Origin of the sequence: Mesobacterium hydrothermale, from assembly GCF_035818635.1 — a bacterium.
GTDB classification, from domain to species: domain Bacteria; phylum Pseudomonadota; class Alphaproteobacteria; order Rhodobacterales; family Rhodobacteraceae; genus Mesobacterium_A; species Mesobacterium_A hydrothermale.
Genome location: NZ_JAYLLH010000009.1, coordinates 57672 through 115342, shown reverse-complemented (window position 1 = coordinate 115342; position 57671 = coordinate 57672). Strand labels below are relative to the sequence as shown.

Sequence of the window (57671 nt, the reverse complement as noted above, 5' to 3'; positions counted from 1 at the left end):
ACGCGCCATTGCAAGGCGCGGGAAAACGCACCGAGTTTCGGGCCGCATCACGGCAGTTCTGAACCTGGGGACGGGAAAACTGAGCCTTTGGGAAGATCATGCCAACCAACAAGTTGTGCTTGGGCTTGTTCAAAGGCTTCGGATAGATGCCTAATACGTTGTTAAATATAAGAAATTTTTGAAGTTTTTAGCACTAAACCACTGTTTTTCCGGAAATTTGTCCACAGCATGCATGGCTTGGGAAAACTTCCGGGTAACCCTGTAATCCACAGCTTTGGGGCTTCCCTAAAATCAACTATCTACTTTTCTATTTTCTTTATTTTAAGGATTTCCGGGTTCCAGGTCTGGAAAGGGCGACCTTCCGGAAAGATTGACTTCGACAGGACGAGGGGTTAGTGAACCGCTGCTGGCCCGTCCGGGTCAAGGCATCTCACTATTCTGAATGACGATGACGCCCCGACTGTGCGGGCGGATGAGGCTGTTTCCCATGACTGAAGAACGCTTGCACCTTGCCGACCTGAAAGCCAAGAGCCCGAAGGATCTTTTGGCGATGGCGGAAGAGTTGGAGATCGAGAACGCCTCGACCATGCGGAAAGGCGAAATGATGTTCCAGATCCTGCGCGAACGCGCAGATGAAGGCTGGGACATTTTCGGCGATGGCGTGCTGGAGGTGCTGCAAGACGGTTTCGGGTTCTTGCGGTCGCCCGAGGCGAACTATCTGCCGGGCCCTGACGATATCTATGTCTCACCCGACATGATCCGCAAATTCTCGCTTCGGACCGGGGATACCATCGAGGGCGCGATCAAGGCGCCGGAAGAAAATGAACGATATTTCGCGTTGATGGATGTCACGCTGATCAACTTTGAGGTGCCGGAAAAGGCCCGCCACAAGATCGCGTTTGACAACCTGACGCCGCTCTATCCGAACGAGCGGTTGAAGATGGAAATCGAAGATCCGACGGTGAAGGACCGGTCGGCCCGGATCATCGACCTTGTTGCACCGATCGGGAAAGGCCAGCGGTCTTTGATCGTGGCGCCGCCTCGGACCGGTAAAACGGTTTTGTTGCAGAATATCGCGCATTCGATCGAGCAGAACCACCCGGAGTGTTACCTGATCGTTCTTCTGATCGATGAACGTCCGGAAGAAGTGACCGACATGCAGCGATCCGTGAAAGGCGAGGTGATTTCGTCAACCTTTGACGAACCGGCCACGCGGCACGTCGCGGTTTCGGAAATGGTGATCGAAAAGGCCAAGAGATTGGTCGAACATAAGCGAGATGTTGTTATTCTTCTCGACTCTATCACAAGGCTTGGTAGGGCGTTCAACACGGTTGTGCCGTCGTCAGGTAAAGTTCTGACCGGGGGTGTGGACGCGAATGCGCTGCAACGGCCGAAGCGGTTCTTTGGCGCCGCGCGGAATATCGAGGAAGGCGGATCGCTGACCATTATCGCCACGGCACTGATCGATACCGGCAGCCGGATGGACGAGGTGATCTTTGAAGAATTCAAGGGTACCGGGAACAGCGAAATTGTTCTGGACCGGAAAGTGGCCGATAAGCGGGTGTTCCCGTCGATTGATATCCTTAAATCGGGGACCCGGAAAGAAGACCTGCTGGTCGACAAGGGCGATCTTCAGAAGACTTTCGTTCTGCGGCGTATTCTGAATCCGATGGGGACAACGGATGCCATCGAATTCCTGTTGTCGAAGCTGAAACAGACCAAGACCAACAGCGAATTCTTCGACTCGATGAACACCTGATACCCTCGACGGAGGGAAACGCATCATGGACACGATCTTTGCTCTTGCCACGGCGCAAGGGAAGGCAGGCGTTGCTGTTGTTCGCATTTCGGGCCCGGATGCCCTGAAGGCGGCATCGCAATTTTGTACCTTGCCGGACCCGCGTCGGGCCGGATTGCGGCGCTTGGTAGATCGCGACGGGGCCGTTCTGGACGAAGCTTTGGTGCTCGTGTTTGAAGAAGGGGCGAGCTTTACGGGGGAAACCGTTGTTGAATTTCAGCTTCATGGCAGCCTTGCGGTGGTGCAGGCTGTTTTACGCCAGCTAGGCTCGGTTTCCGGAGTGCGGATGGCTGAGCCTGGGGAGTTCACGCGACGCGCCTTGGAAAACGGACGGCTCGACCTGACGCAGGTCGAAGGGTTGGGTGATCTGATTGATGCTGAAACCGAAGCGCAACGGCGGCAGGCGAACAGGGTTCTTTCGGGCGAACTTGGCCGAAAGACTGACGCCTGGCGAGAGGATTTGATCCAGGCGGCGGCATTGCTGGAACTGACGATCGATTTTGCGGATGAAGACGTTCCTATGGATGTGACTCCGCAGGTGACAGAGCTTTTGAACCGTGTGATCGTGTCAATCCAGCAAGAGATTTCGGGGTATTCTGCTGCTGAGCGTGTGCGGAGCGGTTTCGAGGTTGCGATTGTCGGGGCGCCAAACGTGGGAAAATCGACCCTCCTCAACGCGCTCGCCGGTCGAGAGGCTGCAATCACGTCTGACATCGCAGGAACGACGCGGGACGTTATCGAAGTGCGGATGGATCTGAGCGGGCTTGCCGTGACGCTTTTGGACACAGCTGGCCTGCGTGAAACCGATGACATGATCGAAGGCCTCGGGGTCTCGCTGGCAAAGAAGCGTGCCGATCGCGCGGACTTGCGTATCTTCGTGGTTCTTCCTGGTGAAGAACCGTTGCTGTCAGTGCAGGAAGGCGACCTGGTTGTTGTTGGAAAGGGCGATCTTTGGCCCGAGTACGACTCAGCAGTGTCTGGAAAATCTGGCTTGGGATTGGATCGGTTGCTTGCCCGTGTTGGCGATGAACTGAAGCATCGTTCCTCGACTGCGGGCGTCGTCACGCGAGAACGCCACTTTTCTGCGCTGACGGATGCGATTGTTTATCTTTCCGCAGCTGTTGAAGCTGTCGCTTACGGGTCCGTTCGGTATGATATAGCCGCAGAGGAAATAAGAAGCGCGATTCGACGCCTCGAAGGGCTTGTCGGGCGCGTTGATGTAGAGGATTTGTTGTCAGATATCTTTTCCCGTTTTTGCCTGGGGAAGTAAGGAGTGTTTCACGTGAAACATCTGGACTTTGACGTGATCGTTGTGGGAGGGGGTCATGCCGGATGCGAAGCGGCGTACGCATCAGCCCGTATGAAAGCACGCACCTTGCTGATCACGCTGAAGAAAGATTCGATCGGGGTGATGTCTTGCAATCCGGCTATTGGTGGCCTTGGGAAAGGGCATCTCGTTCGAGAAATCGACGCCATGGATGGTATCATGGGCCGGATTGCAGACCGCGCGGGAATTCAATTCCGGTTGCTGAATCGCAGAAAGGGCCCTGCGGTTCAGGGCCCGCGTGCACAATCGGACCGCAAGATTTACCGTGACTCGATGCAGGCTGTTTTGTCAAAAACCGAACATCTGACGATCCTTGAAGCTGAGGTTGTTGATTTCATTCAAAAAGGAAACAACGTTTGTGGCGTGCGCCTGAAGGATGGATCACAGATCAAGGCTGCGGGAACCGTTCTCACAGCGGGCACCTTCCTGAAGGGTGTGATTCATATCGGGGATCAAAGCTATCCCGGCGGACGTATCGGCGATGACCCATCGGATCAGCTGGGCGATCGGATGCGGGATTTTGGGTTAGAAACCGGTCGGTTGAAGACCGGGACACCACCAAGGCTGGATGGACGTACGATCAATTGGGACAGGCTGGAAAAACAACCCGGCGACCCGGAACCGGTGATGTTTTCGTTTCTCCACGAGAAGCCATTTGTCCGTCAGATTTCCTGCGGCATCACGCATACCAATTCCGAAACGCATGATATTATTCGAGAAAACCTCGATCGGTCTGCGATGTACGGTGGTCATATCGACGGTGTGGGGCCGCGCTATTGCCCATCTATCGAGGATAAGGTTGTCAGGTTTGCAGAAAAGGAAAGCCATCAGGTTTTTCTGGAGCCGGAGGGGCTTGAAGACCACACGGTGTATCCAAATGGCATTTCAACATCCTTGCCGCGCGACGTTCAGGAGAGCTACGTGCATTCGATCGTTGGTTTGGAACAGGCGAAAATCCTGCAACCGGGCTATGCGATCGAATACGATTATTTTGATCCGCGAGGCTTGAAATCAACGTTGGCGCTCAAGTCCTGCAATGGCTTGTACCTTGCGGGCCAGATCAACGGCACGACTGGCTATGAAGAGGCGGCCGCGCAAGGGCTTGTTGCAGGTCTGAACGCGGCCGCGGCCGCGCTGGAGCGAGATTCTATCACCTTTTCCCGGATCGAGAGCTACATAGGGGTGATGATCGACGATTTGACCACCCGCGGCGTTTCAGAGCCATATCGCATGTTCACCTCCCGCGCCGAGTTTCGCCTATCCCTGCGCGCGGACAATGCTGATCAGCGATTGACCCCAAAAGCGATTGCCCTCGGTTGTGTTTCTCAAAAACGGCAAGACTCTTATCTGCAAAAGAAAAATAGCCTTTCGTCTGCAAAGGCAGTACTTTCGAATACTCTTCTGACGCCGCAACAGGTTCAGAAGCTTGGCTTGTCAGTGAAGCTCGATGGCCAAAAAAGAAGCCTGTTCCAACTCCTCTCCTTCCCTGATTTTACGCTTGATATGGCCCGACCGTTCCTGGCTGATCAGCCAGAGCTTGAACCTGCGATTCAGGAACAGATCGCTCGGGACGCGCTTTATGCGAACTACCTAGATCGCCAAAGCCGTGATCTGGAAGCGCTCAAAAAAGATCAGGAGCGCACTTTTCCAGAAGACTTTGATTTCACGCAGATCGAGGGGCTATCGAATGAGTTGAAAGCGAAGCTTGACAAGTTCCGCCCCGAAACGTTGGCGCAGGCGGGTAAGATTGAAGGTGTAACGCCGGCCGCGCTTGTGTTGTTGCTCGCCAAGCTGCGCAAGCATCAGAAGCTTTCCGCATGACGCTTGATGGACTCGGTATGGAAATCCTGGCGTCGGCGGAAGCCGATAAATTAGAGCGTTTTCAGAGCATTGCGTTGAAGTGGAACGAGAAGATCAACCTTGTTTCACCAGTATCCGCCGCAGAGTTTTGGGAACGGCATATTGTTGACTCCGTACAAGTGTTTCACGTGAAACAAGACTGGACGGGGCACTACGTTGATCTTGGGAGTGGTGGCGGCCTTCCTGGACTTGTTTGCAGCATTCTGAAGCGAAGCCGACAAATGGATGGCCCCATCACGCTCGTGGAATCCGATACACGCAAAGCGACCTTCCTGCGTACAGTCAATCGAGAGCTCGAACTAGAGGTCGTTGTTGTCGCTAGACGCATCGAAGTCATTGAAAAGCTGAACGCTGACATCCTCACCGCGCGCGCACTGGCGCCCCTGCCGACACTTCTGGGTTTCGCGCAACAGCACCTATCTGACACCGGCGCCGCGCTATTTCCGAAAGGCGCGAGTTGGCAAGAAGAGGTGACCGACGCGCAGACGCTCTGGTCATTCGACCTCAAGACGCATCAAAGCCATACCAACCCCGACTCTCGCATCCTTGAAATCGAAGGGATCTCTCGTGTCTGACTTTCGTTTGAACGGTCCGAAAATCCTCGCCGTCGCCAACCAGAAGGGTGGGGTCGGCAAGACAACGACAACCATCAACCTCGGAGCCGCATTGGCGGAAATTGGGCAAAAAGTCCTGATCGTCGATCTGGACCCGCAAGGAAATGCCTCGACCGGGCTCGGAATCGAGGCAGAGGATCGTGATCTGACCACCTATGAACTGTTGCTGGACGACTTGCCCCTGGATGATCTGATCTGCGAAACCGAAACTCCGGGTCTCGACATCATTCCGGCGACTGTCGATCTGTCATCGGCAGATATCGATTTGATTGCCAACGAAAAACGCATCTATCTTCTGCATGATGCGCTGCGACAGATCGGGATGGATGCGTTCGGTTATGACTTTGTTCTGATCGACTGTCCGCCGTCACTCAACCTCCTTACGGTGAACGCACTGGTTGCCAGCCATGCTGTGCTTGTCCCGTTGCAAAGCGAATTCTTCGCGTTGGAGGGCTTGTCGCAGCTTATGCTGACAATCCGGGAAGTTCGCCAGACCGCCAACCCGAACCTCCGGATCGAAGGTGTTGTTCTGACGATGTACGATGCGCGCAACAACCTGTCGCAACAGGTTGAAAATGATGCCCGCGGAACGCTGGGGGATCTGGTGTTCAAGACAGTGATTCCCAGAAACGTTCGTGTCAGCGAAGCGCCGTCGTTTTCGGTGCCGGTTCTGAACTACGACAGCACCTCAAAAGGCGCGCTCGCGTACCGGCAGCTTGCGCGTGAAATCCTGTCGAAAACCTCTAAGAAAGCCGCGTGAAAGGGCAGAGCATGAGCGAGAAAAAGGAAACCCGGCGTGGTTTGGGGCGTGGTCTGTCTGCCTTGATGGCGGATGTTGATCTGACGGCGCCGGCCGCCTCCAGCGCAGGCCAGTCGCGCAATGCAGACCGGCTTGTTCCCATCGAACAGATCCAACCCAACCCGGATCAGCCGCGTCGCGCGTTTACACAGGATCAGCTTCAGGAGCTGTCAGAGTCCATCCGCACCAAAGGCGTATTGCAGCCCCTGATCGTCAGGCCAAAACCTGGCACGGACAATCAGTATGAAATCGTGGCCGGGGAACGCCGCTGGCGCGCGGCTCAGTTGGCGCAACTGCACGAACTGCCGGTGATCGTGCGCGATTATTCCGATACGGAAATGCTCGAAGTTGCGATCATAGAAAACATCCAGCGTGCTGATCTGACCGCGATCGAAGAGGCGGCGGGCTATCGCCAATTGATGGACCGCTTCGGCCATACCCAGGAAAAACTGGCAGAGGCGTTGGGGAAAAGCCGAAGCCACATTGCCAATCTCTTGCGGCTCCTGAATCTGCCCGAAGGCGTACAGAACATGGTGACAAGCGGAACGTTGTCTGCCGGCCATGCCCGTGCGTTGATCACCGCCGAGGATCCGATGACCTTGGCAAAAGAAGTCGTGGGCAAAGGTTTGTCCGTGCGCGATACCGAAAAGCTCGCTAAGGCCGCGCTTGGACGACCAGACAGCCCCCGCTCTTCGCCGCGCCGTGTGGCCGCTGAAAAAGACGCGGACACCCGCGCGCTCGAAGGTGATCTTTCAGCAGCGTTGGGCATGAAGGTCACGATCAATCACGCATCGGCAGGCGAGGGGGGCGAAGTCACCTTGCGCTATCACTCACTCGATCAGCTTGATGAGATTTGTGCGCGATTGTCGGGCGGTCACTGATCCGGCAGCAGCCGTTCGATTACTGCATTCAACACCAAACGTCCTGCAGGGGTGGCCATCAACCGCCCCTGCAGCTCCGTCACCATCCCCAGGTCGCGCAGCTCTTGCAGGGCGTCATCTTTCAGTGGCGCCTCAGCCAAAGCGGTGTACCGCGCCACATCTATGCCTTCATCGATACGAAGCCCCATCATAAGGTACTCACCCGCCATATCTTGTGGATGAACGACTGATCTGACGCTTTCACCATTTCCAGCCTCGGCCGCTGCCAGCCAGCGATCCGGCATCAGAAAGGTCTCGGTGGCATATTTCTGTGCCCCCAAGGTCATCCTTCCATGCGCACCGGGGCCAATCCCGGCATAATCACCATAGCGCCAGTAAATCAGGTTATGTCGCGATTCCGCGCCCGGGCGCGCGTGGTTGGACACTTCGTAGGCGGGCATGTCATGCGCGGCGCATATCTCTTGCGTGGCTTCGTACATATCCGCTGCTGTGTCATCCTCGGGCAGCCCGCGGAGTTTTCCGGCGTTGTAGCGATCCGCGAACGCGGTCCCGGCTTCGATGGTCAGCTGGTACAGCGACAGATGATCGACCGCCATCGAAAGCGCTTCGGTCAGTTCGGCCTGCCAGTCGGCCAGGCTCTGATCCTGACGGGCATAGATCAAGTCGAAACTCACCCGATCGAACACCGACCGCGCCACATCAAAGGCCCGCCGTGCGTCATCCACCGAATGAATCCGGCCCAGCCGCTTCAGATCGCGGTCGTTCAACGCCTGAACGCCCATCGAAACCCGGTTCACACCCGCATCGGCATAGCCCCGGAACCGGCCCGCTTCAACCGAAGACGGATTGGCTTCGAGCGTGATCTCGATGTCATTTGCAGGCACCCAGCGGTCCCGCACGCGGTCAAGGATCGCGGCAACCGTGTCTGGCGACATCAGGCTGGGGGTGCCGCCGCCAAAAAACACGCTATTCAGAATGCGGCCTTGGGTCTGTGCGGCGACACGGTCGATTTCAGACAGATAGGCGCGGCTCCAACGATCCTGGTCTATCGAGCGCGCCACATGGCTGTTGAAATCGCAATAGGGACATTTTGCTTCACAGAACGGCCAGTGCAGGTACAGGCCAAAGCCGCCGTTCCGCCAGTCTTCACTCAAAACAACCCGCCACGAATTTACGGAAGGCGTCCGCGCGGTGACTGATCTTGTTCTTTTCCCAGCGGTCCATTTCCCCAAAGGTGATGTCATACCCCCGTGGTTGGAAAATGGGGTCGTAGCCATGCCCCTGGTCGCCCCGCATAGGCCAGACGACCTGGCCTTCCATCACGCCGGGAAACACCTCGTCATGGCCATCGGGCCAGGCCAGCACCAAGGTGCAACAGAACCGGGCGGTCCAGGGCTGGGCGATCCCGCTTTCGACCAGCTTGGCGTGGGTGTTCGTCATGGCCATGACAAAATCCCGACCTGTCTCTGTTTCAGCCCAATCAGCGGTATAGACGCCCGGAGCGCCGCCAAGCGCGTCAATCTCGATTCCGCTATCGTCGGACAGGGCGGGCAGGCCGGTGGCCTGGGCCGCGGCGTGCGCCTTGATCCGAGCATTTTCGACAAACGTCGTGCCGTCTTCGACCGGTTCGGGCAGCCCGGTTTCTGCGGCACCCACCACAGAAACCCCGAAGGGTTCCAGCAGCTGGGCGATTTCTTCCAGCTTCCCCTTGTTGTGGGTCGCCACAAGCAGCCTGTCGCCGGAAAACTTGCGGGTCATGTTGTGGCCTGCAACTGCATATCGAACAGGTCCTTGGTGCCCTGGTTGGCAAGGTCCATCAGGTCGGTCATTTGCTGACGAGAGAATGTGGCCCCCTCGGCTGACATCTGAACCTCGATCAATTGACCGTCGCCACGCAGGATGAAATTGCCATCGACGCCTGCCTCGCTATCTTCGGGATAATCCAGATCCAGCACTGCCTGACCGGCATAAATCCCACAGCTGACCGCAGCGACCGGGGCGATCAGCGGATCAGAGATTACGTCCCCGGCCTTCATCAGCTTGTTGACCGCAAGCCGCAACGCCACCCAACCGCCGGTGATCGACGCGCAGCGGGTACCGCCATCGGCCTGGATCACGTCACAGTCCACGGTGATCTGCCGTTCACCCAGCGCAACGCGGTCGACGCCGGCACGCAGGGACCGGCCGATCAGGCGCTGGATTTCGACAGTGCGGCCACCTTGCTTGCCGGTCGCCGCTTCGCGCCGCATCCGGCTGGTGGTGGACCGGGGCAGCATTCCGTACTCTGCGGTCACCCAGCCAAGCCCCGAACCCTTGATGAAGGGCGGAACGCGGTCCTCGATCGTGGCGGTGCACAGGACATGGGTATCGCCCATGCGGATCATGCAAGAGCCTTCGGCATGTTTGGTCACACCGGTTTCGATTGAAACCGCGCGCATTTCGCTTAAATTCCGTCCCGATGGTCGCATGATCCATTCCCTTTTCTTTCGGCAAGGCCGGGATATAGCCGGGGGTTGGGTCTGCGCAACCCCGATTGAGTTTCCGTGGACTACCGAAGGGGGCAGAACGGATACAGGTGCCGGCAATGAATCAAAGTACGCGACTGTTGGAAGAGCTGAACGACCGATCCCGCGAAGTGTTTCGCAAGGTTGTCGAAGCCTATTTGACCAACGGCGAACCCGTGGGTTCGCGTACGCTGACTCGCAGCCTGACGGAAAAAGTGTCCGCTGCGACGATCCGCAACGTGATGCAGGATCTCGAATTCCTCGGCCTTCTCGACAGCCCGCACGTCAGCGCAGGCCGGATCCCGACGCAGCTTGGCCTGCGGATGTTCGTCGACGGTTTGCTGGAAGTCGGCGACCTGGCCCAGGATGACCGTCTGAAGCTGGACCAGACCATCGGCAACACCACCGATGACGTGGGCGGTCTTCTCGACCGGTTGGGCACTGCATTGTCTGGTGTGACGCAAAGCGCGTCGCTTGTCCTCAGCCCCAAGCGAGAGGCGCCGATCCGTCATATCGAGTTCGTCAATCTCGCGCCCGACCGCGGTCTGGTGGTGCTGGTCTTTGCCGATGGTCGCGTTGAAAACCGCCTGTTCACCCCACCGCCGGGTCACACCCCCAGCGCCATGCGCGAAGCGTCGAATTTCCTCAACGCCCTGATCGAAGGCCGCACGCTGTCCGAACTCAGGACGGTCATCAAGCAGGAAATCGCCCGCCGCCGCCGTGAACTGGATGTGCTGGCGCAGCAAATGGTGGAAAACGGCCTGGCAACTTGGGATGGCGAAACCAGCCACCCCGACCGCCTGATCGTCCGCGGCCGGTCCAACCTCCTGGAAGGCAGCGCCGAAGAGGCAGAGCTTGACCGCATCCGCGAACTTTTCGACGATCTCGAACGCAAGCAGGACATCGCCGAGTTTCTTGAACTGGCCGAAGACGGCGAGGGCGTGCGCATTTTTATCGGCTCCGAGAACAAACTTTTCTCACTTTCGGGTTCCTCTTTGGTTGTGTCTCCATATATGAACGCGGATCGAAAGATTATCGGTGCGGTCGGCGTGATCGGCCCGACCCGGCTGAACTATGGGCGTATCGTGCCCATCGTGGATTACACCGCGCAGCTGGTCGGCAAAATGATCTCGGACCGAAGCTAGAGGTGAAAGATGGCAGAGCCGAAAGAAGACCCGTTCCTGGACGATATCGAAGATGCCGAGGCAGACGACGTGTCGCTCGAAGAATTCGATGACACCGCGATCGAGCTGGACGAGCTGCGCGCAGAGCGGGACGACTACAAGGACAAATTCATGCGCGCATTGGCGGATGCGGAAAACGCCCGCAAGCGCGCCGACAAGGACCGCCGCGAGGCCGAAAACTATGGCGGGTCGAAACTGGCCCGCGACCTGTTGCCAGTCTATGACAACATGAAGCGCGCGATTGCCGCCGCGCAAGACAGCGAAGACAAGGCAACCGACGCGCTGATGGAAGGCGTCGAACTGACCATGCGCGAATTGCTGAACGTCTTCCGCAAGCACGGGATCGAGCCGATTTCGCCACAGGTCGGCGACCGCTTCGATCCCAAGATGCACCAGGCCATGTTCGAAGCGCCGGTGCCCGGCACAAAGGCTGGCGACATCATCGACATCGCCGCCGAAGGCTTCATGCTGCACGATCGTCTTCTGCGCCCGGCGCAGGTCGGCGTGTCGTCGATGCCGGCAAGCTGAACAAACCCGAAATCAAAACGGAAAAGGGCGGCCATTCCAGCCGCCCTTTGTCTTTCATCTTTCCGTAAAATACTCCGGGGGTGAATTGGCCAACGGCCAAGAGGGGGCTGGCCCCCTCTGCGCGGCGGGTCACACCGACAGGCAGACGTATTTCATCTCCAGGTAATCTTCGATGCCGTGGTGGCTGCCTTCGCGGCCCAGGCCCGATTGCTTGACCCCGCCAAACGGCGCTACCTCGGTCGAGATGATCCCGGTATTCACGCCGACGATCCCGTATTCCAATGCTTCGGCAACCTTGTAGACCCGGCTCAGATCCTTGGCATAGAAATAGCTTGCCAGACCGAAAATCGTGTCATTGGCCATCTCGATCACGTCATCCTCCGTGTCGAACCTGAACAGTGGCGCCAGGGGACCAAAAGTCTCTTCGGTCGCCACGGCCATGTCTTGCGTGACACCGGTCACGATGGTGGGGTGCAGGTAGTTTCCGGGACCCTGAACCGGATCGCCACCGCCCATGATCACCTTGGCGCCCTTTGACACCGCATCGGCCACATGCTCCTGGACCTTGGTGATTGCGTCGGTGTTGATCAGCGGGCCAAGGTCGGTGCCTTCTTCCAGCCCGTCCCCCACCTTCATCTGGCCAACGCGCTGCGCGAGTTTCTCCGCGAAGGCGTCATAGACGCCGGCCTGCACGTAAATGCGGTTTGCACAGACGCAGGTCTGACCGTTGTTGCGCAGCTTGCACAGGATCGCGCCTTCGACCGCGGCATCCAGATCGGCATCGTCGAACACGATGAAGGGCGCGTTGCCGCCCAGTTCCATCGAACATTTCATCACCTGGTCTGCCGCCTGACGCAGCAGGATACGGCCCACTTCGGTAGACCCGGTGAAGGTCAGCTTGCGAACCTTGGGATTCTCACAGAACTCCTTGCCGATCTCGGATGACCGGGACGAGGTCACGACGTTGAACACACCTGCGGGAATCCCCGCACGTTCCGCCAGCACCGCCAGTACCGTGGCCGAAAGCGGCGTTTCCGCGGCGGGGCGGGCAACGAAGGCACAGCCCGCTGCCAGTGCCGGGCCAGCCTTGCGGGTGATCATCGCGTTGGGGAAGTTCCACGGGGTGATCGACGCGGCGACGCCGATCGGCTGCTTCATCACCTGAATGCGCTTGTCCCGCTGGTGCCCGGGAATCAGCTCGCCATAGATCCGCTTGGCCTCTTCGCCAAAGAACTCGACAAACGACGCGCCATAGGCGATCTCGCCCTTGGCTTCGGCCAGGGGTTTGCCCTGCTCGGCGGTCAGGATAACGCCCAGGTCATGCTGGTTTTCCATCATCAGGTCGAACCAGCGGCGCAGCACCGCCGCGCGCTCTTTACCGGTCCATCGGGCCCAGTCCTTTTGCGCGGCATAGGCGGCGTCGATGGCCTCGGCCACTTGCGCCCGTGACAGATCGGCGACCTGGGCGATCACGTCGCCCCGGGCGGGGTTGGTCACGTCAAATGTGCTGTCGCCTTCGATCCAGGTGCCATTCACATAGGCACGGGTTTCCAGAAGGCTGGGGTCTTTCAGCAGCGATTTCAGGTTGGTGGGCTGATCCAGCATGGCGGTCCCTCCTGCGTTTTAAGGATGGCACAGGCAAATCATCTGCTATCACTGATGTCCAGAGGGATCAGGGAAAGTGACCATGGACTACGACGACGCCTATGCCAATGCAGAGTACATTCCGAACGCGGCAGACTATCCGCCGCGCTGGGCCGCCGCGGCGCAGGCGTTTCGCGATGCGTTGTCGGCGGCTGGACGGGCGCGGCTGAACCTGTCCTATGGTCCGACGGATCGCCAGGCGGTTGATCTGTTCTTTCCCGATGGTCAGGCCACGGGGCTGTTGGTTTTTGTGCATGGTGGGTATTGGCGCCGGTTCGGGCGGCAGGAGTGGTCGCATTTTGCGACCGGCGCGCTGGACAGCGGCTGGGCGGTGGCAATGCCGGGCTATGACTTGTGCCCCGATGTTTCGATTGCGCAAATCACCGGGCAGGTCGCGCATGCGATTGCGATGGTGGCCGACAAGGTGCCAGGCCCGATCCGCCTGGCGGGCCATTCGGCGGGCGGGCATCTTGTGGCGCGGATGGCAAACGTGCTGCCCGGCGCAGTGCGGGACAGGGTCGAACGGGTGATGCCGATCTCTCCGGTCGCGGACCTGCGGCCGCTTTTGCTGACAAAGATGAACGATGATTTCCGGATGGATGCGGATGCGGCGGCCGCTGAAAGTCCGGTCTTGACGCCCCGGCCGCAGATGCCCGTGACCGTCTGGGTTGGTGGCGACGAACGACCCGTTTTCCTGGATCAGGCGCGTTGGCTGGCCGACGCATGGGGGGCGTCTTGCGTTGTCGAAGCGGGCAAACACCACTTCGATGTCATCGACGGTTTGCGTGATCCGAAGTCAGAGATGATGAAAACGCTGCTTGGCTGATACGCCTGGGCTTTTCAAACCCGCGATTCCTGATACAGCATCGGTTGACTGGGCGATGGCGTCGCCCACGCCCCATCGGGGCACGTCGCATAATCCGTCCTGAACGCCGGGACCTTTCTTTGCCGGGTTGCGGTGGGGGCGGGTCCAGAAGACGCCCACCGTCCGGCATCCAGACGGAGGGTTTCACATGGAACGTCCCCAGCACTATCGTTTTCACAACGGCGAAAAAGCCGGTTTGCCGTTTTCCGATGCCGAGTACGAAGCGCGTCTGGCCGGCCTGCGCGCGATCATGGCTGACAAGGGTCTGAGCGCCTGTGTCTTCACCGCGATGCACAACATCGCCTACTACTCGGGCTTTCTGTATTGTGCCTTCGGGCGACGCTATGCGCTGGTCGTTACCGCAGCAGAGTCAGTCACTATTTCTGCGGGAATCGATGCCGGACAGCCCTGGCGACGCAGCCATGGCGACAACATCACCTATACCGATTGGTCGCGCGAAAACTTTTGGGACGCGGTCAAGACGGTGACCGGAACCGGTGGAACGATCGGGATCGAAGGCGATCACCTGAACATACAGGAGATGGCCAGGCTGCAAGCCTTCCTGACACCCGCCGCGACGGTCGAGGTGCATCAGGACACAATGCGCCAGCGGATGATGAAATCCCCCGCGGAAATTGCCTTGATCCGCGCAGGGGCTGCCGTGGCCGATGTCGGCGGGTACGCGATCCGCGACGCGGTCAAGGCCGGTGTGCGTGAAATCGATGTGGCCATGGCGGGCCGGGATGCGATGGAACTGGAAATCGCCAGGCGGTTCCCCGATGCCGAATACCGCGATACCTGGGTCTGGTTCCAGTCGGGGCTGAACACCGATGGCGCGCACAACCCGGTGACGGGGCGGGTCCTTCAACGCGGCGACATCCTTTCGCTGAATACTTTCCCGATGATTTCCGGCTACTACACCGCGCTAGAACGCACCATGTTCGTTGAAGAGGTCGATGACGCCAGCCTTGCGATCTGGAACGCCAATGTGGGTGCGCATGAGCTGGGCATCAGCCTGCTGAAACCCGGCGCGTCCTGCGCAGAGGTGACACAGCAGATCAACGCGTTTTTTGCCGAACGTGATCTGCTACAGTACCGGACATTCGGCTATGGGCATTCATTCGGCGTGCTCAGTCACTATTACGGGCGAGAAGCGGGTTTGGAGCTGCGTGAAGACATCGACACGGTGCTGCAACCGGGCATGGTGATTTCGATGGAACCGATGCTGACCATCGCCCATGGGCAACCCGGTGCAGGCGGATACCGTGAGCATGATATCCTTGTCATCACCGAAGACGGAAATGAAAACATCACCGGTTATCCCTATGGGCCAGAGTTCAACGTGGTGGGCTGATACGCCCGGATGCGCCCCGGTCAGCGGCCGGGGCGCATCTGCCTTGCCCGTGGCTGCGCTGGGTCGCGCGGCCCTGGTTCCTGTGCTCTGGGCGCTTGTGGGGGCATTGCGGAGTAAAAAAATTCCATAGCAGATTGCCGCAGAACACCTAATAACAGCGATTACGGAAAACCTGCCTTTCCAAGCGGAGGCAGGTTTGCAACAGTGGCGCGAATTCGTCGGGCTGTTCCGATGTAAATCCGCATAACATTACCCATATGCCACCCAAGTGCTTGATTACAGGAGGTACCGAATGTCCGATTTTGAAGCCCAGGTCCGTGCGTCACAGGCCCAGGTGGCCGAAGCGCAGGCCAAGATATCCGAACTGACTGGCCGGATCGAAACCGCGAGGGCGCGGATGAAATCGGGTGACGATGTTTCCATCGATATCGAGAACGCCTCTTTGGACGATGTCCACGCCCATACTGACGTGATGAATGCCAACATCGCGGAACTGATCATGGGGCTGGACGACGTGACAGCGGCCTTTTCCAAGGATTTCGAAGAGATGCGCTCGAAAACCGGTTGGGAAAGCTTTGTCGGCATCTTTTCCAGCGCCAAATCGGATTCGATGCGACAGGAGAGGATCAAGACCGCGAACATCGACGACAAGCTGCAAGACCTGATTGCCAAGTCCGATACCATTACCAGGCTGCTGGAAGGTCAGTTGGAGGTGCTGAACCAACAAAAGGGCAAGGTGGAAACCAACCTGTCAGAGACGCTGGACGAACGCGAGTTGACAGTCGGCGAATTGGAAGCCGTCCGGGCCGAGATCGTGGCGATGGATCCCAAGATCATCGAGTTGGAAAACAAGATCAGCGTCGAACAGGATGCGGCCGCGCGTACGAAGCTGGAAACCGAACTGGCCGATCTGAACAAGGCCTACAATGACCTTGTGCAACAAGAACAGGTGAAGCTGGCAAAGAGCCAGACGCTGGAACGCTATATCGAAAAGGGCAAGACCTGGGTCGACAGCCTTCAGAACCAGGCCGCGACTCAGATGGTGCTGATCAACAAACTGCAAACCGACACCAAGCAACGGGTCGTACTGTACGATGCGCTGACCAAGTCGCTGAAAACCGCCCAGCAACAGGACGTGGCGCACCGGATCAACGAGATCGGGGTGGAAACCGACAAGGAAGCCCAGGCCGCGATGGCCGCGATCGGCACCGCCACCAACCAGCGCATGGCCGACATGCTGGAAGCCCACGAAGACCACATGGTCTTTGCCCGCCAGGTTCTGGAGGCCAAGGCCAAGGCAGATGAGCGTTTCGCTCGCCGGTTCCAGGCGATTGTCGAAAAACACGACAAGAACCTTTACGGCGGATGATACCGAAGATCCCGGGTTTTCCCGGAGTCTGCACGTTTCACGAGTGACCAAGTCCCGGGCCTGACCCGGGGCCTTCTGGATCGGGGATATGACGGAAGACCATGATCACGTCGGCCTGACCGACACTTACGCAAGCCGCCGCTATTTCGAAAAGTTCGAGCGGATCACAGCCCATATGGGCCGCGTGGCCGCCGTGATGCAGGCAGAGCAGAGCCTGACCAAGCAAGAAGTGGAGGTGCTGACGCGATACATCCGGTCGATTGCTTTCAGCTTTCGGGCGCTGGGCCTGAAATACCTGTTGGCCGGGCGCGATACAGGGCAGTTCTTCGGCTCGCTGACCATGGACAAGCATGAAAGCGGCTTTCCCACGGCGCAGGAACTGATGGTCATGGCCAACGATGCGCAACAAGCCGAACGGCACCTGGCCGGGATGCCCTCTGCCGCTCAGTTGAAGAACCAGATGGTGGCGCAGATCATCGGTGAACAGCAGATCCCGACCCGACTCCAGTTTGCGCTGTCGCAGAGACTCTATTACGAGGACTTGTTGCGCGGGGACCTGTTCTGGGCCCGCAACGATCCCGAAGTGGCCTGGCTGTCCGGGGTGGGTGACAGGCGCCGGTACATGGTGCATTGGGCAGTCTATGACAGCCAGATCAACCTGCCGACAATCTATCTGATGGAGGTTGAGGATACCGGCCGCACAGCGCTTCCCAACGATCAGCGCCGCTGGCCGGAAGTGCAGGCGCACCTGATCGGTCAATCGCTGGGTGGGCTGAAATTGCTGACGATCGCCAAGGGCCTTGATGAAAGCTTTGACGATCTGCACCCGAAACGGTTGCGCCGGATCCATATCGGCCCGATGTATTCGCACGCCTATACACTTCAGCACGGTCCGATCCGCGAGGTGCTGGAACAGGCTGCCGCGCCGCAGGGAGAAGACTGGGCGCTGGCCTGGACCGATGAGGTGCTGGAAAGCGAAAGCGTGCGGGAAGAGCGCGCCGGCTGGTTTTCCCGGGTGGAGCGCGAGATTTTCGCGCTGGATCCGTTTTCCGGCCGCGGTGTCGAAACCGGCGCGACCCGGATGGAACGCAGCATCATCCTGCCGGAACGCCCGTTCCAGGTGCTGGCGGAAAAGAACCCGCCGGGGTTTGCCAGCGTCACGAAATACGTGGTCAGCCCGGGCGGGCGGGTGTTGCGCTACTAGGGGCCCGTTGGATTTGAGTATTTTAGGAAAGATGAAAGAGAGGGTGGCGCGATGAGCCTGAACGCCGATCTGATGGAGTTGCGCGAAGAAGACATTATCAGGCACTACCCTGCCGCAGTTGCGATGCTGGACGGGTTTGACCACACGCCGCGCATCGCCAAGATGAGTGCTGCCGCACCGGTCGAACGGTCACCGGGGATTTCGACGGGGCGGCGGTTCCGGTCGACCACGCCGGGATTGGTGACGCGGTCGACGGCGCGGGCGGAAGGCGTGCACCTGATCGACCGGATCCGGGATGCGGATGGCGACGATCCGCTGACGTCCCCGATGCAGGCGTCGGTGATGCACGGGCTGCGCCGCGCGCTGGCGATCGCGCTGGAAATCGGTGCGGAGTTCAGCACTGCCAACGGGCTGTCCGATCTGAAACGCGCGAACCTGCAAGGGGCATTGCCTGCGGATCGAAAGGCGGCGTTTTCGGAACTTCTGGCGGCAGAGGCGGTGGCCGTCGGCTATAGCTTTGCCAATGCGTTGGCTTTCCTTCTGGCGCCGCACGCGACCGAGGTTTCGGTCGACGTGGGCGCGGCGGACGAGGTCTTGACCGACAACGCCCAGCTGTGTCTGCACGGGGTGTTGTGGGAGTTGGACCAGAAGCTGGCGACACTGGCCAGCGACGATGCGCGGTTGGTCGCGGTGGTGTTGGCCCATGCCGAGCAGGTGATGGAGAAGCTGTCGCTGCGGGCGCAGAACATGGGCGTTCTGGCCGGGTTCAAGGACAGGTCATATCGGGTCGAGGTGGATGATCTGACGCTGCGCGGATTTACCCCTGCGACCAAGGCCAGGGGCACGACCCTGACCATGCAGTTCAAGAAACCACACCAGGTGGTTGGCAACCACATCGCCAAGTACCAGGCGATGCGGCTGTCGAAGATGCTGATGGCCTATGACTTTGACCGGCGGCTGAACCCTTTTGCCGAACTGGGTGGGTTCATCTTTACCTTCATGGGGGATGGCAAACCGGGGACGGGCAAGACAACGCTGATCCAGATGATGGCGGGGCTGATCAACGACTATTGCGGGGCGGCGGGCTATGCCTTTCGCTATCAGAACTTCGGGATCGACAATATCGACAGCTACCAGGGCAAGTCCGGGCAGAATGCCAAGGCTTTTGTGCAGAACGTGCTGGACCCCGGCGTGATCGGCTTTGGCACCATCGATGATATCGACCAGATCGCCGGCAAGCGTGGCGACCGGCAATCCAGTGCCGGGCAGCAAGAGGTCACCGCGGTTTTCATGGAGGCCTTTGCCGGCGCCAATACGGTTGTGCGCGGGAATTGTACCTTCGGGATGTTCTCGAACTATCCTGAAAACGTCGATGACGCGCTGCGGCAGCGGGCGGGCGCCCGGTTCCTGGTGGATGGGCCGCAAACACGAGAGGATTACATCGACATTCTAGCGCTGCTTCTGGGCAAGGCGCATGTTATTCCGCTGGGCCAGCATGAGCTTTTTGCCGCGCAGGAAATCAAACGCGCCGTGGCCGCGAGCTTTGAATCGCACAACCGTCCGCACGAGGACGGGTTGATGCGCGTGTTCGACCAGGTGCGCGACCAGATCGGCGAGCTGGACACGATTGCCAAGCTGGGCACCTACCTCAAGGCGATCCAGCAGGCGGATGAGCGGTTCACCGGACGCGCGATCAAGAACATCACCGACGCGGTCAAGGTGCGCGCAATGGATTTCGAATTGCCGGATGACTGGATGGAAAACCCGGACCTGTTCCTGTTCAGGGACTATGACACCAAGAAAGCGATGATCGAAGAACTGCGCCGCCCGATCACCGTCGACATGGTGGTTCAGGAAATCAACCGCTATGCCGACAGCGAATTCCGCTATGCCGACAAATCTGACGAGGTCGCGATCGAGGCGATGGTGCGTGATTTCGGCCGCCAGGAAGAGGCCAAGCGCCGGTACCTGGAGGGCAAGGGATGAGCGAGGCCCCCAGATGATCCCGTCGCAACCCATCGGATTCCTGAACACCGGCGTCCCGTTGTTGCTGTTGGGCGCCTTTGCCGTTGTGCTGCCGCGTGTCCTTGTGCCGGCGCACATCCGGACGCATGGCCGCGTGGCGCTGGGCATCGTGACGGCGGCGGTGCTTTTGCTGATGGCCGGAGCCGGGGCAATTGCCTTGGTCTACGGTTGGCAGGGCATCGGGGTTTCCGCCGCCTTCGTCCAGGCACCCGGCGAAACCGCGGGGTTCTTCCTGCGCAAAGGGGCGTTGGCGGCGCTTATCTGGGGCCCGATCCTGGCATACGCGTGGCTGAGCCTGTCGCAACGTGTCGAACAGCGGCGCAGCGAAGACGGCGCGCGCCACACCACAACCAAGGAGCGCAGGTCATGAACCGCCTGATCCAGTCCGGGCTGATGTTCGGCAATATGTTCCACGTCGTCAGCCCCGCCTTGGTCGAACGCTACAATCGCGCGCTGAAGCACCTGACCGGCAAGACAACGCAACTGACCGATTTTCACATCGACATCAGCGGGTATTCCCCGGAAATCGGGGATGAGCTGGACGATGACCTTTATCTCAACCAGAACGGGGTGAACCGGCAGTTCATCCTGCTGTCCACCCGGCAGAAATCCGCGCCGCTGCTGAACGCGAAGTTTTCGACCAGCCGTAGCATCCTGCGCCATTTCATCGACGCGAACGAGACCCAGCTGTTTGCCCTGACTGCCAAGGATGCGGTGGCCGGAGAGTTGGTGAATTCGGTCTTCAGTGTTTCTGATCCGGCGCAACTGTTCGAGATCCGCAAGATTCGGATCGAGGCAGATACGACCCAGGGCACCGTCAAGGACGCCGAAAAGCTGGCCCGGCTGGTGGACCGGTTCAAGGAGACCGAAGACGGCTGGTACGACGATGTCCTGATTGCCGAGATGATCGCGCTGGCCAAGAAAACCGGCGACGTGGTCCGCAACCCGGTGCGGTTGAAGCAGATGGAATTTGTGCAAGACAACTTCTTTACCGCGCATTTCGGAGGGATCTATATCTTTCGCGCGGTGGAACACCCGGCGGCGATCTGTGTGGGCGACAAGCCTGACGATCTGCCGATCAAATACGTGTTCGACCTGAACGATCGCAACAGGATCGCCAAGTTCTTTGACTTCAACGGGCTGGTGGAACCCATCGTCAAGGCGCGTGGCATTGACGCGGCTGCGATCCTGCGACAGAAAATGGATTTCATCGTTGTCGATGTGGCGCAAGAGGCGGGGATTGACCTGGCCGGGGCGACACGGCGAGATATTCGCGTCATCGCGCGGCAGTTTGCGACCAAGCTTCCGCCGGAATGGCACGCCCTGAACGCACTGGTGCAATGGGCCGAAGGGGACGGACCCTGGCCCCGCATCGGAAGCGACCACCCGGCCTATTTCTATACGCTGCGGGCCGCAGATCACGCGGACAAGGACCTGGTGAACATGTTGCTTGCGGAACTGACCCGCAAGGATATCCGGCAACTGTTCATTTGCCACAAGGAACTGTTTTACAGCCTTTATCGCGGTTGGAGCGATACCAAGCGCAGCTACGTTGTCGATTTCCTGACGCGAGAGTATCAAGTGGACAAGGCGGGCGCGCGCAAGGCACTGTTCGGCCATGACGCCCCGATGAAAGAGCCCGAGACCACGCCAGAGGAAATCATCCAGCGCGTCGGTCCCTGGGGCGCGGTAAGGAGATAGACGATGTTCGCACTGTTGCGGCTTTCGGTGATCGGCTTTGTCGTGCTGACCATCGTTTATTTCATCTTGTCTCTGTATTCCCGGTCGGTCCGGCGCGGCAAGCTGGAGGCTGAGTGGGAGGAGGAAGGCATGACCGGTGATCGCGATGCCTTTGTCGAAGCGGGGTTACAGGATTATGACGGGTCGCTGCGGCGCAAGCTGATCCTTGGCGTCTATATTGTGCCCGTCTGCCTGATCGCGCTGATCATCTACCTGATTAACTTTCACTGAGGACTGCCGATGACCTACGTCAAATGGACCTTAATTATTCTTTTCTGGGCGTTGGTCGGGGCGTTCTTTCACTACACGCTGCCGCAACATGACGTGGCGCGCATCGTGGGTACGGAAAACCGGCGGATCGACTTTGGCGAAAACTCGATTTTCTGGGCGACGCCCGACGTGGGCACCGCTGCCAGCACCAATCGCGACGTGTTCTTTATCCAGACCGTGCGCAACAACGGCAAGACCATGGTCTACCGGAACGAAGACACGGGCTGGGGCTGGCCGCCCTATTTCAAGTTCGACACCTCGAACCTTCAGGCCGAAGCGGCCTCTCTGATCTCGCAATCGGAGAACCCGAAATGGGTGATGATCACGCATTACGGCTGGCGCAACGAATTCCTGACGATCTTTCCAAACGCGGTCGCGCTGAAACAGGTGGACGGGCCGGATGCAACCGTGATCCCGTGGTTGAACATCCTGATCCTGGGAACGTTCTTTGCGCTGGTCTGGGCGATCTGGGTGCGTTGGCGCCGGTTCCGCGCCAAGCGGATCGACCCGGTTCTGGAGGAGGTTGGCGAAAGTTTTGAGGCGGCCGGAGATTCGCTTGCCGAAAAGCGCGGCCGGATCAGCCGCTGGCTGGGCACGTGGAAAAAGAAATAACCCTGTCGCGTTCCTGACCCGGGGCCGCAGATGCTGCGGTGATTTGTTGCCAGACGGCCAGTTCGTCCAGCACCGTCCACTCACGGCGCAAACCGTTTGGCCCGAATTCCGCCTGGCTGACGCCCTGTACGGTCAAGGTGCGCCCACTGGGCGCGCCGAACAGGCCCCAGCCATCATGCACACCCGTCAATTGCCAGTGTAACGCGACGCGCGGCGGGCACAGCGGATCGTCGGCCCCGATTGCGGCGGTGATGGCAAATTCTGCGCTGGGCAAGGCTGCGCGCAAGGACAGCCAGAACACGTCGGCCGCTTCGGGGCCGCTGCCAATATGACCACCGGGCAAGAACAATTCCGCCCCCGGGTCGAACCCGCGATACAGGATCGCAAGGTCGCCCTCCATCACCGAGCGCAGGATATCGGCGTAACTGTTGGCCCAGGGGTTGCCATCTTGTAGCGTCGGCATCGGATCTGTCCGTGTCTGGCCGGGGTGGGTCCGTGCCCAACCTTCGGGATCGTTCCCTGTTGTCCGCAACAGCGCGCCCTGATCGCGGATTTGCCAGGCGGCGCGGATCACCCCGCCGGTTTCCTCGACCAGCAGCATTGTACGAAACGCCAGCGGCATCTGGCTAGCTGCGCCATAGGGGCCGTTTCGGCCATGGGTCGCGGTACAGATCATCCGCACCGAGGCAAGGATACCCTGATCGGTTGGGACACAGATCGCGTCTTCGACCTCTGACCGGAAGTCTGGAAACGCAGCCAATACCCCTTGCCGCAGCGACGCGAAGCGGCGCAGGCCCATCACGCCTTCGCCTGCATCCATGATGACAGCATCGTCAGAGAATCGTTGCGGTGTGCGGCCAAATTCGCGGCTGTCCCAAAGCGTGCGCACCGCGCTGCGGATCGGCTGTGCCGGGTCGGTGAAGGATGTGAATTGCATCTGCCTGTTCCCTGTCGCGAACAGGTCTAGGCAGGCAGGGTTACCCGCCGGTTAACGTTTGCCATAGTACAGGCCCACCACGTGCTCTGCCTCTGCGAAGAACAGCCAACGGGTGGTCAGAACGCCCGCGATATGGCTGGCCACCGCGATCAGCGCAGCGAAGTGGTTTTGTGTCAGCGCAAGGATCAAGACCGGCACAACAACCATCAAGACTTGCCCGATCGACCGCAGCTTGACCGCATGACGGCGCGCCACGACATAGACCATTTCCTTGAGCAGGTAATTTGTTCCGGTGTGCGGCGGTTCGAACGCGCGCACACTGCCGTGTTTCAGCCCGGTCGCCGTGGCCAGCGTCGTGCCGCTGTCGGCCAGCGCCTTGTCACCGCGTTGCCACCAGAACATCTGCACCGCGCCAGCGGCCAGCAGCAGCGGCAAGGCAAAGCCGATCTTCGCCGCCAGAACCGCGCCGCCTGCCAGCGCCAGCGTCAAAAACAGCGCCGGGGTCAGCGGGCTGTGCCAGCGCGGGACGGTGCGCAACTGGCCATAGATCATCGACGTGCAGTAAACGGTGACCAGCGCCAATACAGACCCTATTCCGCCCAGAATCAGGCTGCTTTTCCCGGTGAAGACCAGCAAGGCCGCGTGCAGCCCGATCATGGCCAGCGCAGCAACCGCGGCCCAGGCTTCGCGCGACAGCCAACTGGTCCGCCATTGGGTGAAGGCGCGCAGCGCGCGTTCGGGGTGGCCCAGGTGAAAAGTCGACGCCAAAAGACCGCCGCAGGCAAACACATAGCCGATGGCGTAGAACGCGAAGGCCACCCAACCGGTCGGCGGCGTCGGGTCCAGTCCAAGCCAGAACAGCAGTCCGAAGCCAAGGCCGGAAAAGGTCGTAAAGGCGATGATAGACGGTGCGGGATGCATCAGAGTTTCTCCAACGCCTTGTCGAGCCAGCCAAGGAAACCACGCGGCTCGTCCGCCACGGGGTCCAGATAGGGGGCCAGAATGTCGGTTTCATGCAGCCGGTCCTTAGGGCGCGGCGGCAGGTACTTGTTGACGGGTGACGTGCCCTGTTCCGGCATCAGGTCCATGCCGCCACGCTCGGCCACTAGCACGCTGACCGCGCTGGTCGGATCAGACAGATCTCCGAAATGGCGCGCGCCGGCGGGGCAGGTGCGCACACAGGCCGGTTCGCGGTCTTCCTTGGGCAGGTTTTCGTTATAGATCCGATCCACGCACAGGGTGCATTTCTTCATCACCCCTTCGGCCGCATCCAGTTCCCGTGCGCCGTAGGGGCAGGCCCAGGCGCACAGCCCGCAGCCGATGCAGGCATCTTCGTTGACCAGAACGATGCCGTCCTCGCTGCGCTTGTAGCTGGCCCCGGTCGGGCAAACGGTGACGCACGGGGCGTTGTCGCAATGCAGGCAGGATTTCGGGAAATGCACCAGTTGCGCCGGGGCGCCCTCTGGCTGCACCTCGTAACTGTGGACCCGGTTCAGGAACGTGCCTGACGGATCGGCGCCATAGGGATTCTGATCCGACAGCGGCGCGCCATAGTTTTCGGTGTTCCAGCCCTTGCACGAGATCACGCAGGCATGGCACCCGACGCAGGTATCAAGGTCGATCACAAGCCCAAGCTTGCGGTCGGTGTGGGTGGGAAGTTGGGTCATGATTTCCGCCGCAGTTCTTTCGGGCCGGTGCCGACCGGCGACTTGATCGGGGCGAAGGCGGGTTTCGACTCCTCTTGCGGGGGGGCCTTTTCGATCTTCACCTTCAGGTCAAACCACGCAGCTTGCCCTGTAATAGGGTCTGAATTTGCCCAGCGCAGCCCATCACCCCTGGGCGGCAGCAATTCCGAAATCAGGTGGTTCAGCAAAAAGCCCTTGGTCGCTTCTGGCGCGTCAGGTTCCAAAGCCCACGCGCCTTTGCGCTTGCCGATCGCATTCCACGTCCAGACCGTGTTGTCGTTCAGCGCCGCCATTTCCGCGACTGGCACGATGATCTCGCCATGCGGGGACGTCACGCGCGCCCAATCGCCATCGCTCAGCCCGTGCTCACGCATCAGCCGGGTCGGAAGATAGAGCGGGTTGCGCCCATGCAGCTGCCGCAGCCAGGCATTCTGGCTGCCCCAGCTGTGATACATCGCCATCGGGCGCTGCGTCAGGGCGTGCACGGGATAGGCATCGTCGCTGTCTGTCGCGTACCAGGTCGGCAGCGGATCGAATTTTGCGATGATCTGGTCGCGCAGGTGTTCGGGTGGCTGGATCGGTCCGTGTCCTTCGGCGGCCAGCTGGAACCGGCGCAACGGTTCCAGGTACAACTGGAACAGATACGGCGCGGGTTTGTCATACAGCCCGAATTTCACCGCCCAGTCCTGGTAATCCTTGTTCCAGGGTTTGAAATAGGCGGCCTTTTCGGGGACGTGTTCCACGAAGAACCCGCCGTTGCTGATATAGGCGTCGATCTGCGCGGCATTCGGGTTGCCGCGACCGTGTTGAACGCCCTTGTCTCCCATGCGCCACCCGGCCAGCGGGCCAACGCCCGGGCGGCGTTCATGGTTCACGATGTAGTCGGCGTAATCGGTGTATTTCGCGCTGCCGTCGTCATTGACGAACCCTGGCAGACCCAGCCGGGCGCCAAGGTCGATCAGTACGGACTGGAAGCCGCGCACGTTCCGATCCGGTTCGACCACGGGCCAGCGGATCGCATCCGCCGCCGCGTCGGCTTCGCAGATCGGGCGGTCCAGCAGGCTGATGCAATCGTGCCGTTCCAGATAGGTCGTGTCGGGCAGGATCAGGTCGGCATAGGCCACCATTTCCGAACTGTAGGCGTCGGAATAAATGATTCGCGGAATGACATAGTCGCCGCTGTCGTCCTTGTCCGTCAGCATGTCGATCACCGCGCGGGTGTTCATCGACGAATTCCACGCCATGTTCGCCATGTACAAAAACAGCGTATCGATCCTGTAGGGATCGCCGGCATGGGCATTGGCGATGACCATGTGCATCAACCCGTGCGCCGACAACGGGTTTTCCCAAGTGAACGCCTTGTCGATCCGTGCCGGGCTGCCGTCGTCTTTCAGGCACAGATCGGCGGGTCCCTGCGGATAGCCAAGGTGCGGGCCGTCCAGCGGTTTGCCCGGCGTCACCTTGCAATGCGGTTTGGGATGGGCGGTGGATGGCTTTGGGTAAGGTGGTTTGAACCGGAATCCGCCCGGCGTTTCGACCGAGCCGATCAGGATCTGCAAAAGGTGCAGCGCGCGGGCGGTCTGGAACCCGTTGGCATGGGCCGAGATTCCGCGCATCGAATGGAACGCCACGGGACGACCCGTCATGGTTTCATGTGTGACACCGCGGAAATCGGTCCACGGCTGGTTCAGCGTGACGGTTTCGGAAAACGCGACGCGGGCGATTTCCGCTGCCAAGGCGCGGATGCGCGTGGCGGCGATGCCGCAGCGGTCCGCCACCGCCTCTGGTGCGTATTGCGGGTCCAGGTATTTTTCGGCCAGCAGGTGTAATACCGGAACGTGGGTGATTCCGGCCCGGCGGAAATGGCCGCCCAGGTCGGGCTCGACTCCGTCGGCATCGACAGGGGTCGGTTTGCCGGTACGGCGGTCGACGACCAGTTCCTTGCCGTCGTCATCGCGCAGGAACAGGCCATATTCATCCGATTTAGGGTCTGAATTGACCAGAACCGGCGCATTGGTATAGCGCGCAAGATACTCAAGGTCGATCTTGCCCGCCTTCAGAAGGCAATGGATCAGCGACAGGATCAACAGCCCGTCGGTGCCCGGTGTGATCCCGTACCAATCGTCGGCAACGGCGTTATAGCCGGACCGGATCGGGTTCACCCCGATGACCCGCGCGCCGCGCGCCTTGATCTTGCCAATGCCCATCTTGATCGGGTTGCTGTCATGATCCTCGGCCACGCCGAACAGGATAAACAGTTTGGTATGATCCCAGTCGGGCTGGCCGAATTCCCAGAATGCGCCGCCCATGGTGTAGATGCCGGCCGTGGCCATGTTGACCGAACAGAACCCGCCGTGCGCGGCATAGTTCGGTGTGCCAAAGGCCTGCGCCCACATGCCTGTGAAACTTTGCGATTGGTCGCGCCCGGTGAAAAAGGCAAGCTTCTCCGGTGCCGTTTCGCGCAGGGGTTTGATCCAGCTCACGGCCAGCTCCAGCGCCTCGTCCCAGCTGATCTCTTGAAATTCACCTGACCCGCGCGGGCCCACGCGTTTCATCGGCGCGCGCAGGCGCGACGGTGCGGTGTGTTGCATGATCCCGGCGCTGCCTTTGGCGCACAGAACCCCCCGGTTCACCGGGTGATCGCGGTTGCCCTCGATATAGGCAACGTTTCCGTTCTTCATATGCACGTTGATGCCACAACGACAGGCGCACATGTAGCAGGTGGTTTTACGTACCTCGTCCGAAACCTTGGGCGAGGTGTCGATCTTCGGCTGGTTCATGTCTCTCTCCCAAAGTCATGTTGCACGGCGAAGGTCTGGTAGCGCAAGCAAGATTATATGCGAAATCCGGGATCCTTGGCTTTCACCCATCAGGGTGGCCTTGACCTTCGGGGTCGGCGCACGCTCCTATGCCGCAAACGGAGGCGTTCATGTCAGTCATTTCGCGTGCAGTTCAGGCAATACAGGGGCGAAACATGCGGGTTGTCCTGCCCGAGATGGACGACCCTCGCGTTGCGGATGCTGCCGCGCGCATGCGCGCCGACGATTTGTGTGTTCCCGTCGCGCTGGGCGATGTGACCGATGCGCAGGTTGCCATACTGATGGATCGGCGCGGCCTGAAAGAGCCACTGGCCCGCCGGATGCTGGGAAAACCGCTGATCCGCGCCGCGGCGATGGTCGCTGCGGGTGAGGCCGACGCCTTGGTCGCGGGGGCTGACAGCCCGACTCGTCGTGTGATCGAAGCGGCGGGGATCGCCATCGGCATGGCCGACGGCGTCGAAACTCCATCGTCCTTTTTCCTGATGGCTTTCCCTGACAGAGAGGTGATTTTTGCCGATTGCGCGGTGACGACAGACCCTGATGCAGGGCAACTGGCCGATATCGCCCGCGCTTCCGCCGCGTCCTGTGCGGCATTGATCGGCCCGCCCAAGGTGGCGATGCTGTCGTTTTCCACGGGAACCAGCGGAGCAGGTCCCAGCGTCGACAAGGTACGCGCAGCGGCCGAGATGACGGGCTTCACTGGTCCGATCCAGGCAGACGCCGCGCTGAATGCCACGATCGCGCGCAAGAAGGGTCTGGGTGACGGCGATGCCAATGTCCTGATCTTTCCGTCGCTCGACGCCGGGAATATCGCCTACAAGCTGTGCCAGGAATTGGCGGGTGCGCAGGCCATCGGGCCATTCCTTCAGGGCTTTGCCCGCCCGGTCTGTGACCTGTCGCGCGGGGCCAGTGTCGATGACATCTATGCCGCCACGGCGGTTGCCCTGGCCATGGCGTAACCCGCGGTTCACGCCGGTTCCATCAGGCTCAGCGCGTCGGCGGCGATCTTGCGCTCTTCCTCTGCCGGGACGATCCAGGCGGCGATTTGCGAGTCTGCCGTTTGCAGGCGTGTGGCGCCGGCCCTGTTTGCACCCGGATCCAGCCGCAGGCCCAGCCAGCTCAGCCCATCGCAAATCCGCGCCCGGATCTGTGCGGCGTTTTCCCCGATCCCTCCGGTAAAGGCGATGGCATCCACCCCTTGCATCGCGGCAATCAGACTTCCCGCGTAGCGCTGCGCCCAATAGCAGAAATGGTCGATGGCAAAGGCCGCCGCCGGCCCCGGGTCCTGCGTCAATGCCCGCATGTCGGACAGGCCGCCCGAAAGCCCCGCCAGCCCGCTTTCGGTGTTCAGGATCGTCCTGGTGCGGGCCAGCCCCTCTTCCTCGACCATCCGCAGCACGGCATTGGCATCTATGCCGCCCGACCGCGTGCCCATGGTCAGCCCGTCCAACGGGGAATAACCCATCGTGGTCGCCACCGATTTGCCGTCGCGGATCGCACAGATCGACGCGCCGTTGCCAAGGTGAAACGCCAGCAGCCGCCGGGGCAGGGGGTGCCCGCTCAACTCCGGCAGCCGTTCGACCAGCGAGGCATAGGACGACCCGTGAAACCCGTATCGCCGGATGCCCTTGTCCGCTTGCGCCTTGGGGATGGCATAGCGCATCGCGACCGCGGGGTTGCTGGCGTGGAATGCGGTATCGAAACTGACGAATTGCGGCAGATCAGGCTTTGACTCTGCCAGAATCTCGATCGCCGCAAGATGGTTGGGATTGTGCAGTGGGGCCAGCGGAATGCAGCGCCGGATCTCTGCCAGAACGGCGGGCGTCACCCGCATCGGTGTGGTCAGGGTCTGCCCGCCATGAACCACGCGATGCGCTGCGGCGCTCAGGTTTCGGGGGCTGACACCGTGGTGCTCAAGCGCGGTCAGGATCGCGGACAGCGCGGCGCGATGATCGGCCAGCGGCATCGGGTGCGCGCACGCCCCGATCTTCAACCGAGAGGCGCCGCCGATGCAATCGGCGAGGCCCGAGATCGTTTCGGTCAGGTCGCGGTCGAACACCGCGAACTTGATCGAGGACGACCCGGCATTCAGGACCAGAACGCGGTCTTTCATGCCGGGTGCCATCGCATCAGACCTGCTGCGGACGCATGTCGGCGGGGTCGATCCCCGCAACTTCGACCGGGGCTTTCATCGCGTCGCGACGGAAGGGTTCGCCCAGTTCCTGGTTGATCATCGCTTCGATCAGCGTGGTGATGCCGTTTTCCATCTGGTCCTTGATCGCCTGGCGCAGCGCTGCGGTCAGTTCGTCCATGGTGCGGGCCACAACGCCCTTCAGGCCACAGGCATTGGCGATCCCGGCATAGCTGACGCCTTCGTTCAACTCGGTCCCGACGAAGTTGTCTGCATACCAAAGGGTCGAATTGCGCTTTTCCGCGCCCCACTGATAGTTGCGGAACACCACCTGGGTGATCGCCGGCCATTCCTCGCGCCCGATGGCGGTCAGTTCGGTCACCGCGATGCCAAAGGCACCGTCGCCCGAGAAGCCGACCACCGGCACGTCCGGGCAGCCGATCTTGGCGCCGACAACCGAGGGCAGGCCATAGCCGCAAGGGCCGAACAGCCCCGGCGCAAGGTACTTGCGGCCCTGTTCGAACGACGGATAGGCGTTGCCGATGGCACAGTTGTTGCCGATGTCGGACGAAATGATCGCCTCGCGCGGCAGCGCGTCGGAAATCGCACGCCACGCCATGCGCGGGCTCATCCAGTCGGGTTTGGCGTCGCGCGCACGCTGGTTCCAGGTGGTGCCCGGATCGTCGTCTTCGTGGTCCATGCTGGCCAGTTGCTGCGCCCAGGCCGATTTGGTCTGGATGATCAGCGCTTCGCGGTCCTTGCGACCGGCGTCACCGGCGCTGTCCGAAAGCTGCGCCAGGATGCCCTGCGCAACCTTCTTGGCATCCCCCACGATGCCGACGCTGACCTTCTTGGTCAGGCCGATCCGGTCGGGGTTGATATCGACCTGGATGATCTTGGCCTCTTTGGGCCAGTAGTCGATGCCATAGCCCGGCAGGGTCGAGAACGGATTCAGACGGGTGCCAAGGCACAGTACCACGTCCGCCTTTGAAATCAGCTCCATCCCGGCCTTGGACCCGTTGTACCCAAGCGGCCCGGCGAACAGCGGGTGCGATCCGGGGAAGGCGTCGTTGTGCTGATAGCCGACGCAGACCGGTGCCGACAGCCGTTCGGCCAGCAGCATCGAGTCGTTGATCGCGTTGCCCAGAACGACACCGGCACCGTTCAGGATGACGGGGAACTTGGCTTCGGACAGCAGCTTGGCGGCTTCTGCAATCGCAGTTTCGCCGCCCGAGGGGCGTTCGAACTCGACCACCTCGGGGATCTCGATGTCGATCACCTGGGTCCACACGTCCCGCGGCACGTTGATCTGCGCCGGGGCCGAAGCGCGGCGGGCATTGATGATCACGCGGTTCAGCACTTCGGCGATGCGGGACGGGTCGCGGACCTCTTCCTGATAGGCGACCATGTCCTTGAACGCGGCCATCTGTTCGACTTCCTGGAACCCGCCCTGACCGATGGTCTTGTTGGCGGCCTGCGGCGTCACAAGCAGCAGCGGGGTGTGGTTCCAATAGGCTGTTTTCACAGCGGTAACGAAATTGGTGATGCCCGGACCATTCTGGGCGATCATCATGCTCATCTTGCCGGTGGCGCGGGTATAGCCATCTGCCATCATCCCGCCCGACCCTTCGTGGGCGCAGTCCCAGAACATGATCCCGGCCTTCGGGAAGATATCGGAAATCGGCATGAAGGCTGAACCGATAATGCCGAAGGCATGTTCGATTCCGTGGCGCTGCAAGACCTTAACAAAGGCTTCTTCGGTGGTCATTTTCATGGGCGTTCTCCGTGGAAGACTGGCATCGGCACAAGGCCGGAAATTGCGCGCACAGTACGGGGTCGCCGCAGGGCAGGTTAGGGCCAGTCGAATACGCGGGATCAGTCCAGTTATCGGCGCAGTTGCGCAACGCGCTCTGCCAGAAGCTCGAGCGTGCGGGTTGCCCAGGCATCCCAGTTCAGGCGCGTCTCATATTCCTGACGACTTGTCCGGCGAAGCGTTTCGTACGCATCTGGCCGAGAAACGTACGATGCGGCCAGATCGGCGAATTCCACCGGTCCCGACCCCATTGGCAGGGCGTGGCCGTTGACGCCGTCCCAGACCGGCACACCCCCCACGCGCAGGCACAGCGACGGCAGGCCATAGGCCGACGCTTCGCAAAAGGCGAAACCGTAGGATTCAAAGCTGGGCTGCATGATGAAATGCGCCCCGCGCAGCGCGGCATCGAATTGCGCCAGTTGGTCGGGGACGGATTTGTCGAGCAGGCCAAGAACGGTGATCGCGTCGCTCAGATGGTCTTGTGGTGGATGGCAGCCGATCACGGTCAGGCGGGCGTCGATCCCGCGGGCCCGCAACAGGCGGACTGTTTCAGCCACCATCGGTCCACCCTTTGCAAACCAGTCACGTCCGATCAGCAGGAATTTCAGCGGACCACCTTCGGTCAGTATCGGCGGGGCAGTGTCTGCGCCCGGGTCGGCCACGTTGGCCCCCCATGGCACCGTAAAGGATTTCTTCGGATCCATGCCATAGAACCGGTTGGCGCTGTCGCGCAGCCAGTCAGACGGCCAAAGCGCCAGGTCGATGCCGTTGATCACGCGGGTTTCCTGCCGCAGCATCCAGTTGTCCAACAGGCGCGCTGGTTTGAAGAAGGACCCAAAGCTTTCCCCGATTTCCGACCGCTTGTAAGGCGTCGGCATCGCGTCAGACGTAAAAGCCGTGACCATCGGGTAGGGTGGTGTGACATGCGACATCGCGTGAAAGGCATAGGTGCCGAACAGAACGTCGTATCGGCCGTTGGCCAGTTCTGCCCGCACTCCGCGCGAAATCAGCCGCGACAGCAGCAGGTGCAGCCGCCAGCGCGCCCGCATTTCCAACGCCATCGGTAGCCGTTTCACAAGTCTTCGCAAAGGTTCGGCCATGTGCCAACCGGTGTTCAGTACCGTGACTTCTGCCCCGTGCCTGCGCAGCGAGTCATAGATGCGGGTGTTGCCACCGGAATAGAACTGCCGGTTCAGCGGGCTTTCATCACACAGATAGGCAATCTTCAGGGGGGCTTGCCCGGTCATCCTGTCCACTCTTTACTTGTCGTTCCTGCTGTATCTGCGCGACATCGCAAAGCTTTGCGGCGGTTTCGTGGCGCAGTGCCGCAGCGCCGGGTGCATCGCCGTCGGCGTGGGGACAATTTCGTGGTTGTCGCGGTATTTGTCCATTCAGACCACGACAATGCCCACATTGCGGTATTGAGTAGTCAAGGACGTCGATCCGGGCCTGCGGTCTGGTATATTGGTGGTGTAACGCGCAGCAGGACGGGAATGCCCAACTCACTTGCCTTTCTGATGCTGGCAGCTTGGCCGGTGGTCACGGTGGTGTTGTTCCGCCGGATGCCGCCTGACCGCGCGCTGATCATCTCGATGGTTGCGGGGTATCTTTTTCTGCCCGAACCGCCGGCAACCTACGATTTTCCCCTGCTGCCGCCGCTGTCCAAGCACAACATCCCGGCGCTGACATCCTTTGTCTGCATTCTGTGGATGTACGGGATCAAGGGCTCTCTCCTGCCGGAATCGTTGTCGGCGCGGCTGTTGTCGCTGATCTTTATCTTCTCGCCCGCGCTGACGGTCGTCACCAATGTCGATCCGGTGTTCTGGGGTGAAATCGGGTTGCCGGGGCTGGGCTGGAAAGACGCAATCGCGCTGACGATGACGCAATTCCTGATCCTGATCCCGTTCCTTCTGGCGCGCCAGCACCTTGCCACAGGTGGGTCGCAACGGTCCTTGCTGATGGCGCTTATGGTGGGCGGGCTGGTCTATTCCGTGCTGATGCTGATCGAAATGCGGCTGTCGCCTCAGCTTAACCTGTGGGTCTATGGCTATTACCAGCACTTCTTTGGGCAATCGATCCGCTTCGGCGGCTATCGCCCTGTGGTGTTCCTGTACCACGGGCTGTGGGTGGCATTCTTCGCGCTGACCGCCGTGGTGGGGGCGTGGGCGCTATGGAAATTCGACATTGGCGGCAATCGGAAAAAGCTTTTCTTCGCTGCGGTCTATCTGACGGTGGTCCTGGTTTTGGCAAAATCTTTGGGGGCGCTGATTTTTGCCGCGATCATCTTGCCCGTGTTGATCTTCACCGGGTCGAAAACCCAGATCAAGGTGGCTGTGGTGATCGGCGTACTGGCGCTGGGCTATCCGATCCTGAAGGGCACGGAACTGGTGCCGGAAAAATACCTGCTGACCAAAGCCGCGGAAATCGACCCCGACCGCGCTGCGTCGCTGGATTTCCGGTTTACCAACGAAAACATCCTGTTGGACCGAGCGTACCAGAAACCGTGGTTCGGCTGGGGCAGCTGGGGACGCAACCACATCCTTGACCCGGTGACGGGGATTCTGCTGACGGTCACCGACGGGCGCTGGATCATCACCATCGGGGTCTATGGATGGATCGGCTTCATCGCGGAATTCGGACTGCTGATCCTGCCCCTGTTGTTGTTGCTGAGAGAAGCGCTTGCCTTTCGACGAAGCGAAGTGTCGAAATTCATCGCGCCGTTGTCTCTGATCCTGGCTGTCAACGTGTTCGACATGATTCCAAATGCGACGCTGACGCCGTTGACCTGGTTGGTGGCGGGTGCCCTGACCGGATACGCCGAGGCGTTGAAAAAGGCCCGCCTGACCGAAGGGCCACGGGTTCAGCCGGAATGGAAACCGGTGATCTGAGGTGACAATGCGTAACGATCGGCCAAAAGTGTTGGCGATTGCCGAAGCCGCGAACCCCGAATGGGTCAGCGTGCCACTGGTCGGCTGGTCATTGGCGCATGCGCTGCGCGGCAGGGCCGATCTGCATCTGGTCACGCAGGTGCGCAACCGTGAGGCCATTCTGCGCGCTGGGCTGGTCGAGGGCCGCGATTTCACCGCCATCGACTCAGAGGCGCTGGCCCGCCCGATCTGGGCGATTGCCGAAAGGATGCGCGGTGGCGGCGGCAAGGGCTGGACCACATTGCAGGCGTTCAACGCGCTGATCTACCCCTATTTCGAGCGGCTGGTCTGGCGTCAGTTCGGTGCGGCGATCCGTGGCGGCGCCTTTGACATCGTGCACAGGATTACCCCGCTGAGCCCAACGATTTCGTCATCTCTCGCCGGACGTTGCCGCAAGGCGGGCGTGCCGTTTGTGTTGGGGCCGCTGAACGGCGGGGTGCCCTGGCCCGACGGGTTCGACGCCGAACGGCGGCAGGAAAAGGAATGGCTCAGTTACCTGCGCGCGGGCTACAAGGCATTGCCAGGACGGGGCGCGACGCTGAAACATGCCGACACGATCCTCGTCGGATCACGCCATACCGAAGGCGAGGTGCCGGAAAGGTACCGCGACAAGACGATCTATCTTCCCGAAAATGCGATTGACCCGGCGCGGTTCAACCGCGTGGCAACGCCCCCCAAGGACGGCCCGTTGCGCGCCTGTTTCGTCGGGCGGTTGGTGCCCTACAAGGGGGCCGATATGCTGATAGCCGCTGCAGCCCCGATGTTGCGCGACGGCAGGATGGTGCTGGATATCATCGGGGACGGTCCGATGATGGCCCCCCTCAAGGCGCAGGCCACGGCAGAGGGCGTGACCAATGCCATCACGTTCCATGGCTGGATGGCGCATGATACGGTGCAAAATGTGATGGCAGAGTGTCATCTGTTCGCCTTTCCTTCGATCCGCGAATTCGGTGGTGGCGTGGTGCTGGAGGCGATGGCGCTGGGCGTGCCGCCGCTGATCGTTGACTATGCCGGGCCGGGGGAACTGGTGCAGGATGCCTGGGGCCTGAAGGTGCCCTGCGGGTCACGCGCCGACATCATCCGCGCCTTTGCCGACCAGTTGGGCCGGCTGTGCGCCGACCGCAGCCGCCTTACCGCCATGTCCCGGGCCGGGCGCGACAGGGTACAAAGCCATTTCACCTGGGATCGCAAGGCGGAACAGGTCTTGCAGGTCTATGACTGGGTGTTGCGGGACGGGAAGAAACCTGAACCGATGGCGGGTTGATCCCTTGCCTCAGGCTTGCGCGATGATCCGTGCCGGGATGCCCGCAACGGTCGCACCGGCGGGTACATCCTTTGTCACCACCGCGTTGGCGCCGATCACGGCGTTGTCGCCAACCGAAAGCGGCCCGATCAGTTTGGCCCCGGCGCCGATATCGACGTGGCCGCCCAGGACCACGGGCCCGGCCAGTGTCACCTGGTGAAAGATCATGCAATTCGGGCCAATCACGCTGTCGGGGTGGATGATGATTCCGGTCGGATGGGTCAGCCGCAGTCCGCCCGCGATCCGCGTGTTCAGGTGGATCTCGCTTTGCGTGACGGTCGACCAGAACAGGTGGTTCAGTACCCAGTATCGCGCCATGATCCGCGATAGCAGCCCGCCACGGGCCTTGCACGCCTGGTACCGGCGAATCGACCGCATCAGCTTGGCAGCGGGATCCCAGAACCGCGTGATCGCCTCCCGGCTCCAGTCCGGGTGTTCCGCCGATACGTTCTGTTCGTGATAAACCATGCCACGCCTTGCTGCACTTGCCCGGCGCGATCTTGCCCAAATTCGCCGGGACAGGCCAGAGGAACATGGTTGGGGAAAGAAAGGCCGAAAGTTTCCTTAAAAAGACCGATATTGACCGGCACTGTCACCATCGAGGCAGAACCGAAACCTAACAGGTCGTCAGACAGAATTTGCATGGTTGACGCCAGAGTGCAGCCTTGGCTTATATCCCCGCGCGGAAACTGGGGACCGCGCAACAGACGGCGTCACGGCAACGTGGCGATCTTTGCATCAGGAGGACCCCGGTGAGCAATTCAGGCACCGGCCAAAAAACCACCAAGCCCGCCCCCGCTGCGCAATACCGCAGCGAAATCGACGGGTTGCGCGCCATCGCCGTTCTTTCGGTGGTGCTGTATCATTTTGGCATTCCGGGCTTTGGCGGCGGTTTCGTCGGCGTCGACATCTTCTTTGTCATTTCCGGCTTTCTGATCGGCGGTATCCTGTGGCGCGAATACCTTGAAACCGGTTCTATCTGGATGCTGCATTTCTATGTTCGCCGGTTCCGTCGCCTTGCGCCTGCGTTCTTCGTGATGGCGCTGGTGGTCAGCGGTGTGGCGTGGCTGTTGTTGCTGCCCTTCGAATTCCGCGAATTCGGCAAGACGCTGATCGCGTCGACCGTCTACCTGTCGAACGTGCTGTTCTATCGCGGGGCAGGGTATTTCGACACCGGGGCCGAGGAAAAGGTTCTGCTGCATACCTGGTCTCTGGCGGTCGAGGAACAGTTCTACATCTTTCTGCCGATCTTTATCCTGGTGCTGGCCCGGTTCCGCTGGGCGATCGTGACGCTGTTGTTGGTGATCCTGTTCGGGTCTCTGGCGGCGAACTTGTTCATCACCCCCAAGGACCAGCCGGCCGCGTTCTTCCTGTTTCCGTTCCGGGCCTGGGAGTTGCTTTCGGGGGTGTTGTTGGCGATTGCCGGGCAGCGCTTCGGGCTGGTCTGGAAAGGCTTCGCCCCGCTGTCGTTTCTGGGGCTTGCCATCCTTGTGCTGTCGATCTTCATGATCCAGCCGGATGACCGGTTTCCGGGCTATTTCGCGATTGCACCGGTGATCGGGACGCTGCTGATCCTCGCCAATGGCCGCGGCGAAAACATGGTGAACCAGGTGCTGTCGTCGACGGCGCCGGTGTTTGTCGGGCTGATTTCCTATTCACTGTACCTTTGGCACTGGCCGGTTTTCACCCTCTCGACCTATCTTCGTGGCGGCTATGCCAACATTTTCGAAGGTCTGGTCTGGGCGGCGCTGTCGGTTGCGCTGGCGTATCTGTCGTGGCGCTATGTCGAACTGCCAGTGCGTCGCGCGCGCAATCTGCCGGGATCGGCAGTTCTGGTGGGGGCGGTCGCTGCCTCTGCGGTTCTGCTGGGGATCGGCGGATACCTGTACAAGAACAATGGGCTGGAAAACCGGTTCGGTCCAACGGTCCTGCCCCATATTCACGCCAGCGCGGATTTCCTTCAGGATTGGAGCCGCTGCCAAGTGCCGGCCAAGGGTCCGTTGATGGGGCTGGAAATCTGCCCGATTGGCCCGCAGGGCGACCCGGAAATCCTTGTCTGGGGCGACAGTCACGTGCGCGCCTTCAAGGAAGGTCTGGATGCCGCCGCACATGAGGCCGGTGTGCCCGCGATGATCATCTGGCGCGCCGGTTGTCCGCCGCTGTTCGATGTGCGCAAGGTCGAAAGCTTTGCCACTCCGGCGCAGGATCTGGCCTGTTCCAACGCCAATTTGCAGATCAAACAGGCGTTCAACCGCATCCCGTCGCTGCGCGACATCGTTCTGATTGGCCGCTGGACGTATTACACCCACGGCAAGGGCGTTGGGCTGGATGCTGAAAACACCATCCAGGTTCTGCCGAAAGAAGGCGCGCTGGCGCTGAACAAGCCGCAGGAAGAGGTCGTGGCAGAAGCGATCGAGGCAACAGTGAAAGAGCTGTACCAGCGGTTCGAAAACGTTTGGATCATCCGCCAACCGCCCGAAGTTCCGTTCTATGACTCCCGTCTTGCAGCCAAAGAGGCGGCGCATGCCGGCTGGCCCCTTGCGGCAAAACCGGTGACGCGGGACACGGTTGCCACTTCCGATGCGCTGTTGCGTGCATCGGTTGCCGAAGCCCCGTTTTCCAAGCTGAAGTCTGAAGGCTGGATCCGTTGGGTCGATTTCTGGCCGCAACTGTGTTCGCGCGGAGAGTGCCACGCGCTGATCGGGGATCTGGGTCTGTATTTCGACAACAACCACATGACGAACTCTGCCGCGCTGGCGCTGCGAGGCGCATTTGCCCCGATCTTTGCGCGGGCCACGGCAGAGGCGGGTCAGTGACCCATCTGCTGGCTGAAACGCACTGGGATGCCATTGTGATCGGCACCGGTATCGGCGGCGGCACCGCTGGGCGCGCCTTGGCTGAAGCGGGGAAAAAGGTGCTGTTCCTCGAAAAAGGGCCAGCGGGCTATCGCAGTGAACGGCAAGGTCTGGATGATGGCGTGTTCCTGCCAGAGGCACGGCTGACCCGCGGGCTTTGGCCTGAACAGGTGCACCTGCGGCTAAACGGGCGTGATAGCGCGTTTTTTGCACCATTGGGGGCAGGGGTTGGCGGGTCTTCCGTGTTTTATGCCGGTACGCTGGAGCGGCCGGAACGGCATGATCTCGAACACAGCGCCGACCGCCCGCACCCCACAGGCGGATGGCCGATAGACTATGACACGATGCGCCCGTGGTTCGATGCGGCGACCCGCAGCTATGACCTGTGCGGCACGCAGGATCCGCTGTCGGACGAGGCCCCCGTGCCGTTGCGCGATCCCCTGCCCGAAAGCCCGGGGGATGCAGCGCTGATGCAGGCTTTTCGTGACAAGGGCCTTCACCCGTATCACCTCCATTCGGCGATCCGTCATGTCGACGGCTGCCTGGACTGCCTGGGCGTGAAATGCCCAAAACCCTGCAAGATGGACGGCCGCAGTGCGGGCGTTGAACCGGCACTGGCCACCGGAAATGCCGCCCTGCTGGACAGGGCAGAGGTGGCGCGGTTTGTTGGAACGGGGAACCGGATCGACGGGGTCGAGGTCCGCCATGGCGGTGCAACCCATGTCTTGCGCGCGGACCGCTATGTTCTTGCAGGGGGTGCGCTCAACTCTCCGCGTCTGCTGCTGGCGTCGGCCAACGATGCCTGGCCCGATGGCTGCGCCAATTCCAACGGGCTGGTCGGGCGGAACCTGATGTTTCACCTGAACGAGATGGTGGCGATTTTCCCACCCAAGGGCACACCGGCCAGCGGCCCGTCGAAGTCCGTGGCGCTGCGCGATCTGTACTATGTCGACGGTCAGCGCATGGGCACGGTTCAGGCGATGGGGATCGACGTGTCTTATGGCGAGATCGTGTTTTACCTGAACAACATGCTGGAACGGTCGGCTCTGCGCCGGTTCGGTTTCCTCCGACAAATGACGCGGATTCCCGCGGCAATCGCGGTGAGACTCTTCGGCAAGGCCAAGATTTTTGTCGGCTTGATGGAAGATTTGCCCTACCGCGAAAACCGGGTGGTTCTTGATCCGTCACACCCAACGGCGATCAAGCTGGAATATTCATTTCATCCGGAACTTCTCAGCCGTCGCAAGGCGTTCCGCCGCGCGATGAAGCGGGCTTTTCGTGGGCAGCGGCACGCCTTCCTGGGGATGCAGCCGGAGCTGAACTTCGGTCATCCCTGCGGAACGCTGAAGTTCGGCTCTGATCCGGCGAAATCGGTGCTGAACGCCAATTGCCGTGCACATGATATCGTCAACCTCTGGGTGGTGGATTCGTCGTTCATGCCCACATCCATGGGGGTGAACCCCAGCTTGACCATTGCCGCAAACGCCTTGCGTGTTGCCGATGCCATGACCAGGGAGCCAGCGCCATGACCACTTTGACTGTAAGCGACGGTTGCGTTGTCCTTACAGGTGCAGGATCGGGCCTTGGGCGCGCCATGGCGGTGGCGCTGACGGCGCGGGGCTTCACGGTTTTCGGCTTTGGCCGCACGCCGGGCGCGCTGCGGGAAACCCACGCCCAGTGCCATGGCGGCGCGTTCTATCCGGTGGCGCAGGACGTCGCTGATTCAGTCTCTGTTGCAGAAGAAATCGACCGGATCGAGGCCGACCATGGCCCTATCGCCCTGCTGATCAACAACGCCGCGACCTATCCCAAGGTGGACTTCCTAGAAGCCTCGGCCAGCGATTTCATGGCGGTGGTGAACACCAACCTGGGTGGCATGGTGAACTGTTCTCACGCGGTGCTGCGGCACATGGCCGAACGGGGTCGGGGCCGGGTGCTGAACGTGGCAACCTTTGCCGACCTGAACCCGCTGCCCACGTCTTCGGCCTATTCCGTGTCCAAGGGCGCCGCGCGGATCCTGACCCGTGCCCTGGTGGCCGATCTGGGAGACAGATTCCCCGATATCGTGATCGGCGACTGGATGCCGGGGATGTTGAAGACCCGGATGGGCATTCCCGACGGTCTGCCGCCCGAGGTGTCGGCGGAATGGGGTGTCGCACTGGCACTTTGGGCCGATCCCGCGCTGAACGGCACAACGTTCGAGCAAAACACCGAGGTGCTGCCGCCGATCGGGTTGAAGGGAAAAATCAAGGCGCTGCTGACCGGAAAACGACGCAAGCCGCGGGTGATCGGTTAAGCCGTCCCTCTTCGGGCGAAGCGCAGCTCGAAACTTGTGCCCGCCGTGCTGGGCCTCAGGGTAATCTCGCCGCCATGGCTGGTCAGGATGTTGCGCACGATCGTCAAACCCATTCCGGTGCCACCGCTGTCGCGCCGCGTGGTGAAAAACGGGTCAAAGATGCGGTCCCGGTTGCCTTCAGAGATGCCGGGCCCATCGTCGGTGACCGAAAGGGCGTTGTCACCAACGTCGATCAGAACGCTGGTCGCCCCGTGCGCCACCGCGTTGCCCAACAGGTGGGACAGGATCAGGCTGACGCCTTCCGCGGCCATCGAAACAGGCTCTGTTTCGCCCTGAATCGCGATTTTCAGGCCCGGATGGGCGGCGCGCATCTCGTCAAGTAGATCGGCCGGCCGGCTGTCCCCGATGTACCGGCTTTCGCGGGCGCGGGCGGCACGGCGCAACGCTTCGAGTTGTTGGTCGATCTGCTGGTTTGCCCCGGCCACCTTGGCCAGCAGACGGCGGTCGGTGTCGGTCAGGTCGGGGCTGTCTTCCAGCAGTTCCACCGCTGCCCGGATCGCGCTGACCGGGGTGCGCAACTCGTGCGTGACATGGTCGGTAAAGCTGCGGATCGTCGCTTCGCGGTCCTGAAGGGTGCGGGCCATGTCGATCACGCTGACCGCCGTTTGCCGGGTTTCTTGCGTTCCGAAATGGGCGGGCGGATCGACCGGGCCGGCGCCCGCGCGCGTGTCGGCAGCGAACCGTTCCAACGCGCGGATCGGGCGCACCAGAAGTCGCACCATCAGCCAGCCCAGGCCCCCGGTCACGCTGGTGATGATCAGCGCCAGCAGGATCGCGGCGTTCTTGAACCCGATTTCCGGCCCAAGATAGCGCAACACCACCAGTCCCGCGAAAGACAGCGCCAGCGTCCCGGTCAGGGCACCCCCCAGTACGAACCCCAGCGAAGGCCGCCAGCGGCGGGTCACGCGCAAGGCCCCAGCCGAATGCCGACACCATGCAGTGTTTCCACTGCCTCGGGGCAGCCCGCGTCGGTCAGCTTGCGGCGCAGGTTGCGCAGGTGGCTGTCCAGCGTGCGATCCGACACCGGGCTGTGCGCCCCCCAGATCGCGGTGATCAGTTGCGCCCGGCTGCGCACCTGGCCGGCATGTTTCGCCAAGTCGTCGAGCAGGGAAAACTCTGTCGCGGTCAGGGGGACGGTGGCGTGATCCACATGGCAACGGTGTGCCGCGCGGTCCAGCGACAGACGCCCGTGCCGCGACACCGTCTGCGCCTGCGGGGCGTTGGTACGTTTCAGGATCGCCCGCACCCGGGCGACCAACTCGCGCGGGCTGAATGGCTTGGTGACATAGTCGTCGGCCCCAAGCTCCAGCCCGACCACACGGTCGATTTCATCGTCACGCGCCGTCAGGAACAGGATGGGCACCTGTGACGTGGCGCGGATGCGACGGCAGATTTCGAACCCGTCCAGTTCCGGCAGGCCGATGTCCAGGACGATCAGGTCCGGATTTTCACGGGCGGCGTGGGTCAGGGCGATCTGGCCGTCGGCGGCACCGATCACGGTGAATCCGGCACGCTCCAGCGCCAGCCCCACCAGTTCGCGCAGGCGCGGGTCGTCGTCCACGACCAGGATCTTCATTGCGGTGCCCCCGTTTCTTCCGTGGTGAAAACATAGCGGGCCAGCCGCGCTTTCCGAAAGCCCCAATCCCGCCAATCCTTGATCTGCGGCGCGGCGATGGGGCAGTACAGGCGGCGGCCGTCCCAGTTTTTGACATCGTGGTCGATGATCACGCCCGCGGCGGTGTCGTCCAGATCGCAAAGATAGCTGAAATCCGACCGCAGCCCCTTTTCCATCCGGCTCAGGATGTTGTCGGCGATGATCGCGCTGAAGTTGACAAAAGACGCGAAATAAAGCGTACCGATGCCCAGCATTGCCGCACGCGCCAAAAGCCAGCCGTTGGAACGCGCCCGCAGGATTTGCCACGCGGTCAGCAGCAGCCCGGCGGCAACAAGCGCGATCCAGATCAAGGCACGGATGCGCAGGAAGGTCAGGCCATAGGCGTCGATATAGATTTCCAACCGCAGCGCGGCCGAGGCACACAGCGCCACGTTCTGCACCAGCCACAGCACCAGAAGCGGTTTCAGCGCCCGATGTTCCCGCAGGAACGGACGCGCGGCCAGCGCGAATCCACCGGCCAGCAGCGCCGTAATCAGCAGCGGGTACGCGCCGCGATGGGCATAGGTGGCATAGCTGACCCCCTCGGGCAGATTGGCGCCGCCCAGCAAGATCGACGCATCCATCATCGTCTGCACCGCAAGCATCGCATTGAACACCCAAAGAGAGCGCAGAACCGACCCGGCGTTCAGGCCAAAATGCCAAGTTCTGCCCGTTTTAGAGACTTTCTTGGGCGCGGCAGGCAGGGGTTGCAACACCGGCCACAAGATCAGCGCAAGACCGATCCAGAACAGCGCGCGGCGCAACAATCCTGCCGCGTCGATCTGCCAGTTGAGCAGGTTATAGATCGACCTGTCGATCACAGGGTTCGCCACGACCAGCAATGACATCAGGATCAGCGCGCCGCCGATGGGAAAGGCCCAGTTGCGCATCAGGTTGCGTATCAGCGGCCAGCCGTCGCCGGTGGCCAGGGGCGCGCGAAAGCTGTTGACCTGACGAAGTGCGCCGACAAGGTCCTGCATGCCGCGCAGGGGCAGCGACCGGGCCAGCCGTCCGGCGGCGGACAGAAGGGGCGTGGCACCCTGACCAGGGGGCAAGTGCAGCCACGCCAGAGACACCACAAGACCCAGCAGCAGCAGAAAAACCGAAACCGGCTGCACATAGTCCAGGACCGGCAGGGCGCTGACGATCAGCACCAGCGCGGGCAAGGCGGTATTGCGACGTGGGGTTGAAACGATCCATGCCACGGCAAAGATCGCCGCGGCAAAGACCGCCAGCGACAGCCCGGGGGCGTGACGCCAGAACAGCAGATCGGCGAGCAGCACCAGCGCCAGTAGCATCCCAGCGCGGCGCGGGCCGGGGCCTGTCGCGCTGCGGGCGCTGCCTGGGGAAAGCGGCGGCTGCGCGGTGCCAAGCGGGTGGGTTTCTGTCGCCAGCCACCATCCATCGCGGGCCAGGGTCGCGGGCAAGCCGCGCAGGGTCAGGGTCTGTTGCATCGCTGTCTCCTTGAAAAATCCTGGAAACAGGGTGCAGGCCTGCGCGCGCAGACTGGGCGCACAAGATGTGCAGATTTTCTGCAGAACCCAGATTTTTGTTGAAAATCAGGCGCGCGTCAGCCGCTGCCCCAATGCCCGCAGCATATGGCCGGGCAGGATCGCCAGGCACTTGACATAGCGCGGACCCAGCCGCATCGGGCTGGAAAGCGCGCGCCACAGCCATTCCAGCGCCAGTCTGCGCACCCATTCCGGCGCGCGTTGCTGAGTGCCGGCAAAGAAATCCAGCCCGGCACCAATCGACAAGAATCCGACCTGCGGGCAGGTCTGCCGTCCGGCGGCGGCGAACAATTCCTGTTTCGGGGCACCCAGTGCCACAAGGCAAAGCCGGGCACCGCTGTCACCGATCCGGCGCAGGATATCCTGCGCCGCCGCGCCGTCGGGGTCGAATCCCATCGGCGGCGCGATTTGCAGAACGACCTTCGCCCCCGGCACTTCACGCTCCAGATAGGCCGCGGCAGCTTTCAGGGCGTCGTCCCGACTGCCGACCAAAGACACTGTCACGCCTTCCTGCGCGGCGATCCGCACCACCGGCAGGATCGCGTCAGAGCCGGGGATCAGATCAACCGGGTCGCCCGCCAGACGCGACATCCAGACGATCGGGTTGCCATCGGCGGTCACAAAATCTTGTGCTGCATAGGCGCGGCGAAAGGTTTCCGATCCGCGCAGCTTTACAAGGTGATCAAGGTTGATCGTCGCCAGCGCAAAGCCCTGTCCATTCCGAAACCTCTGCGTCACCTCGTGGCGTAGCGCCTCCCAACTGGGCACATTGACCGCAACGCGAAGCTGGCGAAACTGAAAGAACATGGCAAACCCCTGAGCCCTGGCCCTGCAACACAACACGGGCACCGCTAGCGGTCCCCTTTTTACCCGAGAGGTGCGCTGTGTTGTGGGCTATATTGAGGCAAACCGCGGGACAATTCCGGGTTTCTCGCAAAAGGCGACGGAATTTGCGAACATTCGCCGAATTGTCGTCAAGATTTCCTGTTGAAAATACCACATCGAGGGTGTGTAGAATCACGAGTAGAGGCGAAATGGCAAGTTTCCAAAAAGCTGGCATCCGTGCCGGCCGATGCGCAGCGTTTAGCGTTGCAAGGGGTCTGCCATGGGCGTGATTACCCTGATCGGATGCGGGTTTGTTGCCGACCTCTATATGCGGTCGCTGGAAACCTTTCCCGATCTGCGCGTAGGGGCGGCCTGGGACCACGACGCCGCGCGGCTGAAAACCTTTTGCGATCACTGGAATCTGCCCGCCGCGGGATCTTTGGACGAGCTGCTGGCAGCAACGCCCGCCGACGGTGTCGTGCTGAACCTGACCAATCCGGCTGCGCATTACGATATCAATCACGCCTGCCTGGTGGCCGGGCGTCATGTGTATTCCGAAAAACCGCTGGCGATGACGATGGAGCATGCGCGCGCGCTGCACGCGCTGGCACAGGACAAGGGGGTGATGCTCGCGTCTGCGCCCTGTTCGGTTCTGGGCGAGGCGGCGCAGACCATCGGGACTGCATTGCGCAAGGGCATCGCGGGCACCCCCCGCGTGATTTATGCCGAGCTGGATGACGGTTTTGTGCCCCAGGCGGATTATCGAAAATGGCTGACCGAAAGCGGCGCGCCCTGGCCCTTCGTCGATGAATTCAACGTGGGCTGTACGCTCGAGCACGCGGGCTATTACCTTGGCTGGCTGATTTCCTGGTTTGGATCGGTGCGCACCGTTGTCGCGGCCAGTGCCGAGGTCATCCCGGACAAAGTGGGGCACGGGCCCATGGCACCAGATGTATCGGTGGCGACCCTGTTTTTCGAAAACGGCCCGATGGTGCGGTTGACCTGTTCGATCGTCGCCCCGCACGACCATTCGATCCGGATCGTCGGTGACAAGGGGGTCCTGGGCTGCAACGCGGCGTGGGACAATGCTGCCAAGGTCACATTTGCCAGGCGCATGACGATCCGGCGGCGTCTGATGGAAAGCCCGCTGAAAAAACGGATTCGCCTGTCGAAGCCCACGCATCCCAAGGTGAAACGCTGGGGTGCTGCCGCCATGAACTTTCTTCTTGGTCCGGCGGAAATGCTTGATGCGATCCGACAAAACCGTCCAACCCGGATGAGCGCCGATTTTGCCCTGCACATGACCGAAGTCACCCTTGCGATCCAGAATGCGGGGGAAACCACCGGCGCGCAGTCCATGACCACCGGTTGTCCCCCGATGGAGCCGATGCCATGGGCGGTGTAAGGCGGATCATGGTCACGGGCGCCTCGGGCTTTATCGGGCGCCAAGTGGTGCAGAAGGCTGTTGCCGAAGGCTACGAGGTGATTGCGGTTGTGCGATCGCGCGTGCCGAACTTCCCGCGAGAGGTCGAAGTCCTGAAGCTTGACCTTGCTGCATCGACAGCGGTCGACATCCTGACCAGCGCAATGCAGGTCGACGCGGTGATTCACGCGGCCGCCCATGTCGGGGACGACCCCGAGGCGCAGGAACGCGATTCCCTGCGCGGCACCGAAACCGTCCTCAGCTCTATGGGGCACGCCGGTGTCAAACGGCTGGTGCTGGTCAGTTCGATGGCGGTCTATGACACGTCGCGGCTGTGGCCGGGTCAGGACGTGACCGAAGACACCCCGCTGGAAAATCCGCGCCGCGCGCGCGATCCCTATACACGGGCCAAGCTGCTGCAAGAGGACCTGTGCTACGACGCTGCGGACCGTCGCGGCCTGTCGCTTGCGGTGTTGCGGCCGGGCGCTGTCTATGGTCCGGGTCAGGTCTGGAACGCACATGTCGGGGCCGGGTTTGGGCCGGTGCTGTTTCGGTTTGCGGCCGGCGGTGAATTGCCATTGTGCCATATTTCCACCTGCGCAACCGCGCTGGTCGCGGCTGCAGATTCCGACTGGGAAGGCGACTTGAATGTTCTCGACAGCAACCTGCCCGATCGCCGCGATTTCATCCGTGCCCTGCGCAAGTCAGGCTGGCCGCGCCTGGTGATCCCGTTTCCGTGGTGGATCTTGCTGATCGCGGGCTATGTGCTGACGCCTTTCCGGAAATGGCTGCCGGGGCTTCTGACGCCCCGCATCCTCAAGGCGCGGATGATGCCGCTGCGCTATCCCCGACATGTCGCGCGCACGCTGCACGTGCCCGCCACCGCGCCGTTTCAGCAATTGCTGGCGCGCTCGTTGCAAAGGGGGCGCAAGTGACCCACTCTGATCTGCCAAAGCTTGCCTATCTGACCGGTGAATATCCCCGCGCGTCCGACACGTTCATTCAACGAGAGGTCGCGGCCCTGCGCGCTTGTGGTCATGACGTGCTGACATGTTCGATCCGCCGCACCGGTCCGGAACACCTTGTCGGCCCCGAACAGCGCGACGAACACGCGCGCACCTTCATGGTGCTGAACGCGGCCAGGAACCCGCTGCGCCTGATCGCGTCGCATCTGCGCTGGATGGCGCGGCCGGGGCGGTACCTGAAGGCGCTGAAATTGGCCTGGGATACCGCGCCAAAGGGTGTGCGTGGACGGGTCTATAACCTGATTTACTTCCTTGAGGCGGGGGTGCTGGCGGCGCATCTGCGCGATCAGGGCATCGACCACCTGCACAACCACATCGCCAAGGCATCCTGTACCGTCGCGATGCTGGCCAATGCGCTGTCGGGCATTCCCTACAGCTTCACGATTCACGGGCCGGATATCTTTTTCGAACCGCACCACTGGCGGATCGACGAAAAAGCGCGGCGCGCGACCTTTGTTGCGTGTATCAGCGATTTCTGCCGGTCGCAGCTGATGTGCTTTGCCGATCCGGCAGACTGGGACAGGTTCCATATCGTGCATTGCGGGATAGATCCGGCGCGATACGCGATACCCCCGGCGCACGATGGCAAAGAGCTGTTGTTCGTCGGGCGTCTGGCCGGGGTAAAAGGCGTTCCGGTTCTGCTTGACGCGCTCACACGGCTGAAGACGGGGCACCCCGACATCCGCCTGACCCTGATCGGTGATGGTCCCGAAAGGCCAGTGTTAGAGACGAAGTCGCGCGAACTTGGGCTTTCAGATATGGTTCGCTTCGTCGGTTACAAATCGCAAGCCGAGGTGGCCGATGCGCTTGGCACGTCCGATGTCTTCGTTCTGCCCAGCTTTGCCGAAGGTGTTCCCGTCGTCTTGATGGAGGCGATGGCGGCACAGGTGCCCGTCATCACCACCCGCATCGCCGGGGTGCCTGAACTGGTCGATCACGGCGCATCGGGCCTGTTGGTCCCGCCGGGGGATGCAGGGGCACTTTCTGCCTCAATAGAGACTGCTCTGGCCGATCCCGACTTGCGGAAATCCATGGGGGCCGCGGGCCGTGAACGGGTGATGGACGCCTTCAACATCCAGTCAGAGGCGGCATGGCTGTCGCATCTGTTCATGGCCTACGCGGGCCTTTGCGCAGTCCCTGGCAAACGACCGGAGGGGGATTGATGGCGGCGGTTGATCTTGTTCTGATCGGGCGCAACGAAGGCGCACGCCTGGTTGCGGGCCTGGCCTCTGCGCAGGGGCAGGCGCGTCGCATCGTCTACGTCGACAGTGGATCAACCGATGCGTCGGTGTCCGAAGCTCTGCGCGCGGGCGCAGAAGTCGTGAACCTGGACATGTCCGTACCCTTCACTGCCGCCCGTGCCCGCAATGCCGGGTTTGCGGCATTGGAGGCCAACGGCCCCGCGCCGGAATTCGTACAATTCGTGGACGGAGATTGTACAATTGTCCCCGGCTACCTCGATCAGGCCCGCGCACACCTGGAAACAAATGACGAATTGGGCATGGTCACTGGCTGGCGGTCGGAAATCCACCGCGATGCCAGCGTCTATAATCAACTGTGCGATTGGGAATGGCGACGTCCGGCCGGGATAATCGACGCTTGCGGCGGCGATATGATGGTGCGGGCCGAAGCCTTTCGGCAGGTTGGTGGTTTCGACCCGACGGTGATCGCCGCTGAAGACGACGAATTCTGCACCCGCCTGCGCAAGGCTGGCTGGCAACTGGAACGCATTCCGGTGGAAATGACACGCCACGACGCCGCCATGTTCGGTTTTGGCCAGTGGTGGCAACGGGCGGTGCGCACGGGCCACGGTTTTGCGCAGGTCGGCGCGCTGCACCCCGACTATTTTCAGCGTGAACGCCGGCGGGCCTGGGCCTGGGCCGCTGGTCTGCCGGCGCTTGCGATGTTTCTGATGTTTTGGCTTGGGCCCTGGGCGATCTTGCCGTTTGTCGCGGTCTATGTCTTTTCATGGATGCGCACGGCGCGCGGCCTGAATCGCTCTGGTCTGCCCAAATCCGAGGCGCGCAGCCATGCGCTTTTGCTGACCCTGTCGAAATTCCCGAACCTGATCGGAATGCTGCGGTTCTACTGGCGGCGCTTCCGCAACGCGCAGATGCGCATCATCGAATACAAATGAGGTACCTCCATGTCGCAATCTGAGACCCGGATCGGTCTGATCGGGGCGGGCTATATCGCCGCCTGGCACGCGGATGCGCTGCGCGCCACACCGGGCGTTTCGGTGACGGCGGTCTGTGACGTGTCCGAAGGGGCGGCCAAGGGGCTGGCTGATGGGATCGGGGCCAAGGCGTTCACCTCGGTCGAGGACTTGATTGCCTCAGGCGCGTGTGATGCGGTGCACATCCTTACGCCGCCGCATCTGCATAAGTCGCTTGCGATCCAGTGCCTTGAAGGCGGGCTGCATGTGCTGGTGGAAAAACCCGTGGCCGAAAGTGCCGAGGACACCCGCGCGATCCAGGCGGCCGCAGAGGCGTCGGGCAAACGGTTCCAAGCCGGGCATAATTTCCTTGGGATGCCGTCCTATGTGCGGATGAAAGAGGCGATGGCGCGCGGTGACTTTGGCCGCGTGTCAGGGGCCGAGATCAACTGGTGTTTCCCGTTGGCACCGCTGCGCTCGGGGCCGTTTGGCCTGTGGTTGCTGCGCGAGCCCAAGAACCTGCTGCTGGAACTTGGTCCGCACCTGATGGGGTTTGCCGTGGATCTGTTTGGTCCGCCCGAGATTCACAAAGTGGAGCTGTCGAAGCCCATCAACCTGCCGGGCGACGACACCCGGTTTCAGGGTTGGCGCATCCTTGCGTCTGCCGGAGGGGTCGATATCACCTTTACCATTTCGCTGGTGGAAACCACCGATGACCGATCGGTGACGCTGCGCGGGTCCAGCGCACGGGCGCGGTTCGACTATGCCGCCGATACATTGATCGTCGACACCGAGAATACCTCGGACCTGGTGGTGAACCCGCTGAAACGGCAGATGGCCCTTGGCTGGCAGCACATGCGCGAAGGCATCGGCAATGCCTGGGTGCAGTTCACCTCGCTGAACACGAAACAACCCTATGCGCTGAGTTTCCGGGGCATGGATGCCGCGGTTTATGGCGGGCTGAACGGCGCTGCCGACGCGCGGTTTTCCGGGCAAACCGCGGTAACGGTGATGCAGGCGCTGGACGACGCCTTGGCGCTGGTCCCGTCGGAACAATTGACCGCCGCGCCGCCCGTGGTGAAAACCCGCGATCCGAAACCAACGGCGATGGTCATCGGCGGGACCGGGTTCATCGGGCGGGCGCTGACCCGGCGCCTTGTGGCCGATGGCTATGACGTGCGTGTTCTGAGCCGGGGCAAGACCGGCCCGTTCCCCGATCTGCCCGATTCTGTGGAAACCGTGGGTGTTTCGCTGCATGATCGCGACGGGCTGGTCGCGGCGATGCAGGGGATCAAGGTGGTCTTTAACCTGGCCAAGTCGATGGACAAGACCTGGGCTGATGCGTTGCAGAACGACGTGGGCGTCGCGATGCGCATTGCCATGGCTGCGGAAGAGGCGGGTGTAAAACGACTGATCTATACCGGCACGATCGCCAGCTATGACATGAGCGACCGCAATGGTCGGATCACCGAGGCGACCGGATTTCCCGACAACATGGAAGACCGCAACATGTATGCGCGGTCGAAGGCCGAATGCGAACGCCGTTTGATGAAACTGCACCGCGAACGCGGCTTGCCGTTGGTGATCGCGCGTCCCGGTATCGTGGTGGGTCATGGTGGCCCGCTGCAACATTGGGGCATCGGGCGTTGGCACGGGGCCGGCGCAGTACGAATCTGGGGGCCGGGCAAGAACGCACTGCCCTTTGTGCTGATCGACGATGTGGTCGACGGGCTGGTGCGGATGATCGACACTCCCAAGGCTGTCGGCGAAAGCTTCAACCTTGTTGGCGATGTGCAATTGTCCGCGCGGGACTATTTCGACGCGATCTACGAAGCGCTGGGCGCGCGGATCAAGGTGGTACCGGGCAACCTGACCATGTTCTATTTGTCCGATGCGGTGAAATACGCGTTGAAGAAATACGCCCTGCGCAAGAAGGGCGTCATTCGCCCGTCTTTGGCTGACTGGAAAAGCCGTGCACATTTCACGCCGTTCGTGAACGACAAACCCAAGGAAATTCTGGGTTGGACGCCGGTTTCGGATCGAAAGACCTTCATCGAAGGTGCCATAACCCACGCCAACCTGTTCGGGTTCTGAGATGCGGAAAGCTCACGTTCCCGTCAACAATGCCCGTCAAATGGACTTATTTTTGACAGAATTCTTAAGTTTAACGAGACAGAGCTTTTCCGCGTTTTCGCGGGGGCAGTGCATGGAACGCGTGGACGGTTTGGTAAGACAGGCAGGTTTCTGACCGACGATGGCATTCGAAGGACCGCAGCCTGCGAGGGGTAAAGAGCAGATGATGGAACGCCGGAAATTCAAGCGCCGCAAGCCGGCGGATGGAGAGCCGAGAAACCGCGCCCTCGATGACATCGAGCCGGGCGCAAGTGTTCCTGTGCCCGACAGAGCCAAACGTGTCTTCGCCCGCTCGCGCAGCGTGGGCGACGATTTCGCCGCCGATCTGGACGGACCGATGGAGCCGCTTGTTCCCCGCAAGCGCCGCAAGCCCGATCCGGCGGATCAGATGCCCGAACCCGCGCCCGCGCCGCTGGCGCCCGATGACCTGATCGAACGGGTTCAGGACGCCACACATTCAGCGGAACCCGCCCCGCGCCGACGCAAGCAGGTTGTGGTCGCGCCGAAAAAGCGCGCCGTTGCTGCGCCCGCAGCGGATCCGGCAGCCGAGGCGGATGCAGATCGCATTCGTGCGCTGAAGGAAAAGAAAGCCCGCCTTCTGGCGGAAAAGAAACGTCGCGCCGAACAGCTGCGCGCCGAAGAGGCCGCGCGCCAGCGCGCCGCCGCAGAAGACAGTGCCCGCCAGACCGGGCTTCAGGATGCCCTGCGCCGCGAAGCCAACGAACGCAAGGAATCGCTGCGCGCCGAACGCGAACGCTTGGCCGCTGCCAAAGCCGCCCGCGCCGAAGCCGCGCGCAAAAAGGCCGAGGCCGAGGAGGCCGCACGACTGCAACGCGAACGGGCAGAGGCAGAGGCACAACGGGCCCGCGAAGACGCAGAACGCGCCAAACAAGAGGCGCGGCTGAAGCGCCAACGCGACGAATTCGAAGCCCAGCTGGCCCGAGAAGAAGAGGCCCGCCGCGTCCGCGCCGAAGCCGCGCAGCGCGCACAGGACGAAGAGGCGCGCCGCGCACAAGAGGCCGAGGATGAAGCCCTGCGGGCTGCGCAGGACAAAGCCGAGCGCCGCCGCGCCGCTCTGGAACTGCGGGCCGCCGAACGGGCAGAGGAAGCCCGACTGCAAAAAGAGATGGCCGCCCGCCGCAAACGTGCCGAGGACGAGGCACGGCTGTTGGCAGAGGAAGAAGCGCTGGACGATTGGGACGACGACTTTGAGGACCACGACCTTGATGTCGACGAGGCCGATGTCGACGTTGACGACGACGACTACGAACCGGAACCGCCGGCCGCTGCCGCCGCGCCGCGCCGCAGGGGTGCGGCCCCGGTGACGGAACCGCCGCAGCCGCGACCGTCGCGGCGTGCGCCAAAGCCCGCATCAGAGGCTGGCGCCGCCTGGGACACCCTGCGTCCGTTCCCGGTCGACGACCGGTTGCTGGAACGCAACCGCGTGATCACCGCTGCGCGCGAGGACCTGGCCCATACCGCGTTCGATGTGCTGCGCACCCGGCTTTTGCAGGGTCTGCGCCAGAACGGCTGGAGCCGTGTCGCTATCACCTCTCCGTCGAAGGACTGTGGCAAGACCTTCACCGCCGCCAACCTGGCACTGAGCCTTTCCCGACAGGAAAACTGCCGCACGATCCTGCTGGATTTCGACATGCGTCGCCCCAGCCTGGCCCGTGTGTTCGGAATCGAGAATTGCGGCACGCTTGGCGACATGCTGCGCGGTGATGTTGCGCCCGAAGATCACCTGCGGGTGATGGGCAAGAACACGCTGGACGTGGGCCGCAACGTGGCGTTCGGGTTCAACGACAAGGTCGAGCCCTATGCGTCGGAGCTGTTGCACGAGGCCGGCACCGCCGAGGTGCTGGATGACATGCAACGCCGGTTCAACGCCGATGTGGTGCTGTTCGACATGCCGCCCGCACTGTATCATGACGACGTGATGGCGGCGCGTAACCTGTTCGACGGCGTGTTGCTGGTGATCGGTGGTGGCATCACCAAAGCGTCCGAGGTCAAGGATGTCGAGCGTCGACTGGGTGCCGATACGCCGTTCCTGGGCAGCATCCTGAATTTCTCGGAAGGCCCGGGGATCACCAAATACAGCTACTAAGCCTGTCCTGACCGTCACAAACCGCACCAAGGGCCGCCATCGTGCGGCCCTTTGGCGTTGTTGCGGGTGGTGGTGGGGGCGTGGCAAGGCGCCGGGCATCCGCCAGCGGCCCGCCAGACACGACGAAGCCCGGCACGGGGCCGGGCTTGCGCGAGTCTCGATTGTGGATCAGGGGTGCCTAGCGGCCGCCATCGACGGCGCCGCCGCGCTGGAACAGGTTCAGATCGCCCAGCCCCAGCTTGTCGGCAAACAGCTTGATCGCAAGCGGGATCGCCAACAGCAATGCCCCGACCCCGGCCACGCCCAACAGCTTGCGCCGCAGACGTTCACCACTGGTCGAAAGCCGCGGCACGGCGACCACCGGCTGAATGCCCAAGGCGCGTTCCATTTGCGACGGGGTGCGGATGGCGGGATTCAGGAATTCCAGCATCAGCGCGATGCCCATCGCCAGCATCACAGACGCCGCGCCGCCCATCATGGCAATCGACTTGCGGCTGCGGCTGACCGGGTATTCCGGCAGCAGCGCGGTTTCCAGCACTTCGAACCGAGACCCTTGCTGGCGCTCTTCCAGCAGGACGGCGGTCTCTGCCTCGGCCTTGCGGCGGGTGATGACGGAATACTGGTCTTGCTTGCGCTTCAGTTCTCGTTCCAGCGCGTTCAGGTCGCGTTCGACCGCGGGCGAGGTCGCGATGATCGTTTCGATCTCGGTAATGCGGTTGGTGATGACCTGCTTTTGGTCTTGCAGCAGTGTGACCTTCTGATCGGTGGCGGCGCTGCGACGGGTCGAGCCGCTTTCCAGTCCGACCAGCTCTTTTTCAAGATTCGTCAGGCTTTCGCGCAACTCGCCCAGCTCGTCGCGCAGCACGGCGATACCGGCAGCCAGGAACCCGGCGTTTTCACGCTTGAAGGCGGCAATCCGGGCTTCCAGGTCGTCGATTTCGGTCGCGACGCGGTTTTCTTCGGTGGTCAGCAGTTCCATCCCGGCCTGCGCCGCCTCGATCCCGCGTTGGCGAGAGCTTTCGATGACGGAATACATCAGGTCGTTGGCCACGTCACGGGCCTTGGCCGGATCGTTCAGCCGGACGTTGATGATCAGCCCCGAGGGCACGCCGCCCGGCATCCAGGCCTGTGCGGTGGTCAGAATCTGTTCAATGCTGACCGCGCCGCGCAGAAGGCCGACGCGTTCGTTGATCGACATCGACGGGTCTTCGGAAAATAGGCCATGTTTCTCCATGACCTGAACCATGTTGTCCCGCGACATCAGTCGCTGTTCGATCAGCTTCACCCGTTGCATCGCGTCGTTGCGCGCGGCGGCGGCCCCTGCAAGCGATTCGGTGACCTCGGGAGCCTCGATCTGCACCACGGCGGTGGCCTGATATTCCTTGGTCTGTTTGAGCGCAAAAAAGACCGATGCCACGCAGCCGACGATCACGATGACAGCCATCATGACGACGCGCCGTTTCAGCGCCGAGAAGATCTCTTCAAGCGATTGCAGCGAATTCATCAGATCACTCCTGCTCGGACCGTTCCCCGGGTGTTGCGCAAGGCTGAAACCCTAGACGATCATCTTTTTTGTTACCATTCACATCCCTGACATCGCAGGAAACTATGCAAATCCGATGGCAAGGGCGCGTCATTATGCGAACGCTCCGGGATTATCCACCGAACAGGGCAGGCCGGGCAGCGCGCAAAGCGACAGGATCACGCCGTGGCGGGCCCATTGCCGGACGGTCAGCACGTCACCAGCCCGGAACGGCGGCACATCACGGGTGAAACGCGCCTCCAGCGTGGTGGCGTCAAGCGCGCTGATATGCAGGCCGTCGAACCCGAAGATCGTGGCCGTCAGCGGGAACTGTGCCTTGTAGGCGGCTTCCTTGGCACTGAAGATGCGACGGGCGGCGGTCAGGTCGTCCGGGGCGCCAATGTCCAACTCCTCGGGCGTACAGATTTCAGGGACCAGAGCCGGATCAATGGGTTGATCGGCTTCGATATCGACGCCCACAGTGCGGGTTTCGGCCTGACACGACACGATCCCAAGTGCGGCGAAATCGGTGTGGCTGATGCTGCCGGCAAGCCCCCTGGGCCAGACCGGGGCGCGGTCGTCGCCTGCGGGCACCGGCTGCGGAGCATGGCCCATCTTGCGCATCGCGCAACGTGCGGCGCGGCGCCCGGCGGCAAATTCACGCCGCCGCTTGTCGACGGCGCGAACCACCGCCGCGGCCTCGATCGGATAAAGACCGTCGTCGTCCTCGTGCGGGTCTGCCGCCCCGGTGCAGAACACCGGGGACAGGTCAGGCTCGATTTCGCCCAGCAGTCTTTGCAACCCGTGCAGGCTCATTTCGGTCAGGCGCTCCGCTTGGCGCGCATCGCCTTGCGACGGTTCATGGCCTCGGCTCGCGACAGGGCGCGGGTGTTTTGCGCCGGTTCCGCGGGCTCTGCCTTTGGCGTGGCGGGTGTGGCGACGGGGGTGCCGCCTGTCAGCGCGGTGATCCGTCCGGCGATGCCTTCCAGCGTCGGAAAGCGGAAGATGTCGGTGATCGTCAGCCCCTGCGCCCCGAACCGGTCGCGCAATCCGCGGTGTGCCTGCACGGCCAACAGCGAATGCCCCCCAAGATCAAAGAAGTTGTCGCGTGCCGAAGCTGGCTTTTCACCCAGAACCCCGGCCCAGATCTCTGCCACGCCGGCCATGACCTGTGCATCGCTTTGGCCGGAGGCGACTGCCGGTGCAGGGTCAACCACGTTCCGGGCCACCTCGACCGGTTTTGCGGCGACGGTCACCGCCTGCGGCGCGGGCAGCGCCTTGCGGTCGATCTTGCGGTTGGGGGTCAGCGGGAACGCATCCATCCGGACGTAGCGCTGCGGGATCATGTGGAAAGGCAAGCCCTGCGACAGCGCGGCGCGCATCGCTTTTTCGTCCACGTCCATCTGCGCGGTGACATAGGCCACCAGGCGTTTATCGCCGGGGAGGTCTTCGCGCACGATCACCACCGCCTGCTGGATGCCAGTCTGGCTTTCCAGTGCGGCTTCGATTTCACCCAGTTCGATGCGGTAGCCGCGCAGTTTCACCTGGTTGTCGGCCCGGCCGATGAAATCCAGCTTGCCGTCGGCACGCCGAACGACAAGATCGCCGGTCAGGTACATCCGCCCGCCATGGAACGGGTTTTCGACAAACCGCTCTGCGGTCATGTCTGGCCGGTTCCAATAGCCTCGGGTGACGCCCTTGCCGCCGATCCACAGATTGCCCGCCACGCCGACGGGGCAGGGCTGCATCGCGTCATCCAGAACGTACATCTGGGTATTGGCGATGGGCAGGCCGACGTTCACCGTCACTTCGGATGCATCCGCCTGTTCGGTCGACGACCAGATCGTCGTTTCGGTGGGGCCATACATGTTGGTCACGGTCGCGTCGGTCAGCGTGGCCAGTTCCCGCACCA

At 61.6% G+C, this 57671-nt stretch carries 48 protein-coding genes (1 of these 48 only partly in view); 29 read left to right on the top strand and 19 right to left on the bottom strand.

Translation table 11 applies throughout. From position 1 onward, the window contains the following. Positions 1-487 precede the first annotated feature (487 nt). The 6 genes from rho to VK792_RS08595 are packed head-to-tail and all read left to right on the top strand — an operon-like array spanning position 488 to position 7279. Entirely contained in the window at positions 488-1759 is a 1272-nt protein-coding gene (gene rho / locus VK792_RS08620; RefSeq protein WP_326297062.1) for a transcription termination factor Rho, read from the top strand. A 25-nt stretch (positions 1760-1784) separates the two neighbouring features. Further along, a complete protein-coding gene (gene mnmE, locus VK792_RS08615) occupies positions 1785-3068 on the top strand; it encodes a tRNA uridine-5-carboxymethylaminomethyl(34) synthesis GTPase MnmE (protein ID WP_326297061.1) in 1284 nt (427 codons plus the stop codon). A gap of 3 nt (positions 3069-3071) precedes the next feature. After that, positions 3072-4946 (top strand): tRNA uridine-5-carboxymethylaminomethyl(34) synthesis enzyme MnmG, encoded by a 1875-nt coding sequence (gene mnmG / locus VK792_RS08610; protein ID WP_326297060.1) that lies wholly within the window; start codon positions 3072-3074, stop codon positions 4944-4946. Beyond that, complete coding sequence (gene rsmG / locus VK792_RS08605; RefSeq protein WP_326297059.1) at positions 4943-5560, top strand: 16S rRNA (guanine(527)-N(7))-methyltransferase RsmG; 618 nt, start codon at positions 4943-4945, stop codon at positions 5558-5560. Before mnmG ends, rsmG begins: the two co-directional genes overlap by 4 nt. Beyond that, entirely contained in the window at positions 5553-6359 is an 807-nt protein-coding gene (locus VK792_RS08600) for a ParA family protein (protein ID WP_326297058.1), read from the top strand. The genes rsmG and VK792_RS08600 overlap by 8 nt, the downstream gene beginning before the upstream one ends. 11 nt (positions 6360-6370) lie before the next feature. Then, positions 6371-7279 (top strand): ParB/RepB/Spo0J family partition protein, encoded by a 909-nt coding sequence (locus VK792_RS08595; protein WP_326297057.1) that lies wholly within the window; start codon positions 6371-6373, stop codon positions 7277-7279. On the opposite strand, the gene hemW is transcribed toward VK792_RS08595, so the two are convergent. From hemW to rph, 3 genes are read right to left on the bottom strand one after another with little or no spacing between them, the layout of a single operon-like run. Beyond that, positions 7273-8433 carry a radical SAM family heme chaperone HemW gene (hemW, locus tag VK792_RS08590; protein WP_326297056.1) on the bottom strand — a complete coding sequence of 387 codons (1161 nt, stop codon included), beginning with the start codon at positions 8431-8433 and terminating at the stop codon, positions 7273-7275. The genes VK792_RS08595 and hemW overlap by 7 nt on opposite strands. Continuing rightward, a complete protein-coding gene (gene rdgB / locus VK792_RS08585; RefSeq protein ID WP_326297055.1) occupies positions 8426-9037 on the bottom strand; it encodes an RdgB/HAM1 family non-canonical purine NTP pyrophosphatase in 612 nt (203 codons plus the stop codon). The genes hemW and rdgB overlap by 8 nt, the downstream gene beginning before the upstream one ends. Then, positions 9034-9747: a ribonuclease PH gene (gene rph, locus VK792_RS08580; protein ID WP_326297054.1), complete on the bottom strand. Its 714-nt coding sequence runs from the start codon at positions 9745-9747 to the stop codon at positions 9034-9036. The genes rdgB and rph overlap by 4 nt, the downstream gene beginning before the upstream one ends. 116 nt (positions 9748-9863) lie before the next feature. On the opposite strand from rph, the gene hrcA reads away from it, so the two are divergent. Continuing rightward, complete coding sequence (gene hrcA, locus VK792_RS08575; protein WP_326297053.1) at positions 9864-10928, top strand: heat-inducible transcriptional repressor HrcA; 1065 nt, start codon at positions 9864-9866, stop codon at positions 10926-10928. A gap of 9 nt (positions 10929-10937) precedes the next feature. Then, positions 10938-11495, top strand: coding sequence for a nucleotide exchange factor GrpE (locus tag VK792_RS08570; protein ID WP_326297052.1), 558 nt, complete (start codon positions 10938-10940; stop codon positions 11493-11495). A gap of 129 nt (positions 11496-11624) precedes the next feature. On the opposite strand, the gene VK792_RS08565 is transcribed toward VK792_RS08570, so the two are convergent. Beyond that, positions 11625-13100: an NAD-dependent succinate-semialdehyde dehydrogenase gene (locus VK792_RS08565; RefSeq protein WP_326297051.1), complete on the bottom strand. Its 1476-nt coding sequence runs from the start codon at positions 13098-13100 to the stop codon at positions 11625-11627. 82 nt (positions 13101-13182) lie between these two features. Between VK792_RS08565 and VK792_RS08560 the strand changes: the two genes are divergently transcribed. From VK792_RS08560 to VK792_RS08520, 9 genes are all read left to right on the top strand, one after another. Beyond that, complete coding sequence (locus VK792_RS08560) at positions 13183-13965, top strand: hormone-sensitive lipase (RefSeq protein ID WP_326297050.1); 783 nt, start codon at positions 13183-13185, stop codon at positions 13963-13965. Positions 13966-14152: 187 nt separating this feature from the next. Beyond that, positions 14153-15358, top strand: coding sequence for a M24 family metallopeptidase (locus tag VK792_RS08555; protein ID WP_326297049.1), 1206 nt, complete (start codon positions 14153-14155; stop codon positions 15356-15358). A gap of 292 nt (positions 15359-15650) precedes the next feature. Continuing rightward, positions 15651-16727, top strand: coding sequence for a coiled-coil domain-containing protein (locus VK792_RS08550; protein ID WP_326297048.1), 1077 nt, complete (start codon positions 15651-15653; stop codon positions 16725-16727). An 88-nt stretch (positions 16728-16815) separates the two neighbouring features. Further along, positions 16816-17931: a hypothetical protein gene (locus VK792_RS08545; RefSeq protein ID WP_326297047.1), complete on the top strand. Its 1116-nt coding sequence runs from the start codon at positions 16816-16818 to the stop codon at positions 17929-17931. Between the two features lie 51 nt (positions 17932-17982). Beyond that, positions 17983-19917, top strand: coding sequence for an AAA family ATPase (locus VK792_RS08540; protein ID WP_326297046.1), 1935 nt, complete (start codon positions 17983-17985; stop codon positions 19915-19917). Between the two features lie 13 nt (positions 19918-19930). Further along, positions 19931-20326, top strand: coding sequence for a hypothetical protein (locus VK792_RS08535; protein ID WP_326297045.1), 396 nt, complete (start codon positions 19931-19933; stop codon positions 20324-20326). Beyond that, positions 20323-21657, top strand: a complete 1335-nt coding sequence (locus VK792_RS08530; protein ID WP_326297044.1) for a DUF6638 family protein — start codon at positions 20323-20325, stop codon at positions 21655-21657. Before VK792_RS08535 ends, VK792_RS08530 begins: the two co-directional genes overlap by 4 nt. A 3-nt stretch (positions 21658-21660) precedes the next feature. Continuing rightward, the gene (locus VK792_RS08525) at positions 21661-21927 is read left to right on the top strand and encodes a hypothetical protein (RefSeq protein ID WP_326297043.1); all 267 of its coding nucleotides are present in this window, start codon (positions 21661-21663) and stop codon (positions 21925-21927) included. Between the two features lie 9 nt (positions 21928-21936). Then, positions 21937-22578: a DUF1523 family protein gene (locus VK792_RS08520; RefSeq protein ID WP_326297042.1), complete on the top strand. Its 642-nt coding sequence runs from the start codon at positions 21937-21939 to the stop codon at positions 22576-22578. Here VK792_RS08520 and VK792_RS08515 read toward each other — a convergent pair. Genes VK792_RS08515 through VK792_RS08500 form a run of 4 tightly spaced genes read right to left on the bottom strand, consistent with a single transcriptional unit; the run spans position 22544 to position 27980 of the window. Further along, positions 22544-23515 (bottom strand): ester cyclase, encoded by a 972-nt coding sequence (locus tag VK792_RS08515; RefSeq protein ID WP_326297041.1) that lies wholly within the window; start codon positions 23513-23515, stop codon positions 22544-22546. The genes VK792_RS08520 and VK792_RS08515 overlap by 35 nt on opposite strands. Before the next feature lie 51 nt (positions 23516-23566). Next, complete coding sequence (locus VK792_RS08510; RefSeq protein ID WP_326297040.1) at positions 23567-24436, bottom strand: dimethyl sulfoxide reductase anchor subunit family protein; 870 nt, start codon at positions 24434-24436, stop codon at positions 23567-23569. Then, positions 24436-25182, bottom strand: a complete 747-nt coding sequence (locus VK792_RS08505) for a 4Fe-4S dicluster domain-containing protein (protein WP_326297039.1) — start codon at positions 25180-25182, stop codon at positions 24436-24438. The genes VK792_RS08510 and VK792_RS08505 overlap by 1 nt, the downstream gene beginning before the upstream one ends. After that, on the bottom strand, positions 25179-27980 hold the full coding sequence (locus tag VK792_RS08500; RefSeq protein ID WP_326297038.1) for a molybdopterin oxidoreductase family protein: 2802 nt from the start codon (positions 27978-27980) through the stop codon (positions 25179-25181). The genes VK792_RS08505 and VK792_RS08500 overlap by 4 nt, the downstream gene beginning before the upstream one ends. A 194-nt stretch (positions 27981-28174) precedes the next feature. On the opposite strand from VK792_RS08500, the gene VK792_RS08495 reads away from it, so the two are divergent. Continuing rightward, positions 28175-28978, top strand: coding sequence for a phosphate acyltransferase (locus VK792_RS08495; RefSeq protein WP_326297037.1), 804 nt, complete (start codon positions 28175-28177; stop codon positions 28976-28978). Between the two features lie 8 nt (positions 28979-28986). Here the strand turns inward: VK792_RS08495 and VK792_RS08490 are convergent, their stop codons facing one another. From VK792_RS08490 to VK792_RS08480, 3 genes are all read right to left on the bottom strand, one after another. After that, positions 28987-30132: an acetate/propionate family kinase gene (locus VK792_RS08490; RefSeq protein WP_326297036.1), complete on the bottom strand. Its 1146-nt coding sequence runs from the start codon at positions 30130-30132 to the stop codon at positions 28987-28989. A 16-nt stretch (positions 30133-30148) separates the two neighbouring features. Next, the gene (xsc, locus tag VK792_RS08485) at positions 30149-31924 is read right to left on the bottom strand and encodes a sulfoacetaldehyde acetyltransferase (protein WP_326297035.1); all 1776 of its coding nucleotides are present in this window, start codon (positions 31922-31924) and stop codon (positions 30149-30151) included. 110 nt (positions 31925-32034) lie between these two features. Beyond that, entirely contained in the window at positions 32035-33210 is a 1176-nt protein-coding gene (locus VK792_RS08480) for a glycosyltransferase family 4 protein (protein ID WP_326297034.1), read from the bottom strand. A 246-nt stretch (positions 33211-33456) separates the two neighbouring features. On the opposite strand from VK792_RS08480, the gene VK792_RS08475 reads away from it, so the two are divergent. Together VK792_RS08475 and VK792_RS08470 are read left to right on the top strand one after the other, a co-directional pair. Next, entirely contained in the window at positions 33457-34851 is a 1395-nt protein-coding gene (locus VK792_RS08475) for a hypothetical protein (RefSeq protein WP_326297033.1), read from the top strand. Between the two features lie 7 nt (positions 34852-34858). Then, positions 34859-36154: a glycosyltransferase family 4 protein gene (locus tag VK792_RS08470; RefSeq protein ID WP_326297032.1), complete on the top strand. Its 1296-nt coding sequence runs from the start codon at positions 34859-34861 to the stop codon at positions 36152-36154. A gap of 9 nt (positions 36155-36163) precedes the next feature. On the opposite strand, the gene VK792_RS08465 is transcribed toward VK792_RS08470, so the two are convergent. After that, positions 36164-36661 (bottom strand): serine O-acetyltransferase, encoded by a 498-nt coding sequence (locus tag VK792_RS08465; RefSeq protein ID WP_326297031.1) that lies wholly within the window; start codon positions 36659-36661, stop codon positions 36164-36166. A gap of 284 nt (positions 36662-36945) precedes the next feature. Between VK792_RS08465 and VK792_RS08460 the strand changes: the two genes are divergently transcribed. Genes VK792_RS08460 through VK792_RS08450 form a run of 3 tightly spaced genes read left to right on the top strand, consistent with a single transcriptional unit; the run spans position 36946 to position 41344 of the window. After that, the gene (locus VK792_RS08460; RefSeq protein ID WP_326297030.1) at positions 36946-39009 is read left to right on the top strand and encodes an acyltransferase family protein; all 2064 of its coding nucleotides are present in this window, start codon (positions 36946-36948) and stop codon (positions 39007-39009) included. Next, complete coding sequence (locus tag VK792_RS08455; RefSeq protein ID WP_326297029.1) at positions 39006-40577, top strand: GMC family oxidoreductase; 1572 nt, start codon at positions 39006-39008, stop codon at positions 40575-40577. Before VK792_RS08460 ends, VK792_RS08455 begins: the two co-directional genes overlap by 4 nt. Then, positions 40574-41344, top strand: a complete 771-nt coding sequence (locus VK792_RS08450; protein WP_326297028.1) for an SDR family oxidoreductase — start codon at positions 40574-40576, stop codon at positions 41342-41344. The genes VK792_RS08455 and VK792_RS08450 overlap by 4 nt, the downstream gene beginning before the upstream one ends. Here VK792_RS08450 and VK792_RS08445 read toward each other — a convergent pair. From VK792_RS08445 to VK792_RS08430, 4 genes are all read right to left on the bottom strand, one after another. Beyond that, positions 41341-42309: a sensor histidine kinase gene (locus VK792_RS08445; protein ID WP_326297027.1), complete on the bottom strand. Its 969-nt coding sequence runs from the start codon at positions 42307-42309 to the stop codon at positions 41341-41343. The genes VK792_RS08450 and VK792_RS08445 overlap by 4 nt on opposite strands. Next, positions 42306-42980, bottom strand: a complete 675-nt coding sequence (locus VK792_RS08440; RefSeq protein WP_326297026.1) for a response regulator transcription factor — start codon at positions 42978-42980, stop codon at positions 42306-42308. Before VK792_RS08440 ends, VK792_RS08445 begins: the two co-directional genes overlap by 4 nt. Continuing rightward, the gene (locus tag VK792_RS08435; RefSeq protein ID WP_326297025.1) at positions 42977-44512 is read right to left on the bottom strand and encodes a DUF4153 domain-containing protein; all 1536 of its coding nucleotides are present in this window, start codon (positions 44510-44512) and stop codon (positions 42977-42979) included. The genes VK792_RS08440 and VK792_RS08435 overlap by 4 nt, the downstream gene beginning before the upstream one ends. Positions 44513-44617: 105 nt before the next feature. After that, positions 44618-45376 (bottom strand): WecB/TagA/CpsF family glycosyltransferase, encoded by a 759-nt coding sequence (locus VK792_RS08430; protein WP_326297024.1) that lies wholly within the window; start codon positions 45374-45376, stop codon positions 44618-44620. Between the two features lie 298 nt (positions 45377-45674). Between VK792_RS08430 and VK792_RS08425 the strand changes: the two genes are divergently transcribed. From VK792_RS08425 to VK792_RS08400, 6 genes are all read left to right on the top strand, one after another. Then, positions 45675-46799, top strand: coding sequence for a Gfo/Idh/MocA family protein (locus VK792_RS08425; RefSeq protein ID WP_326297023.1), 1125 nt, complete (start codon positions 45675-45677; stop codon positions 46797-46799). Further along, on the top strand, positions 46787-47752 hold the full coding sequence (locus VK792_RS08420) for an NAD-dependent epimerase/dehydratase family protein (RefSeq protein WP_326297022.1): 966 nt from the start codon (positions 46787-46789) through the stop codon (positions 47750-47752). Before VK792_RS08425 ends, VK792_RS08420 begins: the two co-directional genes overlap by 13 nt. Continuing rightward, the gene (locus VK792_RS08415; protein WP_326297021.1) at positions 47749-49005 is read left to right on the top strand and encodes a glycosyltransferase; all 1257 of its coding nucleotides are present in this window, start codon (positions 47749-47751) and stop codon (positions 49003-49005) included. The genes VK792_RS08420 and VK792_RS08415 overlap by 4 nt, the downstream gene beginning before the upstream one ends. After that, entirely contained in the window at positions 49005-49979 is a 975-nt protein-coding gene (locus VK792_RS08410) for a glycosyltransferase family 2 protein (RefSeq protein ID WP_326297020.1), read from the top strand. The genes VK792_RS08415 and VK792_RS08410 overlap by 1 nt, the downstream gene beginning before the upstream one ends. A 9-nt stretch (positions 49980-49988) precedes the next feature. Further along, positions 49989-52091 (top strand): NAD-dependent epimerase/dehydratase family protein, encoded by a 2103-nt coding sequence (locus VK792_RS08405; protein WP_326297019.1) that lies wholly within the window; start codon positions 49989-49991, stop codon positions 52089-52091. 205 nt (positions 52092-52296) lie between these two features. Further along, on the top strand, positions 52297-54237 hold the full coding sequence (locus VK792_RS08400; protein ID WP_326297018.1) for an SMC family protein: 1941 nt from the start codon (positions 52297-52299) through the stop codon (positions 54235-54237). A gap of 178 nt (positions 54238-54415) precedes the next feature. Here the strand turns inward: VK792_RS08400 and VK792_RS08395 are convergent, their stop codons facing one another. The 3 genes from VK792_RS08395 to VK792_RS08385 all read right to left on the bottom strand — a co-directional run. After that, a complete protein-coding gene (locus tag VK792_RS08395) occupies positions 54416-55741 on the bottom strand; it encodes a GumC family protein (RefSeq protein WP_326297017.1) in 1326 nt (441 codons plus the stop codon). A gap of 132 nt (positions 55742-55873) precedes the next feature. After that, positions 55874-56575: a 4'-phosphopantetheinyl transferase family protein gene (locus tag VK792_RS08390; protein WP_326297016.1), complete on the bottom strand. Its 702-nt coding sequence runs from the start codon at positions 56573-56575 to the stop codon at positions 55874-55876. Positions 56576-56580: 5 nt separating this feature from the next. Further along, a protein-coding gene (locus tag VK792_RS08385) for a MupA/Atu3671 family FMN-dependent luciferase-like monooxygenase (RefSeq protein WP_326297015.1) crosses the window boundary here: on the bottom strand, positions 56581-57671 show its end. 3529 nt of this gene lie beyond the right edge of the window; the window shows 1091 of its 4620 coding nt (coding positions 3530-4620); its start codon lies off the right edge, out of view — the gene reads right to left on this strand; the stop codon is at positions 56581-56583.

Excerpts from the sequence above, each read along its gene's own strand:
- VK792_RS08510 (WP_326297040.1), bottom strand. The coding sequence starts at position 24,436 with ATGCATCCCGCACCGTCTATCATCGCCTTTACGACCTTTTCCGGCCTT.
- VK792_RS08595 (WP_326297057.1), top strand. The coding sequence starts at position 6,371 with ATGAGCGAGAAAAAGGAAACCCGGCGTGGTTTGGGGCGTGGTCTGTCT.
- VK792_RS08420 (WP_326297022.1), top strand. The coding sequence starts at position 46,787 with ATGGGCGGTGTAAGGCGGATCATGGTCACGGGCGCCTCGGGCTTTATC.
- VK792_RS08525 (WP_326297043.1), top strand. The coding sequence starts at position 21,661 with ATGTTCGCACTGTTGCGGCTTTCGGTGATCGGCTTTGTCGTGCTGACC.
- VK792_RS08405 (WP_326297019.1), top strand. The coding sequence starts at position 49,989 with ATGTCGCAATCTGAGACCCGGATCGGTCTGATCGGGGCGGGCTATATC.
- VK792_RS08520 (WP_326297042.1), top strand. The coding sequence starts at position 21,937 with ATGACCTACGTCAAATGGACCTTAATTATTCTTTTCTGGGCGTTGGTC.
- VK792_RS08500 (WP_326297038.1), bottom strand. The coding sequence starts at position 27,980 with ATGAACCAGCCGAAGATCGACACCTCGCCCAAGGTTTCGGACGAGGTA.
- VK792_RS08465 (WP_326297031.1), bottom strand. The coding sequence starts at position 36,661 with ATGGTTTATCACGAACAGAACGTATCGGCGGAACACCCGGACTGGAGC.
- VK792_RS08565 (WP_326297051.1), bottom strand. The coding sequence starts at position 13,100 with ATGCTGGATCAGCCCACCAACCTGAAATCGCTGCTGAAAGACCCCAGC.
- VK792_RS08390 (WP_326297016.1), bottom strand. The coding sequence starts at position 56,575 with ATGAGCCTGCACGGGTTGCAAAGACTGCTGGGCGAAATCGAGCCTGAC.
- VK792_RS08395 (WP_326297017.1), bottom strand. The coding sequence starts at position 55,741 with ATGAATTCGCTGCAATCGCTTGAAGAGATCTTCTCGGCGCTGAAACGG.
- VK792_RS08540 (WP_326297046.1), top strand. The coding sequence starts at position 17,983 with ATGAGCCTGAACGCCGATCTGATGGAGTTGCGCGAAGAAGACATTATC.
- VK792_RS08475 (WP_326297033.1), top strand. The coding sequence starts at position 33,457 with ATGCCCAACTCACTTGCCTTTCTGATGCTGGCAGCTTGGCCGGTGGTC.
- VK792_RS08555 (WP_326297049.1), top strand. The coding sequence starts at position 14,153 with ATGGAACGTCCCCAGCACTATCGTTTTCACAACGGCGAAAAAGCCGGT.
- VK792_RS08410 (WP_326297020.1), top strand. The coding sequence starts at position 49,005 with ATGGCGGCGGTTGATCTTGTTCTGATCGGGCGCAACGAAGGCGCACGC.
- VK792_RS08550 (WP_326297048.1), top strand. The coding sequence starts at position 15,651 with ATGTCCGATTTTGAAGCCCAGGTCCGTGCGTCACAGGCCCAGGTGGCC.
- VK792_RS08505 (WP_326297039.1), bottom strand. The coding sequence starts at position 25,182 with ATGACCCAACTTCCCACCCACACCGACCGCAAGCTTGGGCTTGTGATC.
- VK792_RS08535 (WP_326297045.1), top strand. The coding sequence starts at position 19,931 with ATGATCCCGTCGCAACCCATCGGATTCCTGAACACCGGCGTCCCGTTG.
- VK792_RS08545 (WP_326297047.1), top strand. The coding sequence starts at position 16,816 with ATGACGGAAGACCATGATCACGTCGGCCTGACCGACACTTACGCAAGC.
- hrcA (WP_326297053.1), top strand. The coding sequence starts at position 9,864 with ATGAATCAAAGTACGCGACTGTTGGAAGAGCTGAACGACCGATCCCGC.
- VK792_RS08515 (WP_326297041.1), bottom strand. The coding sequence starts at position 23,515 with ATGCAATTCACATCCTTCACCGACCCGGCACAGCCGATCCGCAGCGCG.
- VK792_RS08570 (WP_326297052.1), top strand. The coding sequence starts at position 10,938 with ATGGCAGAGCCGAAAGAAGACCCGTTCCTGGACGATATCGAAGATGCC.
- VK792_RS08495 (WP_326297037.1), top strand. The coding sequence starts at position 28,175 with ATGCGGGTTGTCCTGCCCGAGATGGACGACCCTCGCGTTGCGGATGCT.
- xsc (WP_326297035.1), bottom strand. The coding sequence starts at position 31,924 with ATGAAAATGACCACCGAAGAAGCCTTTGTTAAGGTCTTGCAGCGCCAC.
- rdgB (WP_326297055.1), bottom strand. The coding sequence starts at position 9,037 with ATGACCCGCAAGTTTTCCGGCGACAGGCTGCTTGTGGCGACCCACAAC.
- VK792_RS08530 (WP_326297044.1), top strand. The coding sequence starts at position 20,323 with ATGAACCGCCTGATCCAGTCCGGGCTGATGTTCGGCAATATGTTCCAC.
- rph (WP_326297054.1), bottom strand. The coding sequence starts at position 9,747 with ATGCGACCATCGGGACGGAATTTAAGCGAAATGCGCGCGGTTTCAATC.
- VK792_RS08425 (WP_326297023.1), top strand. The coding sequence starts at position 45,675 with ATGGGCGTGATTACCCTGATCGGATGCGGGTTTGTTGCCGACCTCTAT.
- VK792_RS08450 (WP_326297028.1), top strand. The coding sequence starts at position 40,574 with ATGACCACTTTGACTGTAAGCGACGGTTGCGTTGTCCTTACAGGTGCA.
- VK792_RS08480 (WP_326297034.1), bottom strand. The coding sequence starts at position 33,210 with ATGACCGGGCAAGCCCCCCTGAAGATTGCCTATCTGTGTGATGAAAGC.
- rsmG (WP_326297059.1), top strand. The coding sequence starts at position 4,943 with ATGACGCTTGATGGACTCGGTATGGAAATCCTGGCGTCGGCGGAAGCC.
- VK792_RS08430 (WP_326297024.1), bottom strand. The coding sequence starts at position 45,376 with ATGTTCTTTCAGTTTCGCCAGCTTCGCGTTGCGGTCAATGTGCCCAGT.
- VK792_RS08560 (WP_326297050.1), top strand. The coding sequence starts at position 13,183 with ATGGACTACGACGACGCCTATGCCAATGCAGAGTACATTCCGAACGCG.
- VK792_RS08470 (WP_326297032.1), top strand. The coding sequence starts at position 34,859 with ATGCGTAACGATCGGCCAAAAGTGTTGGCGATTGCCGAAGCCGCGAAC.
- rho (WP_326297062.1), top strand. The coding sequence starts at position 488 with ATGACTGAAGAACGCTTGCACCTTGCCGACCTGAAAGCCAAGAGCCCG.
- VK792_RS08440 (WP_326297026.1), bottom strand. The coding sequence starts at position 42,980 with ATGAAGATCCTGGTCGTGGACGACGACCCGCGCCTGCGCGAACTGGTG.
- VK792_RS08490 (WP_326297036.1), bottom strand. The coding sequence starts at position 30,132 with ATGAAAGACCGCGTTCTGGTCCTGAATGCCGGGTCGTCCTCGATCAAG.
- VK792_RS08400 (WP_326297018.1), top strand. The coding sequence starts at position 52,297 with ATGGAACGCCGGAAATTCAAGCGCCGCAAGCCGGCGGATGGAGAGCCG.
- VK792_RS08435 (WP_326297025.1), bottom strand. The coding sequence starts at position 44,512 with ATGCAACAGACCCTGACCCTGCGCGGCTTGCCCGCGACCCTGGCCCGC.
- mnmE (WP_326297061.1), top strand. The coding sequence starts at position 1,785 with ATGGACACGATCTTTGCTCTTGCCACGGCGCAAGGGAAGGCAGGCGTT.